Source organism: Paenibacillus sp. J31R122 (genome assembly GCF_056269185.1).
In genome coordinates, this window is record NZ_JBWDNM010000019.1 from 1 (window position 1) to 56646 (window position 56646).

Below are 56646 nucleotides of genomic sequence, written 5' to 3' on the forward strand. Positions count from 1 at the left end.
CGGCTTCGATCAAGCACGTGCAGAGCTTCAAGAGATGTTCACCACTAGGAACTAAAGCATTCTTCTACAAGGGAAGGTTATTTTCATTTACACATAATTCTTGACGCTCCCGTTTCGTGCAAGCCTGTTCTATTTAAACTTTATATCCTCATAATGCCCCTTGAATTCTATATACTGCTGCATGTTATTAGAAGACAATAAAGTATTATTAATTTTAAAATTGTTAAATAAAATTCCCCGTACATTATGGCTATCGTCAACACCAGATATCAGAGATTTTCGCGGAAGCTTACCGCGGTAGAAAATGTTATGAAAGGAGATGTTGCTTACAGAGCCCTGTGAAATTCCAGGAGCCATCTCATCTGTCTTGATCTGAAAAAGCATAGAGTCCTCTGGAGCTTCAAACTCATCGATATGAATATTTTTAAAAGCAATATTACTTATTTTGTTTTCTCCTGTTGCCCAGATTTGAATGGCACCGTTATATTTATTCAGATCCCATACGCCTCGCTGATTCAAGATATAAATGTTTTCAAAGTTAACCTTATCGATAGAGGCGTTTGGCGTGTCACCCAAGCCTAGCAATATAGGTCGAGCATTATCTGCCCAGAAGATGGAATCCTTCACCGTTATATTTGAACTCTCCCCATAATGATAAATGACAAAGTTATCGTCCGTTGTTCTTATAAATACGCCTGATACGAGGGCGTTTTTGCTACCTGAGAGGTGGATGCCATCGGCATTAACCATTGAACCGAAGAAATTAATGTTTTTGATCGACGTTTGGTCAGTAAAGTTCATCACAACCGACCACATAGGATAATCGATCAGTGTTATACCTTCCACCGTTGAATTTGAGCCTTTGGTAATCCATATCGCTCCGCTTCGCCCCTCAGCGTAATTTCTAGGCCGCAATAGATCCCCCCCATACATAATACCGCGGCCCCTAATTGTGATATTGCTCTGGTCATCTGCAGAAATTGACCCTTTGACAACCGAACCTGGCGCCAAATAAACAGTCGTACCGCTCTGATTTATATAAAAAGATTCTCCCGCATGCCAATTGCCATAGCCGGTAGAAGAGATATAATGAGTCGATTCGTTGCCATCAGCCATATTTAAGTAGCCTGGGAAAGCTCCTCTTACCGCTTTTCCCTTTGCTATATTCGTTGAATCATCTCCTTTTTCATAGAGCCTGAATTCGCTTGCTAAAGATGTCATTACATAATGACTTGATCCGGTATTACCCAATAGGACAAGTTTTACAAACCTTGCCTTAACGTTGTTTAAAACATCGGTGACTGTTCCTTCCGTTTTGTTCTCGTATCCATCGTATATTTGCACATACGGGTCGTCTTCTTTTTCCTTGGCCTCGATAATAAAACGTTGCGGTCCTTTTGCAAACCATTGGGAGTTGGTTGGCAGCTGGACTAAATCAAACTTTTCCAGTTGAACTGTATCCTTAAGGTCAAGCTCAACCCACATACCCTTAGGCAGCTCGTGCTCGCCTGGCGTAAAATAATACGTATTTTTCCCGTCTGGCAAATAAAGAGGGACAGGATCACCGGGATTTACTACATAAACGTTCGCGTCATCCTGTGAAGGAGCATCGCTCTCAGGCGTGTTTGAAATGATGTGCAAATTGCCCTCACTCCAGCTGCCATTCACCATGATAGTTGGCTTTAATGGAGCCTTGCTATTTTGTTTAAGCGAGAAAAATAATGTGTTTCCCCCTTTTTTACTAGCATCTATTCCATATGCTGAAGGACGTATTTCATAATCGTTTATTTTACCTACATTATAGGTTACCTTAAACTCAACTGTACCCGTAAAGTCAACGTTTACCATAGCTGCATTCGTAGGCACGTCCTGCTCCTTCTGCTCGCCGTTTTTTACGTTATATACGTAAAGCCCCTTCCAATCTTTCTTCCCTTTCTCGCGTATCCATACTGAAAAGCTATTATTTTTTTCTTTCCATTCGGGAGTTTCCCAAGTTACGATTTTTGAGGAGATCTGCTTGTTTTCCAGGTTCACAGCATGCGCCTCCACATTACCTAATAAGGTTGCCATCAAAAATAACACAAGCAGTAACTTCATCTTCATCTCGCACCATTCCTCTCAATTTCATGTATAGCTCAGTTGAATTGTATAAATCGTTCGTCAGTTTATCCTTTCACGCTGCCCAGTACGATGCCCTTCATGAAATATTTTTGCAAAAAAGGATAGAGAACAAGAACGGGCAGTGCAGCCAGAAAAATTTGCGAAGCTTTAGTAGTACGGTCGGATACCTCCGCCAGTGCTTTCATATCGTCAGCGGTCAGGTTTCCCCCAGCAGTAAATAGCTCCGTACTTACAACAAGTGTCTGCAGATAGGTTTGCAGCGGATAATTCGCCGGCGAGTTCATATAGATCAAGCCATCGAACCAAGAATTCCATTGACCTACGCATGTAAACAACAGAATTGTCGCCAGTGCAGGCATCGATATTGGAACCATCATTTTCCACAGCAGCTGCCAGTGTGTACAGCCGTCAACAAGTGCAGCCTCCTGAATTTCCTTCGGTGTACCGCGAAAGAAATTGAGCAGCAGCACCATGTTAAACACCGCTACAGCACCTGGAAGTACAAGTGCCCAGACAGTATCGAGCATTTGATAATTCCGAATGACCATGTAAGTAGGAATTAATCCCCCGCTAAACAGGATTGTTACAAAGAAAAACCATACATAGAAGGTTCGCATGGGAAAGTCCGTCCGTTCCTTTGACAGCGGATAAGCGGAAATAATGACAACCAATAAACTGATGATCGTTCCCAGGACAACCCGCTGAATGGAAACTAGAAGCGATTGTAAAAATTCCGGTTTGGACAGCGCGTACTTGTAAGAGCTCAGCGTAAAATCAACCGGCCACAGCTTAACCGCTCCCGCCGTTGCCGCTGAGCTTGAGCTAAAGGACAGAGCCAGTATGTTGATGAGAGGAAGCAAACAAACAACCGCTAAGGCAATTAGAAATACGTTGTTGCAAATAAGAAAAACTCTTCGTCCAAGTGATTCATTGAAGTCCATAACTGCCTCTCCTTTTCTTAAAAAATACGGTAACCGGCTAATCGATAAGCCAGCCAGTACGAGGCTCCTACAAAAATCAAAGAGACCACTGATTTGAACAGGCCAACAGCTGTCGCAACCGCATATTGGGCATCAATAAGGCCAAGCCTATAGACGAAGGTGTCCAAAATATCCCCTGTCCGATAGACAAGCGGGTTATACAGATTGAACACTTGGTCAAAGCCTGCATTCAACACTCCACCGAGGCCCAGTGTTGCCAGCAGTACAATGATCGGAAGCATACCCGGCAATGTCACATGGATTGTCTGCTTCCATCTGCCCGCCCCATCCATTATGGCTGCTTCGTATATGGTCGGATTAATACTGGTAAGTGCAGCCAGATAAACAATTGTGCCAAACCCGAATTCCTTCCACACGTCCGTAACGACCAGCACATAAGGAAACAGCTTATCATTGCCGAGAAAAAATAACGGTTTCATTCCAATCCAGCTCATCACCTCATTCAGCAGTCCATGTGAAGGTGAGAGAATATCGATCAGAATCCCGCCCAGAATGACCCACGAAAGGAAATGCGGCAAATAAACAAGTGTCTGTACCGTTCTCTTAATCGATGATTTCCGCACTTCATTAAGCAGCAAAGCCGTCACAATCGGTGCAATTTGACCAAAGATTATTTTCAGAAATGCAATAAAAATCGTGTTCCATAACACCTGCCCAATTCCAGGCATCTGGAGCATAAATTCGAAATTATCCCATCCCACCCATTTGGATTCGAAGAAGCCTTTTGCGGGAATGAAATTCTGAAAGGCAATGACGATTCCTGCCATTGGGATATAATGAAACGTAATCAACAATACGATTCCGGGCACCAACATCAGATGCAGGGGGAGATGCTTCTTCCAAGTTCTTCTTTTGACGGTCGCCGCTTGCATCTTCACCATTCCTTTCTATGCTCGTGGAATAAGGAAGCAAGCAAATCGAGCCTGCTTCCTCTCCATTCTCAAGCTATTGTTTAGCCTTATACCATTCATTGACCTCAGCCGTAATCGCATCCCCGCCAAACTTCTTCCAATCGGCAACAAACTTATCGAATTCACCTATATCCGCTTGGCCCATGATAATCTTCGTGAACACTTCCAGCTTCATCTTATCCAGTGTGCTTTTCTTGGCCGTCATCGTAGGCGTACTCGGTCCCGAATATTCATCTACCAGATACTTGTTATCCTTTACATAGTCGCTGACTACATTCATGCCCCCTCCAGGTCCAGCCCATTTATAGGAAGACCAGGCCTGCCCTTCCTCGTTGCTGTCTGTAAATTTCCCCGACAACCACAGCTGGTAGAGATCGTAATGATGCTTTACATCGGCAATCGGATTATCCACATACTTCCCGGCGTCAACCGATGACTGAACGCCCCGGTGAATATTAATCAACTCCAGCGGATCACTTATGATGACAGCTGCAAATGCCGATACATTAATTTCTTTATTTTCTCCGCCGTACCAATAAGCGTCCAGTCGTCCTTCCGGACCATACTGCTTCTCTACCGCAAAATTAAGCAGCTTCACGAGCGCCTCCGGATGCTTGAAACCTTTGCGAACGACATAATAGTTCCCGACCGGAATGCCGCCTGAAGTGCTGGCTGGCTGGTCGTCAAAGGAAATCAGCGGATACGGCTTCCAATCCGACTTTTCCTTTTTGTAGTGATCGGTCAACGGCCACCACACGGCGCCCTCGCCTGAGTAGAACATGCCCGTTTTGTTCGCGGCGATCAGCTCGTAAGCCTTAGCCTGATCCTTGACCGCAAACTCCGGATCGATTAGACCTGCTTTGAACATATCCTGCAGTTTCTGCAGCGCCGACTTGAGTCCCGGCTGTATATCCCCGTAGACGAGCTGGCCGGAGTCATCCTTGGTCCAGCGGCCAGGATAAGCATGAAAACTTTCGAAGAAGCCCATCAATGAATTCAAATCCTTATTGATTCCACCAAGCCCTATTGTGTCCTTTTGGTTGTTGCCATCAGGATCCTGATTGGCAAAGGCCTCGGCGATTTTATAAATGTCCTCCATCGTCTTTGGCTCTGACAAATTAAGCTTCTTTAGCCAATCCTGTCTGATCCACAGCATCTGCGCCCCGGTACCCGTGAAGGTAACTCCAGGCAGTGCAAGCAATTTGCCTTCGAAGGTTGAGGCCTTCATTCCGTTGCCACCATCATTGGTAATGACCTGCTTCGTTTTATCTGAAGCATATTTCTCGAATACTTCCGTCATGTCCTCGACCATATCGGCATCAACCAGACGCTTCAGCTCATTAGCCGACACCGTTAAAATATCCGGAATATCACCGGAAGCAATGGTGACATTCATTTTTTGCTGCCATTGGGTCTGCGGAACACTCCACTTATTGATTAGCTTAATACCAAGCTCCTCTTCGTAGGAGCGGTACCAGATATTGTTGTCTATGCTGTCACCCTTCTCGAACTTAATGGATGGCGGCAGCCACCTCACGGTTGTCACTTCAATTGCAGACTCATATTTGCCCAGCGGATCAGCATCCTCCGGGTTTTGATTTCCACCCGTATTCTCTGTTCCCTTGCTGTTTCCTATGTTTGCAGTGTTTTCTTTCTTGCCATTGCTCCCATTAGTTCCGTTATTCGTATTGCTGCCGCATGCTGTCATAAAGAGAAGCATTACCGCTGCGGCGAAAATCAAAATTCGCTTCAGACTCGTGTGTTGCATGTTCAATCCCCCTTATTTTGTAAACGCTATCAATTGCTTGAATCAAGTATAAGCCCGTTACATGGACTTACGTAACAGGCCAATTCTTTACCTCTGCTTATCTATTTTTTACCTTTTTACAGAAACTTGCCAAGCATGCCCAAGTATTACTTTTCTTCGAGCGCTCGGTAATCCTGGGGTGTATGACCACTTGCTTTCTTGAAGAACCGTGTAAAATGGGGCGGTGAAATAAAGCCAAGTGCAGCACTGATTTCATGAATTTTCAGCTCCGGTTGAAGCAGCATCCGCATAGCTTCCTTCAGCTTCGTCTCATGGATATAAGCAAGCAAATTCGTGCCCGTCACCTTTTTGAAAGCTCTGGATAAATAAGAAGGGTTCCATTGTACAACCTCTGATAAACGTACCAAAGAAAGATCTTCACCCAAATGGTCGTGAATATAACCCTTCAAAAGATCGATTGTCTGATCGCGGCGTTTCGTCTGATCCTTCTGCTGCAGCTCAAAGATTGTGATCGCCAGCCGATAATAATAGTCCATCCATGACTCCGGATCAAGTTGAACACCTGAAGGCTGCATGATAACTGACAAATCGGTGCGATCCGATAGACGCTCCTGCAGATTGAACCGATAGATATGGCGCAAGAAAACGAGTGAAAGTGCGGAGTAAACCGATTCGAGTCCGATAGATTCGACTGTGAAACGCTTCCAGGCGATATCGAAGGCTTCCGCTTGGCCGTTGGCCAAATATTCACCTAACAGATCCGTTTTGCGCAGCATCTTCGTCCGATAGAGCTCCGTCTCATCGAATTCGACCTGAACAACCCCATTCCGTTCGCCGGATTGACGATGATATTCATGCTCCAGCATAGCCCAGCGGTCGGCGATATCTTCCCACTCGCAAGGCGACCTGTCCAGCAGACAAAATAGTGAAATATCAAAGGATTGCAGACAGGCAGCCTCAGCGTTCTCCGCATATTCCCGGACAGCTAATAAAATGCCACTCCATGAAGCAGACTCTTCAAGCTGCTCATCAAGATGGCTGGCTGCCGGTTGTACGAACCAGACCATTGTATCCTTGTCGACAAATATATATTTCATATGCAGGTGAGAATAACCGTACTGCTCCTCGATCACCATCATCCCTGCATGCAGCTGCGCCTTTCCGGTCTGCCGCACTCCGAAATCCACACTCAGCAGCTTGCCCATCATAAGGAAGACTGGACGTTTCGGATCCAGTGGAATGCGCAGCTCCTCAAATTGGTTGGACCTATTCAGCATGTCGGACGTTTCGCAATACAGCAGTTCACTTAACAGCTCATTTTGCAGCAACGGCAGCGTTCGTTCCATTTGCTGCATCGCTTTGGCCATAAGTCCTTCAATCTGCTGTTCTCCAGCTATATCCTCCGCCAGCTTGCCGATCGTCTCCAAAATCGTCTCATGACCTTCCGTCTTAAGCAGATAGCTGGTATTGTCATAATGAATAGCCTCGTACACATAATCGAATTCGCTATGCCCCGTCAGAAAGACAACCTTGCACCTGGGCCACAGACGGCGAATATGCTTATGGAGCTCCAATCCGCCTAGAACGGGCATCCGAATATCGGTCATTATAATGTCGAACTTTCCCCTCCTTAACCATTCGAGTGCCGTCTTCCCTGAATAGGCCTTGTATAATTCGAACTCGGACGGAAAACGTTCCTGCAGAAGTGTGTAAAGTCCATCCGCAATATCGGGCTCATCATCAACAATTAACAACCGAAGCATACTCCTTGTCCCCTTTCCATATGGCCAACCGCACTTCCAATCCTCCAAGACGGCTTCGCCCCACGCCTATTCCGCCTCTATCCCCGTATTTCAAGCGCAACCGTCGATGAATATTCAGAAGGCCGGTCGTTTCAATCGTGCTTTCATCCGTTCTCAGCAGCTGCTCTAGCGTCTCCAGTCGTTCCTGATCCAAGAATGAGCCATTGTCTTCCACTCGAATAAGCAGACAATCTTCCTCCTCCTCGAAAACGATGGACAGAAGTCCGCCTTCCTCCATATGGTCAAACACATGCTCGAAAGCGTTTTCGATTAATGGCTGAAGTATAAGTCGCGGTACCATAACCTCACGGTAGGAGGTCGGCACCTCACCGCACTGGGCCTTCATTCGCAGTCGAAAGCGCCTTCCCTGAATTTCCGCATAGATCGTCGCGTGTTTGGCCTCTTCGTAAAGCGGAGCCTCATCTGAGGAATTGCGGGTAATATACCGTAAATAGCTACCCATCTGCGAAGCGAACTGCTTGGCGCTGTCATGATCCTCTACCGCAATCATGTTATATAGGGTGAAATAGCTGTTATATAGAAAATGTGGATTAATTTGTGACTGGAGCTGCTTGAGCTCAGCTCGTTGAACTAATATTTTGTGCGTATATACCTGTTCAATCAATTCCCTCATATAGCGGGACATTTTATTAAAGCCCTGGTGTAAATAACCAAACTCACTTCGACTATTCTCGGTGACCGTTACGTCCAGCTCGCCCTTTTCCATCTTCCTGAACGCCCGCAGAAGTGCCAGCAGCGGTCGATGGATCATTCGGTACAGGGAAAGACAGAGCACAATAATAAAGACGAGAAACACCGCTATTAATACCCAGAACAGCTGCTGGTAACGATGTATATTGTTAAACAGATGTTTCTCAGGCACGTAATGAATAAGCGAGAAACCGAGCAGCTGCGAGAAACGGGAGGATACAAGCACCCGGTCATCTCCCTGCCCCACGCTGCTTATATTCTCGTATGCATTAGGCACACCTGATTTATATTGATCAATGTACCGATCTAAATATGGATTCTCAAAATGATGAGTGCGTATCATAAACTCGCCGTTAGGATCACTTAGAACGGAGCCGCTGTTCTCACTGCTTTCTAGGGCAGAAAGTGATTTGCTCAGCTCATCCGGAGAAAGCTCTACTATAATGGAATACAGCGCATTTTCACCTTCATACAGCCCCCGCACCTCATGAACGAGTACGATATACGGAATATGGCCAAGGAAATATATCGCTTTTCCCGGACTCTTACTGGCAAGCTCGCTGGTAGCATTGAATTGCTCCTGCAACATCGCGCCCGGTCCCTGCATAGCAGATATCGTGCGGTTGATGGAGGGAATATGAACGGATACATCCGAAATATATAAGCTGCTGTTTTTCAGCGCAAACAGCCTATCCTGCACCATAAGAATGGCCTGGCTTTTGTCGTATTTGTTCATATAGTCGGGAATAACCGCCAGCTTGTTCAGAGACTCGTCGTTAATCAATTCAAACTGCAGCAGTTGAATCCGTTCGACTTCCTTCTCCATCGTACGTATATTCGCTTCAACCCGAGACTCCATTGAATTGGATATCTCCCGACGAAGCGACTCCCTCCCTCCGGAGTAGAAGTTATTCCCGATTAAGATAATCGGTATCAGCATCAAAGCCAGTAATATTGCGAAGCGAAACAACAGCGAGCTCTTCATCCTGCCAAGACCTGTACGGATAAATACCACCTCCATTTTCGCCAAGATTACCATGAATCGGCATCTCAGGGTCGTTTTTACACCTTCCCATTATTTATAAAATCACTCTCAAAAGCAACAAAAACAATAGTTTCATCGTAAGCCATTCCTTGCAATTTCAACATTGACTTTTTTAAATTTTAAAATAAGAAAAAGAATAAATTAATTTTATCTATATTTATCAAACTACACTTCCGTTATAATAGCCATGATTGCAATTAAGCATATTGCTTAATAAATCTTAAAATTTTCCATGTGAGATCAGTAACGTTGTGAGGAGGATATATATGTATCATATTTTGCAGAATGTACAAGTCGTACTTCAAAACAGAATCGTCCCGTCAGCCAATGTTTGGATTTTTGAAGGGAAAATTACGAAGATAGATACAGGAAATCTATCTATTCTAAATGAAGAGTATGAGCTGATTGATGGGAGAGGGCATTTGTTAATACCAGGGATGATAGACGTTCATATCCACGGTGCAAATGGTTTTGATATGATGGACGGTACCGAAGAAAGTATTCAAGAAGTTTCACGTGCTTGTGCTTCAACAGGGTGCACCTCGTTTCTAGCCACATCTGTTAGTTCTACGATGGAGGATCTGCTAGAAATGATTCGTAGTGTCAAGCGTGTAATAGGAAAAGAAGTGGGAGCAAAGATTGCAGGGATTCATTTAGAGGGACCTTATCTGAACCCGAAGCGAAAAGGAATGCAGAATGAAAAGTATTTACGGCATCCCAATTTAGAAGAAATGAAGGTCATTTTTCAGGAAGCAGGCTCACTCATTAAGATGGTTACTATTGCTCCTGAGTTGCCTGGAGGAATGGACTTAATATCTTTTTTGAAAGAACAGGGAGTAGTTATAGCGATCGCTCACTCGGATGCCACATATGAGGAAGCCAAACAAGCTTTCACAGCTGGTGCGAGTCATGTTACGCATTGTTTTAATGGCATGCGACCGATTCATCATCGAGATCCGGGTCTGATCGTGGCTGCTTTCGAAGAGAAACATGTTAGTCTTCAAGCGATTGTCGATAATGTCCATTTACATCCTGCTATAATTCGATTGATGCATACCTTGAAAGGACCAGAAGGAATGGTCTTAATCACAGATGCATTACAAGCAATGGGTATGGGCGATGGGAATTATCTATTTGGAGGCCATCATGTCACGGTATCCGATGGCATTGCGAGACTAGAGGATGGGACACTAGCCTCCAGTACAGTTACCATGAATGAAGCATTACGTTATACCATCGAAACCGGAATTTCCTTGATCGATGCCGTACAGATGGCTTCAACTACGCCGGCCAATATTCTAGGATTTCAACAAAAAGGGCAAATTTCTTCTGGTTTCGATGCCGACCTAGTCCTATTAGATGATGAATTTCAAGTTCAATGGACGATGGTAGGTGGTCAAATTCTATGATTGAAAGAAGTTCATGAGTCTGTAAAATACGTTGTGAAAGCTCTTTTAATGCCTTCTCCCCTAGGGATCGGAGTCCCCACTTCGTCCTCTGTCGTATGAAGTAATTCGTAGGGATATCCTGTATGATCTGTATGATCTGTTAGACCTTTATATCTAACGTCACTGTAGAACACGGCACCTCGCTCCAATGGAACGAAATGCCTCGTTATTATCTTTCATGTATCAGAATCTGCCCCGCATCCTAGTCAAACATACGAATTTCCGTTAACATCTCATTCAGATCTTGGAAAATCCAATCCGGCCTTCCATAGTCCGGATCTGCTGTAAGGGCGTCCTGCGGCTTGCTCGTCAGCCAGATTGTGCGCATACCTGCTGCCTTCCCTCCGGCTACATCTGTAGATAAATTATCTCCAATCATTACACAGCGTTCCACTTTTTCCACCCCACAGTCCCTCATAGCAGAAAGAAATAAATGTGGAGAAGGCTTTCCGAAGCACTCTAGTTCTGTTCCAGTCACCGCCTCGAAAGCGGCAGCTAGGGCACCAGTTTCGGGTATCTTCTCTCCCCGGCTGCCCGGGTGATACAGATCCGGATTGGTGATGATTGCAATTGCTCCTTGATCCAGCTCTTCCGCAACCACATATAACTTGTCGTAAGAGAACGAAATATCACGGCCAATGACTACAGCTTGTGCCTTCTGTCCGCTATAAAGAGGGACGAGCGTATGCCCCGCCTGTTCTAATGCAAGATGTAAATCCTGGCTGCCAACAACTTTTATCTTTAATGGGCCATAACACTGTAATAAATAAGGCCCAATATACTCGGTCGCGGTTAATATGTCACGAGGTTCGATGTCAAAGCCCATCTGTTTCAGCTTGGCAGCAATCGAAAGAGAAGAGTCCGTCGAGTTGTTAGTAATAAAACGCACCTGTTTGCCTATACGTCTTAGTTTCAATATCAGTTCTGCAGCGCCGAGCGCCTGTCGGTTACCGTAATATACGCATCCATCTAAATCAAAAAAAAACGCCTCACACTTTAGCAGTTCTTCTGTTCCCGTTGATCGCTCACTCATCCCTTGATCTCTCCCTCCAAAGCTCCGTTAGAATATTTCCATTTGCCTCGGGAAGGGTTGCACCGAATAAGTGAGCTATTGTAGGAGCAACGTCGATAGCATGGATAGTTGGGAGCTTTACTCCTTGCAGAATAGATGGACCTGTGGCTAGAAAGAACGACTCCGAAGAGGGATGGTCAGCAAAATAACCGTGCATCCCAACCGATTTATCCAGTTGAACGATAACAGCATCTGACCCGTATCTCATATTGAAGAAAGAGTCGTTATCCGCTTCTAAGACGATGTCCGGACGGTAACGTTCACATTCTCCCCCCTTAGGCAGTCCCCATTCTGCCATTTCATCGCCATATAATATTTTAGAAATCCCCTCCGTTTGCCTAAGAAGCTTTAAGACTTTATCCATTAAGGCCGAGCGTTCAACCAAATCTTTCTCTAATATATATACATAGGCACTTCCACCGTTTGAAACGGTCATAGCCCGACTGAGCTCAGGATGTTCAGGATGAATTAACCCATTTTGTTTAAAGAGCACATTCGGATAAATTCCTCGAACCACATTTGTCAATCCATGATCCGACATAATAAATAATTCTGTCTCCTCATGTAGATTATGCTCCTTCAGCGTCTGTATCAGATCACCGATGCGCTCGTCCACATAACCCGCAGCCCAGGCGAGCTCCGGTGAGCAAGCTCCAAAATCATGCTGAAAGCTGTCCGGGAGTAGATAATGAAGGAGCAGTAAATTCGGCTGTTTATGGCGAAGAACATATTTGGCGACCTCCGTTGACAGCCAATCCTGCATTGGTCCTCTTGCATGATCTTTGCTCCAAGCTCCATAACTTCCCATTGGAAGACCCGCTTCGCAGAGCTCCTTCCATAGAGAGGGCGTACTGTATTTCTCGAAAGCCTCTTGGTCGTAGCATTCAGGAATGTTGTAATCGATATGAAGAGCCCCACGGGTTTTAGGCCAACAAATGGCAGCTGTCGTTCCTCCGATCGCCTTAACCGCATCATATAAAGTCGTTCCGGCGACCGTCTCCTCCTTTCCACCTGCGCGCTCCCCATAATGCTCAATAATTCGGTTCGTATCCCTATCGATGACCCAATTGCCCAGTACCCCGTGTTGACTTGGTACCGTTCCCGTCATTAAGGAAGTATGAATGGTCCATGTTGCTGCCGGGGTCACACTTCTCATCGAGGCGGCCTCCGTCCCAGCTTCCGCCAGCTTTCGAAGGTTCGGAATTGGGAGGCTCGGATCCTTCCAAGCATTCATCCCAAGCCCATCCACGCTGATTACAATTGCCCTTGGAAGCTTTCGTTCCAGTTTCCCTTGTGTCCTCATAGCTAAAACCTCCGTTTCTTATCTATTCCTTTACTCCGCCAACAGTCAACCCTTTAATGAAATATCGCTGAAACAAAAGGAAATAGATCATTATCGGAACTGCACCTACCGCCGCCCCTGTCATCAGTAGCTTAAAGCTGGACAAATTTGCGTCTTGGAGGGTTTTCAAACCAGCTGTCAACATTAGCATTTTGGAATCATTAATTACAATAATCGGCCAGAGAAAGGAGTTCCAAAGTCCGACAAAGCTGAAGATTCCCAAAGCTGCCATCGGAGGTCCGGCCATTGGTATGACAATTTTCATAAAGGTTCTCCATTCCCCGGCTCCATCGATCTTGGCAGCTTCAAGCAGCTCAGAGGGCATAGTTAACATAAACTGCCTCATAAGAAACACTCCGAACGCCCCAGCAAGACCCGGTAGAATGACTGCCCAGTGGGTATCGAACAAATCCAGCATGCGTACAATCATGAAGCTAGGAACTAAAGTAACCTGTTCCGGGATCATCATTGTGGCAATAATAAGCCAGAATATGAGCATACGCCCGGGAAATTGTTTTTTGGCCAAGACATAACCCGCCATCGTATCAAATATGACGGTTCCAAGCGTTCCGAGTATCGCGATATACGTGGTATTCCACAACCATCGAAGAACATCAGTGCTTTTAAACAGGTAGCTGTAGGAGGAAAATGTTTTTGTAACCACCTCCTGCATCTTCTCAGCATGAAAACCAGCAGCCAATTCATCTCCCTGTTTCTCTGCCGCCTTTTTCTTGTTCCATTGTGACCAATATTCCGTGATCCCGTAAGGGTAAAGCTTCGGAGGGTCCGCCTCCACATGAGAAACCGGGCGTTCCATCTCTTCGTTCTGATAACTAGGAAGCTGCAGAGAGGTAACGAACACCCAGTATAGAGGGAGTAATGCTATAAGGGCCACTAATATTAACGGAATATAAAGCAGCAACCGTTTAAGCTTCCCCCGACTTGCATAAGACATAACGAATCTCCTCTCCTGTTACCCTTTTTTTGATCGGCGTCGCTTATGACGTTCCAAGCCATCATCCCCGAGCATCAGGTATTGAAGGACTGCAAAAATCATGATAATGATGAACAAGATCACGGATTGAGCAGATGCCATACCGTATTCGAAATCTCGAAATCCGGTTTTGTAAATCACATGAACAACCGTCTCAGTGGCATTGCCCGGACCGCCTCCCGTCATCATAACGATCTGCGTGAATACCTGAAAGGAGCCTATCATGCTTAAAATAACCAAATAAAAGGTTGTCGGCTTAAGAAGCGGTACCGTAATTTTTTTCCAAATTTGAAACGCTGAAGCCCCATCTATTTTCGCCGCCTCGAACAGGCTGGGATTCACGCTGCCCATCGCTGCCAAATACAAAATGATTCCCGAACCGGGCGGAATTAGAATATTCATCAGCATTAGCGACCATAGCGCTAAGTTGGTCTGCCCAAGCCAGTCAATCGGCTGCAAACCAAATTCGCCAATCAAGTGGTTGAGCAAGCCGAACCGATAATTAAAGATCCACCGCCACACCATAGCGATGATGACCATGGAGGTAACGGTTGGCAAATAAAAGGCGGCTCGGAAGAAGGTTTGCGATAGTCGTCCTAATGGAAATACTAAGCTTGCAATGACCAATGCAGAAATGATCGAGAGCGGGACTGTCACAATCGTATACAAAAATGTGTTCCATAAGGCACCCATGAAAATTTCATTGCGAAAAGCTTCCACATAATTCGTTAAACCAATCCATCGACTATCGAACACATCATACTCTTGAAAGGAAAGTATAAACGACCAGCCGACAGGGATAACCGTAAACAACATAAACAATAGAAGCTTCGGCATTAAAAATAAGTAGGACGGACCTAGTTTTTTCCAGGCTTTAAGCCAGGAGGCCGGGCTTCCAAAGCGCCCTCCGGCCTCTTGCATAATCGTTGCTTTTCTCAAGGTGTTCCTCCTTTATGAAGAATGGCTTATTGCAACAACGGATCCACCAGCTTGCGAGCGTCCTTCAACGCTTGCTCTGCGGTTTTCGTTCCGTTTACTGCCAGTTGGAGCTCCTTTTGTATAACCTCATCTATTTTTCTCCAATTGCTATGCCGCGGAACCATCATCGCATTCTCAGCAATTTGTTGAGCTCTCTCCATTTGCGGGTTGTCTTCAAAAGGCCGTTGCTCTCCCGAAGATATACGGGACGGGAACACACCATAATTTTTAGCTGTTATGAAAATTTCCTCTGTAGTCGTCAAAAATTTCACAAACTCCATCGTCATTTTCTTCTTGCCTTCATCCTCCTGCTTCAACATCACCCAACCGAGTACATCTCCCATTGAAATCGACTCACCGGATGCGCCAGTCGGATATTCGGCTACCATTAAGTCCATCGAATAAGGCTCCTTCTGAGAAGATGCGATAGCCCATGAATTCCAAGGCTGAACGGCCATTAATCGTTTGTCTTGAGCAGCAAATGCTTGATAGGTATCCCCTACATTAGACATCCCCATATCCGCTGGGGCCACCTCATGTACAAATTTCAAATCCAAAAACTTTTGTAGGCCGCTAATCGCTTCTGGAGAATCGAAAGTATACTGCGTAAGATCATCATTCAATGGACGTGCTCCGTCCATCATAAGAAAAGGCCATGCTTCATAGTAAGAAGGCATAATATAAGTCGAGAAACCATGCACGCCGTCTCCGGTCAATTGCTTCATTTTTTCCAGAAACTCGTCATAAGTCCACTTCCCATTAACAGGCGGTTCTACACCCTTCTCTTTGAAAATTTCCAAATTAAGAAGCAAACTGTGAACTCGTGTGCTAACCGGAACTCCGTAGTGCTTTCCTTCATATTCATATTCACTCAGAGCATTCGGATAAAAATCAGCAAGCTCCTCCGGGGTGTAAAACTCATTGATCGGCTCAACAATTCCGGACTCTATGTTATTGATGCTGGCCATTCGGTTGCTCACGTTATAAACAAGATCGGGCCAAGCGCCGCCTGCGATGGAAACATTCAGCTTGTCCTCCATCTCTGCCCAAGGTGTTTGAACGATCTTAATTGTGACACCTGGATGAAGCTCCTCGAATTCCGCTTTTTTGTTCTCGATCCAGTGATATTTATTTTCCTTATCATCCGTCCATCGAGGGCCGTCCCAGACGACAATTTCTCCTGTCCAAGCTTTCTCTTCTGCAGCATGCTCGTTTGTGTTTGTGTTCGTGCTTGCAGCTGGATCATTATTGCCACCTCCTCCGCATGCGGATACTAATAAAGTTACCCCCAACAACACCGTCGACATCTTAGACCATTTCCACTTCTTCATTTCCTAATCCCTCCTAATCATTTTTGTGAAAAATAAAAGAGAAAGCGCAAGCAAGCACCGACCTAAATAGGGCGGACACCGACTTTGAGCTTTCTCTCATCACACAGACTCAAAATTGCATATTCAATTGTAAGATAGCACCTGTTTAAGGCAATATATCCGAAAACCCTTTGAACCAAAGACTGCTTTCACTAACCGAAAGCGATGTGGCGCCGGCAAGCAGCCCCTCTCTAGCCTCTTCTACTGAAGAAATTAAACCACTGGCTATGATCGGAATAGATTCATTAGCCCTCGCAAATCTCTCAATGACTTTTGGTGCAATACCTGGCATAATCTCGATACCATCGGGTATCGTTTGTTCGACCGACCTTAGACCATTGTCCAATGCTTGAGAATCAATAATGAATACATGAAGAATCCCCAGAAGCCCAGCTTGTTTGGCCGCTTTTATCATGTGACTCTTGGGTGATATGATCCCGTCCGCTTGGACCATTCTAGCTGCGAATTCGACCGTCTCCTTGTCCGTGCTGGACAAGCCTCGAATCAAATCCAAGTGTAGGAAAGACCTTTTCCCTGCCTCTCTGGTCAATCGAACAGACTCAACGATTTCCATCATATTTCCACCCATAAAAAACAGGTTATCAACATTTGATTTCAGTGCTAAATTCAGGTCTGACGATTTACGAATTGCGGCGATAATTGGCTTATTCCCTATTTTGTAAAGCAAGCTCATGGTCTGTATCCTTTCCAAAGATGCCTTTGTTAGTATTATAGGCTAGTACTATTAGAGCAGTGTTATCGGTTTGTAAAATGTATGTTAAGCGAATAGAAGCAAAGGGGTGGGGTTTAGATGAATGCAACTGATTTAATAATTTTTAATTTTGAAGAAGTTAGACGTAGAAGTGTAAAACTATGAAAAGCTATACCCGAAGAAATGTTAAATTGGAAACCTTATGAAGACGCTCTCATTAGAATTCTCATCCATGTAACTGCTTCACAAAAACCAACAAAATCTAACGTAGTCATCTTGTCAAACAGAATGTAAGCCATCCTCAGGAATTACTCTAGTAGTGTCGATATATATTTTCTAGCGAAATCTGCCAATATTGTTGGGTTCGTGTGTCCCCAAATAACGTTTCTAGAGCTATCGAGAGCTCAAATTCTATTTGCTATAAAAACTACCTCATGCTTTCTTGCAGCTCTACATTGTAAATGTGCTAAGCAAAGACGGCCATACAGATATTCTCTCACCGCAGGACGGACAAAACGTTTCCCCCGTTAAATAGTGCAGATGCCTGGCTAATGTTTGCTCTCCAATCGCTTCCGCCTGCTCCGCTAATGTCCGTATTTCTTCATCCGCAATTGACGTTGCTGGAAAGATTGCATGTGCTTCCTGGCCAGTGTGAAAGACGGGATCATGCTCATAGGCTTGAAGGATTTCTGCAGGATTATCTTCATTAGGCCATATGAATACATCTTCTTCGCAGGCTGGGCACACGGCCACATATTCATCACCGTTAATAAACGTCATCAACATATTGGCAAGGATATACGAACCCCGGTAAGCAGCGTCCGCAACAAGAATATAACGTTTATCCGTCTCATCGATGGAATGATGGGCTGCATAGGTGAATACTTCCTTTGAAAGAGCCGTGATCTTGCCAATTGCCTCTATATATTCACGATACAATTCAGTACAAACAGAGCTGCCTGCATCTTCAGCCAGTTCAGCCCAAGATTCTGGAAATGGTGCCTCATCGCGCTCATCACGGCTTGCTTCGATAATATCGCAGGTTATAAAAAGTTCTTTTCGCACCTCAGCATCAGATGTCGAACATGCTATTTGCGCCAAAAACGGCATCGCCGTGTATGTAGCCGAATATATCGTATTTTGATGGAACAAATGCTCCTGAAAGAGTTCGTCATAAACCTCCTGGCTATATTGCCGCATTAGCTGCTGCAATAGCACAGGTACGTTCTCCGCAGAACCATACGGTCCTGACAGCTTTCCCCATACATCGCTATTCCACTCAAGCAAAGCTCTCCCTCCGTTCGCTGCCGATCATCTGAATAAGAAAACAATCGTACCGAATAGTGCTAGGGAATACACTTATATCCACGTTTGAAACGATTTATTGACCATCTTTACATATTCCAAACGAATACCTCCTGACTTTTACAAACCGTTAATCAGATCAGCTTCTTCCAATATTCACGGCTTCGGGCATCCATCTGCTCCGGATCGGACAGCTCGAAGCGTCGTCCTTCATTGTCCGTTACCATCCAGCGGCTTTCCGTTACGGGTTGGATATTTTCATGGAGGTTATCCATGACCAATGCTGCCGAGCCATAATTCGTATCGACCTGCAAATGCCACTCGCTGCCTCTTTTTCTAACGGTCAGGATTTGTGTAATGACAGGAATCATATAATTTCGGTCAAGCTCTTCTCGTACCGCCTGAAAGCTATCTTCCGCGAGAAGCTTCACATCCTGTATCATTGCAATTTCACGCCCTTCCGCCGAGCGAACCGAGATGAACCTGTCGGGCATTGTATACGGAAAACTGCGAATAAGCGTTACGCGGGCAAAACCCTTACCTTCCTTCTCCAAATGCAAAATACCGTCAGAAGATCGGAACAAACGGATTTGACTCAGCTCCGAGCGGCTTAAAAAGAATAACGGGTTCATCTTATCCGACCTCCGATGGTATTTTCGCCGTTTGTTTTTGCGATTCGACCAAACGATAATAATGCGTTTGTTTCGCGTAAAGCTCTTCATGCGTCCCCATTTCAACAATGCGGCCTTGGTCGAGGACTACAAGCCTGTCTGCATGACGTAGAGTGGATAGGCGATGGGCAATCGCGATGGTGGTTCTTCCCCGGATTAAGCGGCTTAACGCTTCTTGAATTAGCCGCTCCGTCTCCGTATCAACAGATGCCGTCGCTTCGTCTAAGATCAAAATCTCCGGATCAAGCAGCAGCGCTCTCGCAATTGCGATACGCTGTTTCTCCCCGCCCGATAAGCGGTGTCCGCGTTCCCCGACGCGCGTATCGTAGCCTTCCGGCAGACGACAAATAAAATCGTGGGCATTCGCCGCGTGGGCAGCTGCGATAATGGTCTCCGGCGGACTATCCGGACGGCCGTAGGCTATGTTCTCGGCAATCGTACCATCGAACAAAAACGTTTCCTGAAGCACGACGCCAATATGCTTCCGGAGACTCTCCTGCCGGATATCTCTCAAGTCGTGCCCGTCAAGCGCAACGCTTCCGGCATTCGGGTCATAAAACCGGCAAATCATATTTATGAGAGTCGTTTTCCCTGCACCGGAGCGGCCAACCAGCCCGATCATTTCACCGGGACGTATGGTGAGGTTAATATCTTTTAGCACCGGTCGTTCCACTTCATACCCGTATCGTACACCATGAAAGCGGATCTCGCCAGAAACGGAAGAAAGCTCCACCGCGTCCTGTTTATCAGGGACATCAACCTTGGCATCGATAATTTCGAGAATCCGTTCGGCCGAGCCAAGCGAGCGATTAAGCCAGCTTAATAGCTGCCCGGAGGCTTGAACAGGCCCGAAGAACATGAGCAAATAGGTCGTAAAGGCGGTCAATGTTCCAATTGACATGGTGCCGGACATGACCGATCGTCCTCCCAAATACCAAACAGCGATGCCGAACACAGCCGTCAGTACCGTAAAAATCGGAGATACGCCAAGCCAAAGATTACCGAAGGAAATCGTGCGATTGATCCAACGATTATTCACCTTGTCAAAACGGTTTTTCTCGGCATTTTCCTGCGCAAAGGCTTTAATGACTCGAATGCCTTGTAGCGCTTCGCCAATCACATTGTTGACATGCAAAGCGGATTGCCATTGCGAATACCAAAGTGAGCTCAGCCTCTTCCACAGCCAATAGAATCCGGCAAACAAGAATGGGGTCGGGATCAGAATCATCGCTGCCAGCTGCCAATTCAGATGGAATAGCATAAACAGGATGCCTACGGCGAGCAGCATCTGCGTGACTAGATACACCATGCCGTTTGTCAAAAATTCTTTTAATTCATCGGTATCATCCTGGATGCGGCCGATAAATTGAGAGACTTGGCGGTGATCGAAGAAGCGCATCGAAAGCTTCATCAAAGCGCCGAACATATCCCGGCGGATCGCCCCTACTAGTTTCCCGCCTATTCGAACGCCAAGGTAGCTTCGAATGACTTGCATCGCAGCAGATAACACCTGTACAAGGGCCACACCGCTTGCCAAGGCAAAAAGCACGTTCAAGCTTCCAGTCGGTTTGGCCACTTCATCCACAATCATTTTGATCAAATAGGGTGGGATCACTTCAATAAATACGGATAAAACAAGCAGCAGCGCGCTTACCAGCATGGGGCTTCGGTACGGGGTACAGTAAGCCGCCAACCTGCGCAGCATGGACCATTTGCTGCTGCTGCAGTTTAAACACTTGCTTGTACCGGGAGAGGCGGTTTTGTCGCATTTTGAGCATCTATACGTTTCCGTACTTTCATCTAGAGCTGGGAGGGTAAGACCTCCAGTTTCGTCCCCTTCCGCCAGCCAGTTCCTTATCGCGGGAACAGCCTGTCGGAAAGGCTCAATGTACGGAAGCGAGAATCTCGCAGCTTCTATCTCGCCATCACCGGTTATAATAAAAAACGATGCTCCGCCGAAAGCCTCGCGAACGGATACATCGATCATGTTATTCTTATGGAAGGTCATGATGGTTTTCCCTTGCCCGTCCACCATTTCCATGGTCAAAGTCTTGAAAACAATCTCGTAATGCAGAAATCGTCGTAGGGTGAAATCCACATCCGCCCTTAAACGGAGCCATGGATTCTCCGAATCCTGTTGTTCGACTGCGACGCCGTTAACAGGTTTACCAGCTTCCCGCTTCGCATTCTCCGTTTTCAATTTAAAATACTCCTTTGTCAATGTCACTCTCCGGCAGTTACATATAACGCTCGTTTCTTTCTGCGCACCATCGAATCACTTTGTGCCATTTAGGTACACGCAAAGCCAGTACAGCTAGTAGCCTGGATCTCCAATGATTCGCAGCTTGAAAACGGCTGTTACGGCGAACGCCGGACCATCGTCCCAGAATGCTTGTGAACGGTACAGGATCATCCGGTTCAAAGCATGTATCTCCCTTGAAGATAAATAATTCCTTTGAGCCGTCCTGCTTTACGGCGTACAGCCGATGTCCGATCAACGCACCTTGGTCCGTTACAAATAAACATATATCGCCAAGTTTCAATTCTTCCCTTTGCACGGACAGGAAAGTGCTTACGTTTCCTTCCTTGATCAAGGGATACATGCTGATACCCGCAGAGGGCAGCTCGATCTTTCCGGTACGCTGGATTACTGCTGACATGACTGGCGTCAAATCATGCATTTATAAGCAGTCCGGCCTCAATCAGCATCTCAACAAACGCCTGAACGTCATCGAGGACAACTTCCATCTCAACGCCGTATTCGGTATGTACTTTTTCGGCCAGTTGGGTGACAGTTGGATATTCGGGAAGAATCGACCAAATATAGCCTCCAAGCTCGTTCACTTTCGTGATGGCGTGGGTGTCGATGTTCAACAGCAGCCACTCGCCATCCAGCTCAGCCGTCTCGATATTTTCCCGTCTCAGCAGTGTTTGGTCTGCCAGTATCGTCATGATATCACTCCCCAAAAAGTATCGTTTTTCTGAAAATATAGTTCATAAGCCGGTACGCCTTCTACCGCCTGCTTGCAAAGCGCAATCATCTTTGCCGTTTCCAGCTTGTTATGCTCCCAATAAAAAACCTTATCCAGCAATGAAATCAGCGCGTCGCCTTTGCGGATACCTACCCGCCTTACATCCTGCGATTGGATCAGAAAATGAATGCCTGCCAAGGGACTGCTTGGAAGCTCGCATGCTTCTTCCATTTCGCTCCGAAATGGGGAATCATGGATTGTAATCGAACCATCCGGCTCAAACAATAGGAGCGTAGCCTCATCGGAAAGAATAGGACGGGGAACGGAAAGATCAGCTACCGTCGACTTGCCTGCTCCCGAAGGCCCGGCGAACATCCAAGCGCGGTCATCCTCCACCACGCATGACGAATGGATGAGCAGCCCTGCACGCCGATGGATCAGCCAGGCGCTGTAGAGATTGATTAAGGCGTGCTTGAGTGCAAGGTCATCGTGAACATAAATTTTTGCCTGGCTGTAATCAGGTGTTGTCACCAGCTTATAGTCCGCACGGATATAGACATATTCGCCGCCGTTCTCTTGAATCTCGACAGGACCGTCATCGAAAGGTTTCCCGTAAAAATCGTAGACCTCCACCTGAATGTCAGGCGCTTCAAGATTTCCGCTTGCTTCAAAGGAACGAAAACGCGCGGTCAATTCATCATATAAAAAGGTAGTTTGAATTTGAAAAGCGATCGAACTCCTGCCGACCTGTGTATGCAATGTGTACGTCATTATGCACCGCCCGTTCTTCAGAAGTTATTTCTGAGAAGAAAAAGGGAGCAAACTCAATCGTTAGCTCCGCTTCTCAGATAAAATCTATCATTGCTTTCTAGTTAACCTCCGATAAAATGCCTGCAAAACATAGGTTTAAAATTACGTTTTTGGCACCATTCATAGCCGCCGACTTTATCGCTTGGTCTTGCTGTTCCAAATTCGACAGTATGCTGCGTAAGTACTTTAGGAGCTTCATATTTTTTCATTTCATTCACCTCCTTTCAAGGAATTTATGTCATATTATAGTGATAGTCAATGATATTTATAAAATTTAGTAAAATAATACTATGATAAAATGTATTAATACCTGCTTTTTGTATATATAAAACGAGAATATTCGATTTAGTCCTTCTTTTGTTTGGCACGAATGGTTCGAATCCAAAATTGGAGTCTTCTCTTATAGATTTTGGCATAGATTTTGCTCATCGGCTCATTCGAATCCGGGACGTCTGATCTATTGGCATACTTTAATAGGTCCAAGGCATAATCTCTTGGCGGCAGCAGTAAATAACGCAGATGTGCCCACTGTTGTTTAACCGAATCGTAGGCGACGAAGGCAGAAAACAGATGGAAGCCATAAAATCGCCAGTTTCTGATCCCGAATTGGGCATTTCGCATCAGTTCGATATTCCAAAGCGGCCAGCGTCTCCGTACGTTTAGCGGCTTGGTTTCATGCAGCTCGGGAAACAAGTCATAGACAATTGTCAGCGCAATTAGTACTTTGGCATAGTTCCCATCGCTCTTTGCCTGTGCAAAAAGCTGGCCGTAGTCTATTTCTGCGCTGCAGCATCTCAGGACGTGCAAAATATCGATAACGTACTTCAGTGATAACATATTATGGTTATAGCCATGAAGGCATAGGTAGTAAAAGGTGTCCTTGACCGAAAGCTCCTTCACCAATTGATAGGGAGAAATCGGTTCTGCATCCATCCAAAAGCTGCTCATATCCGTATCCGAGACATGTTCGCGCAAAATATTCCAATGCAGCTCCACCCCGAGCAGCGGGAAATCCTCATTCGCATAAAATTTATTCAACAGCATATGGAAATGATCCGCATCGTCTTCTATATACCGGATAAACTCATGGTGCTCCAATAGGGCAACCGCCTTATCCAAATCTTCTGGACGTACAAGCAGATCGATATCGGATGTTCCCCTGCCCGAAAAATGTCCAAAAAAACGTTCAGACAACCGAATGCCTTTCAGCACGATCACTTGAATTCCAGAACGCTCAAACGCATCAAGAAGCTTGTACATCTCGGAGCGGATAAGCATGTTTTGAAACAAAACAGCATCCACGCCCGATTTAAGCCTGCTTCGGTGCTCGGAAGGCACTGCTTCCAATAAGCCGCTGCTCTTCAATAAATAATAAACTTGGGGAGCGACTTGGAAAATATCGATATCGTCAATTGCTGCTTTAGCCGTCTCCTCGGAATCAAATAACGGATGTTGGTTTTGGTAGATCCGGCTTATAAGCGTTACCGCTTTCGAGTGTTTCATGAGCCGCTCCCTTCACTTTCGTTATTAACTAGTTTCGGATTTATAATGTTGTTTGTGGGGGTAAGCGTACGAAGCCAATTGTGAAAATTTTCTAATCTTCGAAGATAAATCGGCTATCCGGTGCAAATATTTCACCAAAGACCCGTAAAAAACGCATAAATGGTCCACCCGGGTTTGTGATGCAATCAAAAATAAAAAGGTATCTATAGGCATGAATAAAACCCAAGCCTACCTGGCATGGGGCGAACCTGATGATATCAATACGTCAACAAGCTCCTCTGGAGAATTCGAGCAATGGGTATACGGCCATAGCAGCTATTTATACTTTAGCAACGGCCTGCTGGCAAGCATCCAGAACTAGCTCAAACGCTCATTTCCTTTAGAGACTTACCTAAAGCATAATGATTTGGACTGTCTTTTTTTATAACACAAATGATATTTCCAGCTTCTCCTTTCGAGAGGTTAGTTAATTGGAAATAGTCTTTGTTGTCATAGATATTCGACACCAGATAGTCGTAATAATCAAGAGACTTATCCTTCACATTCAATCCCACATTATATAATCTTACTTTTGTCCCTACCCAAATCTTCCCGTCGTCTTCAAAATTTATTAAGGGAATCCACGCATCAGTTTCCAAATACACTCTCCTCACTTCGCATTACATTTGTGTGAAAATGGAGTATTCGTGGTTGATCTTCAACTATCCTGCTCGTTAGCTTGATAAAGAAAAAGCAGCTGCAATCGCAAACTGCTCCTTGTTTGATGTTCAACTATCGTTTCCCGTTAGCTTAATACTCATAGATTAGGTAATTTAGAAAGCAAACAGATATATCTACTAATAACCTCTAATAAGCTCCGATAGGTATATTCGACCATTTCTCTAACCACTGCTCATACGTTTCTACAGATTCGGGATTGTTAAGGCTTTGTGCTATAAAGCCCTGAGCCCTCCCACTTGCCGTCGCTGTTGGAGTGGCTTCATAACGAATGTCCATGGACCATCGCACATGATCGGACTTGTTAGGAAGAGCCCTATGGGGAAGTATTTGATTAAAACAGAGTACATCTCCTGGTTCCATCTCTATTGAAAGACCCTTCAAATGCCTGGCATCTTCTTTACGTAGCCCGAGAAAATCGGTTTCTTCGTCAGTTACACCTTCTAATAATGTGTCTGTAAAAAAGCCAGGGGCAACTTGCAAGCAGCTATTTGCTTCAGTCACCTTTTGCAAAGGCATCCACATCGATAGGACGTGTACATTCTCAGCATCCCTGTAATATTGGGCATCTTGATGCCATGGGGTATCGGTCCACTTCTGGTCCGGTAGCTTTGGTCGTGCATTAAAGACACCATGAACAGAAAGTTCCGACGTACCTAGTAGATCCGAAGCCACTTTCAACATAACAGGATGTTTGAAGAAATTATACATATCCGGTCCGACAAGATCTCTTCTAGGACTACGACTATACTTAGGTTTACCAGCTATTCTCCATAGCTCGACAAGACGATGTTGAAAATCAAGATCCTCTTGTTTATCCTGCAACAGTCCTTCTTTGCTCCACTTCTCTACCAATTCATCAACCCATTTCATGAGGATCCTGGTAGACAGATCCAATAAATCTGATGGGATAACGCCTTTCACATGCAAGTAATGATTTTTTCTGTAAAATTCAACTTGCTCATTTGAAAGTAAAATGGACATCGTAACATTTCTCCTTTTGAAGTTTATTAATATTATTGTAACGTCACGAAATTAATGCGGATATGACAGAATGAGCTTGAAATTTAACCATTTGTCGTTAATATGAGGTGTAGACGAAATAGGAGAGTGATGACATTTGGAACAGCCATTCATGATTCGTGCAATAAAAAATCCCCTCTCTGCAGCATCTTGCCATTTTACAAACGTGGAGCCAGGATGGTCATACCATCTCCATAACCATAAAGATTATGAACTTCTATATTGTCATTCAGGATCCTTCATGGAATGGATTCATGGAGATTCTATAGAAATGAAGTGTGGAGATTGGTTATTGATTAGTACAGGAGTTAGCCACAGCACGATAAATGTATCCAAAGAAGCCCTTGCTTATTTTTCGATGCATTTTGACTTAGAGGATGTAGAGATTCGAAATGAACTAAAAAATATGAATTATGTTCATCTAAGAGGTCCCTTTTCCAATTTACAAAACTTGTTTACGGACATTCAGAGGGAGATCGTAGAAAGTTCAACGGAGAATGGCGATTTAACTACGATTCCAAGGCTTCTGATTCAATCCATGTTTCTTCGGTTGTTAAAAGAAGTACTGCAACTGATATCGTTTCCTAGTGATCGTATTATTCTCAATAACAAGATGCTGAATGTCGGAGAAATTGAACTAGCCAATACCATTGAGCGCATGCTCCATGAATTCATGGATTCCACTATCACGATTAATGGAATCGCTAAAGGATTGTATATAAGTAGAAGTCATTGCAATGAAGTATTTAAGAAGGTCTATGGTATGGCCCCTCGTCAGTATTTAAGTATGCTCAAAGTAAAAAAGGCGGAGGCTTTAATCTTGCACTCCGGGCTTTCTATGGAAGCCATTAGCGGAAAGCTGGGCTTCTCGTGTTTAGGCAGTTTCAGCAGACAGTTCCGTCGTTGGACCGATCTGTCGCCTTTGCAGTTTAGGAATTCGCAGCGCTAGTTGTGAGATATCCGAATATTATTGTTCCGTTAATCTGCCCGTTAGTTCAATAGTAAAGAGGAGCTACCACAGAACAAGAAGCATTTCATAACAGCGATGATTTCAAAGAGAAATCGAAAGAGCGCTATAAAATCGAGGCGAAAAATAGTGAACTCAAACATAGACACGGGTATGATGTGGCATCTTCCTCGGGTCTAATTGGTATGCAATTACAAGGGTGCCATGGCGATATTTTCTGTTAATCTCAAACGAATCATTACTCTCATGAAAGAATCAAAGTAAAAGAATAAAGAGAAAGGCGACATTCCGTTCTAATTTGAACGAAATGTTGCCTTTTTGATTTGAAACATGTATTCAACTAATTAACAACGCAAGTTCTTCAGTGGCCTCGTTCAGTACAGGAATCATCTCTTACGTGTGGCCTAGCACTCTTTTTTAAAGTGTCCTTGATTAAGGGTCCAGATTACCTATTTCTAAGGAAAAAACTCCCCTTTATTCATCGATTACATTAGTGCTCTCAATGCATCTACGAATGGAACTGTGGCAGCAAATCAGCATGAATTTCGAGCATCTGCTCCAATGCTTTATAAGCAGCCTCCTTATTACCAATAGCCGGATCTGAGTCAATTGCTTGCTTCGCTATGGCAACATTTCCAGTTACTGCTGCTTCTACGACGAGCTCGTGAACATCCGAGATAACTCGGCACGGCACATTTGCAGGAGTGGTTCTGGAAAGGCTGGAACCTCTAAAGTATGGATCATGCTCCATGGTACGGAGGAGTTGTCGTATAAAGAACGTCCTTTTGATGCGGAAGATATTCTGCATGATGATCAACATGTCCAGCTGCAATTGCCCCATACTTTTGCAGCCATCGTTTTATTTGTGGATCCCTTCCTCTAGGTTGTTATTTGATTGCTATATTCCAGTTGTTAGAGAGATAATACATGTATAAACATTTTTGTTTACGAAGGAGCTATGATGAGCGATCTTATCCCTGCGCTTAACCAATCGTTTCCCAATTATAAAGAACAGCTTTTCTTATACGGCATGCGTACGTACCAATTCGGTCCTGGTCCCGTATGCGATTTGCATCTGCATCATCGCATGCTCGAAATCAATATCGTTCTAAGCGGCGAACAAATAGCACGTATTGGAAATGAAAGCTTCTCACAGCATGAAGGCGATATTATTCTAATTCCACCCATGAAGCTGCATGACTTTCATGTTCCGCAGCAGCAGTCGATGAGCGGCTTTGTCATTCATTTGCAAAATGTAGACAGCAAGCTGCTCTACGCATTTCGATCAAGCGGAAAGTATTTGTTTGCAAGAGAGCACCCTCTCAATCAACATCTTAACCCTCTGCTCAAAGCACTAATTGCTTGCTTAAAGCAGAATACGTCTACACACCACGTCTTTATGCTTTGTAACGAAATGCTCGTGCATTTGGAGGAGTATGTCAGCAGAACGGCAACACACTCCACCAATAAACCAAACGAGCAGCCTCTTGCTGATCGGATCGCTAGGGAAATTGAGGCGCTGCTCAGCACATTCAATGAACTGGGAACGGATTCATCCACGAGCAATTGGCTTGAAACCATCGCAGCCAAGACTGGCATTAGCCGCAGACATGCCGGCCGCTTGTTTCGACAAGCTTACGGGATGTCGCCTCGTCATTATTTATCGATCATTAGACAGCAGGAAGCGATGCATATGCTTGTAATGCGAAACGTACCACTTGAAGAGATCGCTTTCCGAATTGGATTCGAGAATGTGCAAAGCTTCATTAGGCAGTTCGCCAAGTGGACAGGATTAACGCCGGGCGCATATCGGAGACAGCATACATCAACGATAAGCTATTTAACACCGCTTGAGGTGGAGCCTCATTCAGGTCATTTATCCAGCTCTGATCCTATTGCTACCTTAAAATAATTTCTGGACGCTCATTCAGCTGTACGCCGCGCTCAGCATACCAATCGAAATGCCGTTCCTCTCCGGATAGCTGCCAATGGGACGGACAGCGATCATCAAGCCAGTCTAGTGGTTCAGCCGGCGGCAGCGGTTTAGACGCTCGCTCGAACGCTTTGCGAATGGCTGCTTCCTGCTCCGCGCCAACCGCCTTTGGATCTGCGGAGATGAACAGCGGTGTGCCACTTTCGGACAATAGCTCCAGCCACTGCTTGTTCAAATTCCAAGGCACATCCCTCGTCAAGCCGACACAATCGGCATCAACCGCAAAGAAGGTATCATGCTGCGACATGCGAAACGCAAGTGTGTTGACACCCATTTTGCGAGTGCGCTCCCATTCTTTGCCGCTCGTATCGTCACCGGTCCGCTGAATTTCAACCAAGCCCGCAGCCAAATGCCCGACTGTATTACAGCCAATAATCAAGCTATCTTTGGATGCTTCTGCAATCTTCTTATACAAAGCGACAATAATTTCCGCTGTCGTCTTCGTTCGATCGGCAAACGCTAAACCATGATTGCTCAATGATGCGCCCATTTCGTAGCCCCATTTTCCAAAAATATCGAAAGTGGAGAAATCATGTTTGATAAGATCATATCCCCAATCATGCAGCTTACGAATTTCATCGCCTACGTAATCAAGTACATCGGGAACACTTGGGTCCAAATAAATGCCGTCCGTATGATGACCAAACCTTTTCCAATGATAAGGCACACTGTTTGCGACTAATAGCGGTCTACACCATATGCCAGGTCGAACCCCAATCCCTTTCATATCGCTAGCTAATTTCTCCATATCGGAAAACTGATAGTTAGGCTGCCAAGGTCCACCGTTGCAGCTACCCCCTCCGCTGCAAAGCTGCCAACCGTCATCAATGACCATGAACGGACGGTTATCCACTGAGGAAGACCAATCCGATACGCGCTCCGAATCCGCGATTATTTCTGCAGTCGAGCTTTTTCCGTAGGCGTAATACCAATTATTCCCTCCATAAACCGGTTGTGCAGGAAGGAGAGGCTGCTTGCACATCATTCGGCAAAAGGCTGTAGCTGCACTGAATGCCGATTCACCCTCTTCGCCTTCTCTCGTTACAATTACTGCAGCTTCGAGCGTTCTATCGCCCAGCAGCACTCCCGCTTCACCGCAGCGGACATCAAGCGTAAGGCTAATCCCACATGCATCAGCTTGCCAATAACAAAAGGAGCTTGTGCCGGTTTCTACGCCGTATCCATGCGTCCGTCCTCCTCCTGACAAGAGAAAATACCATGGCATTTCACGTTCAGCAACAAGACCTCTCCACTCCAAATCCCCATAACCGCGTTCCCATTGATCACCCAGTACGCGAATGCCGCTATCGAGCTTTCGTTTCCATCTCAAATGAAGCCGCCTTACTGGTGTCTGGCCTGCACTTAATCGAACGGCCATACGATTAGTCATTGATTCAAATGAAATGACGGTTTCACCTGCATACCATTCCCTTGAACGAAAAGAAGCGCGAACCCATCCATCTTCCCATTCTATTTCAACATTGTCCGGATTGGTTAATAGATCTATAAATTCCATCATGAGTGCCTCCCGTTTATAAACATCGTTAATATAAACCGAGTATAGTATTCACTGGTTCCAATTTGAATAACGAAATGAGTCGTTTCTCGAATAAATAATGAACCAATTGGGACATGGAAACTCAAAAAAAGACTGCCACCGCCACAAAATGGCATTGAACAGTCTTCTAGTTAATTTTGTTATCGCTACCATTAATCAGCTTTAATTACAATTCCTTTGCTCAGCTCTCTGCGAACAACAGCCGCAACCTTGGTTGCTAGCAGTTCAATCGAAGCTGCTACCTTAGAGAATGGAATGCCTCCGATATCAAACTGAGCCATGAAGCGTTTATGTCCAAAGAGCTCGTGCTGCGCTAATATTTTCTCAACAAGCATTTCCGGGCTGCCAACAGCTAGTGCATTTATCGGACTTGCTAATTGTTCGAATTTCCGCGTGCCATCTTCCCGCCTCTCTGCTTGCCTCCCATGAACTGGCTCACATAATTAGCATAATAAGGATAATAACAGGAACGAAAGGAAGCTAACAGCAAACGGGAAAAGTCTAAGCCCGAGTGATCGTTTTATCCTTATTCAGGAAGCGTTGCAACCTATTTGTTCAACTAACGTCCCCCGTTAGCGTAACAAAGCTATTAAACATCTATGTGCAGTTCAGTTGTTAGTTTCTCACGAATTCGATTTTCCATGATCTCAATTGCCTCGTCCCAAAGTGTATATGTCCGCACAGCTCGCTCCATTTCTTCATTAACAATACTTCCGGCCATGTACTCATAAGGACTTTGTGGATTCGGCCAACCAACTTTGGTTCCTCGGAACACCCATTCCATGTTGATTCCTGAAAAAGAGGGATTTTCCTGTCCGTACTCCTTTTCGTATTTCTTACCAGTTAAGGAAGAGAACCTACCGAGTTTGGTTTGATAGAGTTGAAACTCTTCTGATACTAAATAAGCTATAACTTCAAATACTTCTTGCTTCTGTTGGGATTCAGGGTGCAAAGTTAAAAACCAACCTCCATTGTTTAGTGACGGCACCCTAAGCGTACTATCAATCTGTGGAAAATTTACGGCACCTAATTCATAAGACAGCTTACGGGTGAACATTTCAGGGGAGTCTATTGACATTGCAACATTACCATTGCGTCGGAAAGCTCTGCCGTATATGAATATGCGCTCCTCGGTATCTTGAATATTACCTGGAATTCCGTAAGCACCTTTTATAATGCGGAAATATTTTTCACAATTGCTTTCCCGCAGTATAGGTTGGTGGGTTTCAGGATCAAGGAACCTAATTCCCATCTGCATTTTTAAAAGTGCGGAATCCCCTATGTCTAAACCATAATATGAGGTGCCGTCAATCGTTCCGGTTACTTTCACTGCTAATGTGATTACTTCGTCCCATGTCATTCCGTGTTGGGGAGGAGGAACATCAAACTTGGCAAATATATTTTCATTGTAAAATAGGGCATGCGTATAAGGTGTACCTCTACCGAAAGGGAGTCCAAATATTCCATGTTCATCAGAAACCGATTTAAGTAGATCAGGATCAAATAACTGAAGGCTAACCCCGGAGTTTTTCAAGTATGGTGTAAGATCGTAGGCCTTGTTCTTGAAAAACGGTTCATCGCTAAGATCCATTCGAATATCAAGCCCTTTATTTTTTTCCCAAGCTTCCCAGGCCTCCAAAGAAGTATGTTCTCTCGAGTCTTGTACGTGGGCAAACAAGAATTCTGGAAACTTTTCCTTCAGCTTCGAAGCGATCATGGACTCAAATTCATGGTCAAACCACTTGGAGCAAAAAGTGATTGTTTTCTTCAAACAAAAACCTCCCATTATTGGAATATCATCACATCCGATAATAGAACAAATGTTCCTATCTGTAAACATATTTATTTTTATATCCATCATACTCTACTGCCCGTTAGCTTAACGTGCCATAGTTTAATTTAACTAAATATTGTAAGATTAGATATTTGTAATGTATAATCCATAAAACGTTATACGGAGTGATGTTATGGAGATCGTTTATCTATGTAATTACCCTCAATATATTGAAACTGTTTCTAACTGGATTTATGACGAGTTCGTTGTTAAATCTGGTAGCACAATGACGTTAGAGAAAATAAATCAATATTTCAGTAATACTTCAATAAAGAATTTTCCCATTACTCTAATAGCAGTGAGCAAGGAACTGGAGTTCGTTAGGGAAAACATTTGATGGGAAAGGGCAAGAAACCGAGATATTTTTCAAACAGACCTTTTAACGAAAATAATGATTCGTAGTATTCTGCCCGTTACTTCAATAGAAAAGAGGAGCCGCGGTATAGCAAGCTCCTCCACTATCGAGTCCCAAGGGAGTTTAGCCTTGCAAATCAAAGTCGCAATACGGAAATTGACTCATTGTGGCAAACTTCTCCGTTTTCGCTGAAACCAAAGCTTCCATAAAGCTTTTTAGCGACGACGTTTTCGGCCTCGTAAGAGGTCCAGCAGTATTGTGCCGGACCGGCCGGGAAGGTGCGGATGAATTCTAAGCATCGTTTCATGGCCTCCTGACGCTATCTGCCAGTTAGCTTAATAGGCCACATAAATTAAAGGGGTTGGTAAATAATAACCATAAAAGGGGTCTGTAAATAAAATGAAAAAAATAATCTTTTCTTTTTTTGTATCGCTTGTTCTTGTTTCTTCTTTTCAAACCAATATGACTTCGGCAAATCAACCAGTTAAGGACTCAGAAGAACTTAGGCTACAGGATATGCTCATGAACTTGCTAACTCCTTATATTAGTGAAGTTCTTGATAACTATTACCGCCCAAATATTTTAAAAACTTTTTCGCCTGAAATTACACCTTGGAAAATTGAAGTAACCGAAACCAAAAGAATAAATGGGTTCCGTGGTTTTAAATTAGAAATTTCATTTGAAATTGAGCCAACTGCAGGACACCATGTTCCAGTAGGAAAAGACCGCTTAACGTATCGAATTTCGTATGGCCCTTCAGTAGAGTTAATTAACCACACCCATTTAGCTACATATGATTTACCTCCTGAATTACAAAATCCGTGATTAACTATTCGATAAACCTGCCCGTTAGCTTAACCCGACTATCGAATCGTTTCATGTATTTGGTGTTAGTGAAGTTCTTCATTTCATTGAATTGGTCACTAGTCTCTGATTCTTATTTTTTCAATTATTTGATTAATAATTATAGTCGTAGGTAGTGAACCATCAATGATAATGTCTGAATTGGGCTTTACTGTCCTTTCCATTTCTAAGTAGGCTGCCCTTCCACGAGATAGATTGTTAATAAAATCATTTCGTACATCGTCGATTGTATTATTAGTAAAATCCATTAGTATTCGTCTAGCCATTGCCATATCCAAAGGGGTATCAATATAAATAGCAAAGTCAATATATTCACGCATTCCGCTGTTCAAATAAGCAAAAGGATAATCAAGAAAAATATAATTAAGGGATTGATTGTGATTATTAAGGAGGAACTGAATATCGTTAATTATTGGGGACAGATTCCATTCATTGTACCGTAGTCTTTCCTCCTCCAGAAACCGCTGCTATTGAAATAACTTTTGGCTTTAGATTCATAATAACCTCCTGAATGAATTTGACTATATTTACCTCAAACGTACCACAATTTGTGTTAACTTGGACGTAATAAAGATATTTCCTGCATTAATTTACCCATTAGTTGAACAGGCTGCCGATATTTCGGCAGCCTGTTGTCATTGTACTATCGTTCTCCGTTAGCGTAATGAAGATCGGGTTAAAAATCTTCGAAATGCCTTGGGCGGACCGAGGGCCGAATGGCCCGAAGCGTGAATACGGTGTTATCGGAAGTTCATGTCCTCTTGTAATACTTACATTATCTCTATATCTAGCCTTGTATGTCTTTCTTCAATCTCTTTATCTTCACTAATCCATTCTGAATCCACCCAAAGATGTAATTGTATCATTCTTGATAGTTCATCAATGGCTTGTTCAGGATTGCTAATTTCTAATAATTTTATTAAGTCTTCTTGTGCTAACTCGAGAACTTTCTCTAAATATTCATGATCAATTACTTCTGACTCTAAACCATATTCTTCTTTTGCCCATTCTTCACAAAAATACTTCTTTGTTCTAATGTCTCCTTCTTGAAATAAAGTAAATTCAAATATATCTTCATCAAAGAATCCAATTGTCATAACAGGTTCTGACACAAAATTAGAAAGTATTTCACCAATTTTCTCGACTTTTCCCCATGAGAATTGATCATTCAGGACACTGATCCAATTCATTCCTTGGTTAATATAGAAAGATACCGATGAATTAGTTCTTCTAATCTGTTTGTTCGATCGATATACATATTGGTCTATGATATCTACACCAGTATTATTTGCTGTTGTAAGTATTGATCCAGCTTTGTTACTCAGTCTTTGTAACGCATCAACGAGTACCTCTTGATTATTAGTTTTGATATGAAGATTGGCAAACTTTGTGCCCATTCGATCTCCTCCAAGTTTTACATGAATTTCTCATAACGTTCTTGTATTCGCGACTTCCATTCCCCTTAGATAGCTATTATCTTAGGGGAATGGGTATGTCCAGGTGCTCCTGCTTCCTCGAAAACCTTCTGCCGAACTGAGGGCGCATGCCCCGTAGCGTGAATATGGTGTTATCTGATGGATACGCCATCTAGGAAACACTAACATTTCTTTTACTTAATTTCTTAAATACCGAGTATTCCTTATTGGACTTAATAAAACTTAATATCTTTTCGGCACATTCTATTGGATTCATCTCTTCAGTATTTACTTCGAGGTCATATTCATCAATGCAATATACTTTGCTGAACTGTGAAGCTGCTAGTCCAATTTTTCTATCTCCTCTTGTTTGCTCTCTTCTTATGAGTTCTTCTTTCGAGCATATTACACCTATAAATAATGTAGGCTGATCGAAAAATAGATCAAGACACTCATTAAACCACTTGTCATTCTCGATTACAGTATCTACCATTACATTCAAACCCATTTCTGAAAACAATTTAATTGTTGAATAGTACATTGAGACTAAGGGATCAAACATTATTTGTACGATAGCTTGCTCATCTACTTCTCTTGTAGGTTCAATATCTGAAAATTTATTATTAAAAAAATCCTTGATAAAATCATCTATTGATAAATGATGAAAAAGAATCTCTTTCTGATTTATCAGTTCAATAGAAATACTAGTCTTTCCTGAACTTGAAGTTCCGTTCATCAACACAATGATTCCTTGCTTCAAACGAATCATCCTCACATATAAGATTTGCGTATCTTTCAGATAACGTTATATTCACAAAGTTCATAAAATTATCCAACTCAGAAAATATTCGAGAAACGATTGAACTATCCTGCCCGTTAGCTCAAAGACCTCTTCAAGTCAATTCTAGAAGAGCTTAGGAGAAGTCAGTTGCTCGCCTAACGACGGCACTGAGATACGCAGTTGCTGCAGCTTGCTCGCGGCGCCTCTTCTCTAGTCTAGCTGTTACCTTTGGAAATACTGAAATTTCTCCTCATTATGGTTTCTATTTTATTGTAAAAATTTACGCATCGAATAATCGAAATGTTCATGCTAAACTACCATTGAAACATACCAGCCTCTTGATGACCTACTGGGCTTAGATATATTTCCACATTCACATCGGAGGGAATTCATGACAACATTGATACGCAAGTGGAATCAATTTAGCCTTATAAAACGAATACTTGTTGGCATTATTATTGGTATTATTCTGGCTTTATCGATTCCTGATGCAAAAGGGATCACTATTTTCGGCTCTTTGTTTGTATCCGCTTTAAAAGCGGTTGCACCCCTATTGGTTTTGCTTCTGGTGATGTCCGCCATCTCCAATCATAAAAAAGGTCTTCAGACCAATATAAAAGCGATTACTGTCCTTTATGGGATAAGCACTTTTCTGGCGGGGCTGATCGCTGTAATTGCAAGTTTTATATTTCCGGTAACCTTGTCACTCGTAAAAAACACCGAAAATCTGACTCCGCCTGATGGGGTTGCAGAAGTACTTAAAACATTGCTGATTAAGGTCGTTGACAACCCGGTAAGCGCCCTAATGAATGCCAACTATATAGGGATCCTGGCTTGGGCTGTCCTGCTTGGTATTGCTTTAAGAAATGCCCAAGAAAGTACCAAAACCATGCTTGGCAATTTTTCAGATGCGATATCTCATATCGTCAAATGGGTCATCAACTTGGCACCTTTAGGAATCATGGGACTTGTTTTCGATTCCATTACAACAAACGGGCTTTCTTCCTTGCTCGATTACGGAAAATTGCTTCTCGTTCTTATCGGATGTATGCTATTTCTTGCACTGGTTGTCAATCCGCTGATCGTATACCTGAATATTCGCAGAAATCCATATCCGCTTGTTCTTAGTTGCCTAAAGGAAAGTGGGATTACCGCATTCTTTACTCGAAGTTCGGCTGCTAACATCCCTGTCAACATGAGATTATGTGAAAAATTGGAACTCAATAAGGATTCGTATTCGGTATCCATTCCATTGGGCGCTACGATTAATATGGCAGGCGCAGCGGTTACGATTTCCGTTCTAACGCTCGCAGCCGTTCATACACTTGGTATTGAAGTAGACTTTGGTACGGCGCTTATTCTTAGCGTCCTATCCGCTGTATGTGCTGCAGGCGCCTCAGGTGTTGCCGGCGGGTCGCTCTTGCTTATTCCATTGGCGTGCAGCTTATTCGGCATTCCGAATGAAATTGCGATTCAAGTCGTTGGAGTAGGCTTCATCATTGGGGTTTTACAGGACTCTTTTGAAACAGCGCTCAATTCATCCTCCGATGTACTTTTTACGGCCACAGCCGAATTTGCAAAAAATCGTAAAACAGGCAAGGAATATACGATTAATGTCTAGACATAGAGATCAAAAATGAAAGCAGGAGGCCTAAGGGGCTCCTGCTTTTTTGTGCTCTTCGTTCGAAGCTGGTATACAAAAAATTGCTTCGACTACTTCCTCACCAGCAACACGCAGCATAACAAGCGAGATGTCCGATGTGGATCTGGTACAGGTGGCTAGACCTATAGTACCTAACTCATTGAAAATTTTCCCTCTATAGCATTGAGTAGTGCCTCTGAAAAATTTGATCCAACTTGTACGGCACTGCTCCAATCCAGATCGCCAAGAGGAACTGCCCAGACCGATGAGTCCGCGGGGAGTGATTTAAAAACGTATCCAAGGCATTGAGAGCCTCCAGTTCATCTGACTTTATGATTTCTGTTGATTTTCATTAATTGAATGCTCCGAAGTTATTGAAATATTTAGCCCGACATGCCCATGGAAAGCTTTGGAGTATTATATTTTTGGTATGTCGAGACATAGTCGCAGACCTGCTAGCTGGCCTGGCATATTTTTCAGAGGTAATTGCAGCTCGGTCAATAGCATTGCCCATTGCGAAGGGTGTTGAAACGGGTAAAATCCGGCAGCACCTCCACGAACTATTATCTCATCGCTCGCTCCTCCAATGCAGGTGAATGCCGCAATGCCGAGACCTGCTATGCCGAAAATATTGGAAGCTGCATTATTGAGCCTGCTATCACCAAATTGTGTAAGGCAAATGTCATCGGATAAATCTCGTGATGGAATTTCTTCTCCACAAATGAATAAATTATTCTTGAGTTCCTTGGAGACGTACTCCCACTCGAAGTCCCATGGCATTCTATACCCGGTTTTTCCCAAAAAAGATGTGGCTTCTTGTAAGTTAACATAGGCGGGGAATGGGCCATCTTCGCTATAGAAATCAGGCCTTTCTTCATCATTTGATAGAGTAATATTCTCCTCCAGTACCCACTCGTAAACAGGGAAGCGGCTCATTAGGAATGGTTTCATACGAGTTTTTTCATCATCCTCAGATTGATGGATAAGTTGAGAAATCATTGACCAGTCGTTAGGTTTGCATATATTTCTGATGCTCTCGATATGTTGAGAGGATGCTCCATAAATAAAGTCCCCTCCAAATCGCGGCGTTCACGAGAAGCATTTTGCCAATTTTCTAGGCTATTGATTTCTGGAATGTTGGTCATTGGGTGCACCATCCTCTTCAGCTTATTTTCCTCAGCCCTATGGTTGGTAGTTCGAATGATATTGAGCTGCTTATTAATAAGGACGAGTGGGATCTATTATTGAATGCTGAAGCTTTTCTATGTAAGCATCAAAAGCATCTATGCCTTCTTGTAAAATTATACGCGCTTCTTTAGGAGTAATTGGTATAACCCACAAGACACTAATTATTTCTTCACCTATTTTTATTTCTTCTAAAGCCTCACTTTCTCCTCTTAGTTCATCAATCAAGAGGGCTTTTGCAGTCCAGTTCTCTGGTGCGAGTGCGCTCTCAGTCATTACTCGCGGTACTTCCGAAGATTTTATATTTTCAATATTATGGGCAATTAGGTCGCAGAAATATGAGAATATGCGATCAATGCTTTCTTGTCCCAAATCGGGTTTTAAAGCTAGCATCCATTCAGTCTCAGTAGGTTTTCCAGTTTTTCGAATGGAATTAGATAGACCGACTGTTGCGAATCTTGCAGGAATTTTATCATTAATTGATGGAAAATAATAGATCTCAATATATACGCCAATCTCCGGTTTTGTCATTATGACTCTATATTCTGGCATAGACCATTCTTTAATATATAAATTAAGAATAATTGTTCTTCTGATGTTGAAGTTCAGAATTTTTTCTCGGCTTGACTCTCTATTGATTCGCACATCCATCACCTTTTTTCTTTATTAGTTTTAGTTTCCTTTCGATGATTGGTGCTTAATGACAGCTTCTTTTGCTCTAAGGACAATATCATCCACATCGGAAAACTGACGCTCAATAGATGCTAGCGCCTTCAGTAAAAAAAGGCCAAGAGTTCTTTGAAATAAACAAGGTGCCTTTCATCTACCATATCTGCCTCCTGCACTTCTTGAGCTTTTGAGTATATTATGGTCACGCATGGTGCCGAAGAACTAACGTTTTGAAACGATTAATCCAGATCTCTAGCCCAACTAACTAACTCTTCATCTTCAAAATTATATGGATTTTTGTAAATATTAGAGTAATAGTATTCTGATTCCAATAAATCTCTAATTTTATTGAAAACATTATTGGTGGCATGAAATCCATTGCTGATGGGAACGGTGAAGGCAAGCGAGCCATTATGAAATCCATCTAAAGAACCGGAAAGCTCTCGCTTGACTATAGATTCAACTGCTTCAATCTTTTCTTTGATAGGCTGCTCTTTGTAAATTTGAATGCAGAAATTTCCACCATGTTTTATAAATTCAAAATCTCCGTTAGGATGGAGTTTTATTGTATCTCCTTTCGCAAGGCCGAGAGCTAGCCCTGGAGATGCACATAATTTGAATTTTTGATTTCTTAGGTATTCTGCAGGAAGCTCTTCTAAAACTGTTCCCTGTGAATTTTTTTCAGCAAAAACCTTAATCAATGTTAATTTATCTTCCATACGTCGCTCCTCAACTGCCTCTACATATACATTTCGACAAACTCACTTCTAACATTCCTCTTTTCCCAATATGATCCATAATAGCATTTCAACTATCAATTATTATAACAGTCAACGAATAAGTAAATAGAGAGAATGTATTAAATTGTAATAAAAAAGGGACTAACGAGCTATTTGCTCGTTAGTCCGGGTGCTCAGAAGACAACTTTAGTACTAAACTCCATATGGATTCTACAGTCCAGTTTTTTAGATTTAAGGCTCGTCCTTACTTCCAGCCCCATTTTTGAAAGATTTGGTGAGATTTTTCCGTTTTTAAATAATCAATAAATTGCTGTGCCTCTTTTTTCTGATCGGTGATTTTCGTCAGGGCGATCGGCGTTCCACGATAGAGCTTTTCTTCTTCGGGCAGTTCGACCAGGTCCGTCACATCTTGGAGCCGGTAATGCCACGATTCATAGGTAATCCAGGCGTCCAGGCTCGAATTCGCTTTCCATTGTTCAATGGCCTCGGCACTCGACTTTACAGAAAGGTTAATATTTTGGTAAATGCCTTCGATCAGCCCTTTTCTGCCTGCCAGGTCCTCCCACAGGCCAAGCTGGCCAGCCCCATTCACATCGAGTATTTTTACCCCTTTTTTCGTTAAATCCTCCAAGCTTTCAATCTTCTTAGGATTTCCTTTCCTCACCAATATTCCTGCAGCACGCGGGTAAAGCTCCGTTCGTGATTTAGTGTCGATCATTTCGGGGTGGTTAAAGATAAAGTCCTGCAGCATATACTCGGAGCCACCGAAAATAATATCTGCATCTTGCTTTGCTTGGCCGATCCATTTGCCCTCTGGTCCGGCTGTTACTTCCACCTTGATTCCCGTTTCAACTGAAAAATGTTCAGCAGCTTCCTTGATCGGTCCAAGTGGTCCGCCCGGTCCGTACACCCGGATGACATGACCACCTTGGCTGGAATTTGGTATCGCCTGGGACGCAGTCGTACGGTCCATTTTTGCATAGGCTGACAATCCGGTAGCAGTAATGACAAAGAGCAGTAGAGCTGATAGAAACACGGTCTTCTTCATAATTTTTCCTCCATTTTATACGTGATTTTTATCTGTGCTTTTTAAGGAAACGAAGGGAGGCTATAAACGGTTTGATTATAATTGCAAAATGGTTAGAAAGTTTCATACACTATTGAAAATTAGTCTGGTGAAAAATAAATCAAGGTACCTTCGTAGGTAATCAACTTGTTGAGGGAGTACTAAGTACTTCACCATCCCACGGGTCTAAGCCCTTACATTCCTTCTGGACAGCAAGGAATATGAAAACATAGCGTCGAATAAGAAAAATATGTTAGTTTCTTGGCAGATTACTGTCCCAATGCTTCCCAACTTTTTAATTGGAGCTGATTTCAATGGATATGGAACAACGAAGGACTTGGAATGAAAACCATAAGATGTTAACTGAAATCATATTAAATCCAAATGAACATGTTCGAGCGATTGAACTATTTCTCAATCATCACGCTTTGTTATACTCATCAAAGATGAGTAATGATTGCATCAATACATTGGAGGATTACGTTTTGGAAAGTCTGGAGGAAAGTACATTAAGGAAGTATCCAGTAAATGCTTCAGATACAACAAATTCAATCGTATGGCATCTCTGGCATATTGCAAGAGTCGAGGACATGACGATTAATATTTTAGTTGCAGACAGTCAGCAGGTGCTTCATTCTGATAATTGGCTACAAAAAATGAACATCAAATTTCCCCATAGCGGAAACAGCATGAGTGATGACAATATCGCAGAACTAAGTTCACTTATTAATATTGATGCACTATTAGAATATAGAATAGCTGTGGGAAAACAAACACGACAAATAATTTCGTCACTGCAACCAGGCGAGTTCAGAGATAAAGTTCAAGATTGTAGAATCAAAAGGTTGTTTGATGAAAATGCTATTCTTCAAGAAGCAAGTGGTATTGCTGAATATTGGAGCAAGAAGACTATTGCGGGACTTGTGTTAATGCCAGCAACAAGACATAATTTTTTACATTTGAACAAATGTGCCCGTATAAAGAATAAGTTGCAAACGGAAATGAAAAAATTAAACCGACAAACTAAACAAACGGCAACACAATAGCCCCAATTTACCGCCTTTTGGATAAGGCGGTTTTCATTTTGTCATTAATCAACAATGTTAATTAACAAAGCCTAAAAATAAAAAAGCCACGATTTCCGCAGCTCCTTAAATATATATGTGTATAATTATTTAATGATAAAGGATACAATCCCTAAAATTATGCATAAAACCCCACTTAATAATTGTCCGATCCCTGAGGCTTGTCCATGTATTAGAAGATTAAATAAATTTTTTCTCTTCTGATTCTTTCCAACAAACGCTTCATCCGTTTTCATTCTATATATGCCCCATAATACTAAGACTACTCCAAATAGTATAAACAATAATTTTAATGCCATATTTTTGACCTCCATGATGTATGATTTCTATATTGAATTTTTCTCACTAATTATATTTTCGAACGATGATCAGTCATCTTCCTCAAATATAAAAACCTCTTCGATAGACAAATTAAAAACTGAAGATATTCGATAGGCTAGTAAAACAGATGGATTATATTGCTGTTTCTCTAAAGATATAATTGTTCTTGAAGAAACACTTACTTTATCAGCTAGTTCTTGTTGTTTGATACCACGTTCTATACGTAACTCCTTTATTCTATTTTTCATAGTCTACTCCTAATTAAAGAACATGATTATAATATTTTTTGGCTATTAAGTTCGTACTCGCACACAAAACTATAATCAGAAATAAAGCAATATTCGTTGGAATTGTAAGCCAATTTGAAAGAAACATCATCAGTATCGTCACCATCATTAGAATTCGCATGGTAAAGAGTGAAGCTTTTCCTTCGATGATATCATCTCTTTCGTCATATTCTTTGGACATCTCTCGATCCAACTGTTTTCTATTCGCCTTATATTTAACGTGAGAAGTTATAGCGAAAGCTAAAAGTCCTACTCCTACCAACAATATTGAAATCCCAGAAACAAATCCTTCTGTTGTATTAGCTATCGTGTTATTCCAAATGATTTCAAATAACCCCATGATGATAAGGGCTAATGAGCATAAATAAAGCTCTGTAAATCTATTTTTCAAGCAAGTCACCCCTAACATCTCGCAATATGAAGTTTACTTCACGTGAAGTTAACTTCATATTAACCAGTCTTGATGGAGTAGTCAATAGTTAGTTTTTGTTATGCAATGGCTTCCCTTCCTTACTTATCCTTAAATACCATTTATTATAAGGATAAGTAGAGATAAGAGGTGAGGCTGATGAATGCAAAGGAAGCGTCGATGATGCTAGGAGTTCACTATAAGACAATCCTGAACATGATAAATGACGGTCGTTTGGCAGCTACGAAAACCGATTCTGGGGATTGGGAAATTAGTGAAAGTAATCTTGCGGCTAGAGAGCAGCGTATCGAGGATAAAGAGTTTTCGGCAATCTACACACATATGGCCGTCCAGATGATCGAGAAAGAGCACGGCCGAACCGTCAAAGCCGCTCGAGAGGATCTGATCTTTATAGCGCGATCGATAGTCAAATACGCTGAAAGTCCGAACGAGTTTAACCAACAGGTAAAGCGTCTTGAAAAAGCACTAGATGCTTACAAGGCAGCTGAAGCTTTCATATATACAGTTGAGTCGATTCGAAAGCAATTGGACGTAGAAGGTCAAAGGTAGTTCTTAGAACGATTTTTAAATTATTTAATATACAAAAAAACAAGCCTACAATATGCATGCAGGCTTGTTCTCTTCTAATCTTTATGATCTTTACTAGTCATTTCGGAATAGGCATCCTCAGATATTACACGACGAGCTGTAACATATCTTTTTTCGTAATAGTTTTCGGAGAGTTTGCTAATCCGGACACCTTTACTGCTTGAAGAGTGAGCAAATTGTCCGTTTCCTATAAATATACCCGCATGAGAAACACCTTTGCCATCCGTATTAAAAAACACAAGATCGCCAGGTTTTAAATCTTCTTGATCTACTTTTATTCCTTCCTCAGATTGTGCTTTTGAGGTTCTAGGAAGATCAACATCATACTGATTGAATATGTACAATATGAATCCCGAACAATCAAACCCTTTAACAGTTGTTCCGCCCCACTTATAAGGGGTTCCGACCACTTTATCAACTGCATGTTTGATATCCATTCCATTTGCGAAAGCGCTCCCCGCAAAGGTAAAACACATAACACTCAATAACAATGATGCCACAATTTTCTTCACAACTTGGTTCTCCCTTCGATGCCTACGAGGTTAGCTAAGGGTTCGGAAGAAGGTTTCCCTATAATCATTGAACAATCGATTAATTCACCCGAGTGGATCCCCCGTTTCCTAAAAAGGAATTAGGCAAAATACAATTATTTTTCTTACGTTTCTATTATTTTTCTTACGGTTTTATAAATTTCTATTTTTTTCTTACTAATCCTTCTTTATAAACATTAGAAAAATCTAATATCCACAATATGTATTTAAGCTTGAGTCCCCTAGTACTTACCCATAATTTCCAACTTGAATAAACTATTATATTTTGATATTCTCGTAGAGAAAATTTTTTCAACCAAGAGAGGAACACCAAAATGAAAAACCTTTATTTTCGCAGCTCGATCTTCTTACTTTTATTTATGCTTCTGATTTATCCTCTTCATTCTGTACAAGTGAAAGCGGCCGAGATCGCTCCTTTGGAAAACTACTTTCCGGCAGACATTGATGAACACTGGGCTTATTACGAGCTGGACAATTTTGTGAACGCAGATTTGTTACGGGGTTATGTGGATCAAGAAGGAATTGTAACGCTAAAGCCAAACCATTCCATAAGCCGCGCGGAGTTTGTTTCGATTTTGGTTCGCGCATTAGGTTTGACAAGCGATGTGCCTGGAACGACTTTCACTGACGTCGAGCAAGGAAAATGGTACTCCGATTCGATTCGCATTGCCAGCTCCTTAGGTATCGTTAACGGGATTAGTGAAACAAAATTTGGTCCAAATCAACTTATTAAACGCGGCGAGATCGCTACAATGGTTGTTAGAGCCTTTTCTTCATCTGTACAATTTGAAGGAGAAATGAAGCAATTTAAAGATGTACCCGAATATTACGCTAAACCATCTATTATAAAGGCAAGTCAAGCTGGTATTGTACGAGGAGCCACTGAAACGGAATTCAAGCCTTTCGCCAATGCGAAACGTGCTGAAGCTGTTGTCATGTTGCAGCGTGCGTTAGATTTGCAAAATAGCGCATTACCTGAAGATGGTCTACTCACAACTGCAGTTTTAGATTCAGAGGAAAAGGAAAATCAAGTAATCAAAGATAAAACATACGATCAATTTGATGATGTCTATGCGCAATTTTATACCGGTTATTATTTAGCGTTTAGCCATTCATATTCTGAAGAACTAATTTCCCTGGTAGACCAAGGTTATGAAATTGAAATGGAGAAAATCAGTGAACAAGTACTAACGGTCATTGATAAAACAGATCGATTCGCCGTGGTGGAGTCGACAGGCGGAAGCTACAAAGTAAAAACTACTAAAGCTAACGATCAAACCACAGAAACAGTAGCAACCGACGGTATTTACTTATTGAAGAAAATGAACGACAACAGCTGGAAAATCTACATGTACTACCAGGATGAGCAGCAATAAACGAGCTAAATCTTTTGATAGTTTTCCTATAAAAAAGGAGTATGAACTACTAACGTTCATACTCTTTTTTGTATCCTTCTACTTACGCAGAGATCTCAAATAAATAGACCTAGAAGCTGCTTGTAAGAATATAGTTTAAGATTGATTCCTTGCAAACTATTGGCCACCACATTGCCGGCGATTATGACTTCGCTAGCGATTTCGTACCAACAGTGGAAAACTCGGATGCCTTAGTGCAGCAGTTGTACGCCCACGCAGTGAAATCACCTTGAGATCGAAACCATTCTAACCAATGCTATTATAAATTTGAATCGCGATTTGAATGACATACTTATCTGTTTCCCCAACAGCTAAATAACTAAGTAATTCATATTCGTATGCATTACCAATAATGGTCAAATTATTATCAGCAATATACAATAACAAAAGAGGAAGGCTGCTGACATCATGCATCGGCAGCCTTCCTCATTAACAGAACATTTAACATCGAATAAGTTAGATAACGAAGGTGGCTTGGACCTTCCCTCGGTTGGACTTTCACCCACTAGATGATGCGTGCCTCTGTGCACGCTAGAAAATAAAAAAAGAGCTACCCGAAGGTAGCTCCTGCTGAGCTGCCGTAAGACAGCCTTCTTTCAACCGATCCAACGGATCGCACGTGCTTATTATTTCATTTGCATTTCTTTTGTCGGTCCCATCACACCCGGTACCGTCAAGCCCGCCTGACGAAGCAGAACCGTCATTTGACCGCGATGATGCGTTTGGTGGTCGATGAACTGGCGCAGGAACTTTCCGCGTGGCGTTAGCCCCATAAATCCGTTGATTTCTTCCGCCATTTGCTCGTCGTTCAATGTCTTCGCCTCACGATTGTAAGCTTCGATAACCGCCTCGTATTTCTCCACGATCTCCGCCATTTGATCCGGCACCTTAGCACCGCGCTCAACGCCCGGAATTTGCAAGCCGGCGAAGTGACCGAAAGCTCCCGCCGATCCTACCAAATGCCAAGCCAACCAGCCCAGCGAGTTATGACCTTCTACAATTGCCGTATCCATCTTATCGTCTGTGATTGCCTTCATAACCGCCAGCGTGCCAGCCGACGACGCTGTCCATTCTTCCAGAAAGTCTTCTACTTTACGGTACATATATTGTTCGCCTCCCAAATCAGTCTCCGTTCTATTCTAATACGATTGGACGGCAAATTCAAACGGCTTATGGGTATCAGAGCCGAGGTGATTCCATGTGTCAGACTCCTGATGGGACACTTCCATTCAAACCCATCCTTCAAGAAATCCTGGGAACCATTCAATTGCGGATGTGCGCCCAATTCCAGATAATAATCCTTCAATACAGGCCTCCTCACGCGGTTAAGCGTTCTTCTATTTTCATAATCAGCTGCTCCAGATGAACCCTCCATGTCTCCCAGCTCGGAGAATCGCGCCACAGCTCCACGATTTCTCTTCCACCATCCTCATCCGGCACTTCATCCCGAATATCCGTCAGATAATGCAAGATCAAGCGCAAGGACGTTTCATCGGCTGTGAATGAACGGATAGTTAGAAGGGATTTTTTCTCCTCTTCATGACCGTACTCCAGCTTCCCCGTTTCCTGAAACATCAGATAAAGTTCCGCAAGTGCCAACGCTGTGTTGTCATAATAAAAATCAATCTCTTCAAATGACCTCCCAAGTAAACCTTCTTCCTTCATGACTGCGATTAGTTCGGTAAGCTCCAAACTCAAATGATCTGGAATACGATCCTGCAGAAAATCGATGACATCCAATCCTTCATCACTTTCCAGTGCTTTAATGCCCCATGATCCCATCTCTAGTTCCTCCCTGTCTGTATGGATTGCCCAGTTTACCAGCCGTTCCTCCCATTGGGAGTAGATTCCTCATCATCCAGTCCCATCACCCATTCGTCTTCTTCTGCTTAGTCCAACTCCGCACGGGAAAATAAATCACGTATCAAGGTATCATCCTCACAAGCAGCCTTAAAACCTAGAGCAAACCTCTCCAGCGCTTCACCGTCCGTTGAGTAAGCACAGAACATACTCGCTTCCGGATCAAATTGGATCTGAGCTGCCAGCTCCGGCATGATTTCTTCGATGAAAACAGCGGCTAAAGAACCCCAGTCATAGCCGTTTCCTTCAACCCCCTCGTCAGCACGTTCCGCAAAAATTTTATTTTTATAGCTCCCCACATTCAAAATCAGCGACACCGAATCCGCATGATCCACCCATACGAAGGGTAAAAGGGGTTCTGCATCCGGAGATGGATAATACTTTTGTGAGGTTGTGATGACAGGATCAGATGTGCCCTTCTTTTTCATCTGGCCTGCAAGGCTTTTCTTGGACATCTGCACGAAGTTGTGGGCCTGCTTGTCCGCTGGATTCAATTGATATGCTATCTCAAACTGTTGCAACGCTTCCTCATATTTCCCGGAATAGTAGTAAGCGTACCCTAAACGAAAATACCATAGGGAATCCTCCTTCCCCTGATCCTGCACGGATAATAACAAGCTGATAGCCTCATCATAGCCGTCTATATTGTTATAAGCGCGTGCCAGATGACCCGTGAGTTCATAGTCTATATCAGTGTCGGGCAATGCCACGATCTCGTCTATAATCTTTTGATGATCCCCCTGTTCAAACCATCTGTTTAATTGTTTCAACCGTTCTTTTTTCATGGACAGGATTCCCCTCTCATATCACGCTGAATATCACATGTTGTTTTGCTGCCAATGCCTTTTCGTAAAAAGCCAGAAGAGCGTAAAACTCACTCTTTAGCTCATGCCAAAGCGTTTCTTTGCGATTCTCCTCCCAAATGCGTGGATAGATGTTATTACTGCGAAAGGCAGCTAAATCAAAGTCCGGCTCCAGCTCGTCAAAGTCCACTTGCTTCATCGCCTGGATTATACCGGCCAGCTCATCCTGTTCGGTGCAAGCAAAAAATCCGTCATCCTCCCCAACATCAAACACATGAGCACATACCACGGATTCGCTAAGCCGGTGGCCTTCAATCGGCTCGCTTGCCGAAACGCCAGTAAGCAAGAAATGCAGGCCGTCCCATAGCTTGTCTATCTCATAGCTCGGACTCCCTGCCTCAATCAGCTCTTCCAGCGTATCCATCAGACCTTCGCCGTCCATCTCCATCATTTGCTCCAACGTATCCTCGCTTACCATCACGTATTGCCCGAGCATCCCCATATGCTTCTCCCCTTGCCTTCTCTAATACTTATCCCTTCCGGTTCGCTGCTGCCCAGACAGCAACGAAACCGTCCGCGCACTCGCCCTTCTCTTTTTGCAGCCGTTTTTGAAGATTGTCCAGGCTGCCCCAGATCAGTTCCACCAGATGGCTGGCATAATGGGGAGCCAATGGCTCCATGATCCCGGCGAGAGCTTGCAGATTCGCTGCGGTTTCGTAATCTGCGCGATATTTGGTGAATTTGCCGTCCTGGCAGCTAAGCAGACAAGCCGCTATCGTCGGCAGCGTCGTTTCGTCAATCCCATATTGCATTATGAATGCCCCGGCAAAAGCAGCCTGAACGGACTGATGCTCATCATCTACGCGTTCCATATAGGCCTCCACGAGCGGAAAATAACGTCGATTCGCCAGTCCCAATCCGAACACGGCATACGTACCGGGCATGCAGTTTTTCTCACCCTCTGTGTCTTCATACCATTCATGCTCCACCATCGCCAGCCGCGCGTAAGTCTCCAGCTTCGGATGCAACTCCTCATACTGCAAGGCATTAGCAAAGAAACGATGGGTTTGTGATTTCGCCAGACCGGGAACAGACACTATGTTTTTGGCTTGCGATTTCAGCTTGATCTGATAGCTTCGGAAGAAACCTTTCTCCAGCAGGCGACAAATAAAATCGAGACCCTTCGCATAACTGTCCGCGCACTCTTCCTTGATTCGAATGGTGATAATCGAGAAAACGTCATGAGCCTGACATTCGATCTGTTCATCCTTATAATGGATATCTTCTGCAGGAAGTGTTCCGCTGCCCTCCTTGATCACCTTAACCGCCTGTATACTGCCTAGTTCCTTCAGCCTTTCCAGCAGATCGAGTCCATTTTGTCGACTATAGTTGGGTTCGTGCTTAATAATCAAAATGGCCGTTTGCAGAACTAGTTCCATTTGCTGCGGCTCCATAGCGGTTAAGTCGATACCCTCTTTTATCGTATATTCAGCTCGCCCCCATTTGGGCTTGACATTATGAAAGTAAAACGGCAAAAACTCACTTTCAGCCCACTGGCTAAACGCACGAATGAATTGGGAACGATGATCGTCCATCTTTGTTTTATTCCCTTTGTTCCGTTTCATCACCAGCTCATATACATGCATAATAAAGGCAGTATTCATATCCGGAAACAGCTGAGGATCGACCAGATGTTGAGAGAGAAAAAAACTCTCCAGCGGATCGGTCGGATAAGACTGGCCCTCCAGTTTGTCTTCGATATAGACTTGAATGCGCTGCAGCAGCAACTCGCGCTTGCGCTGGTTCACATCGTTCAGTATGGGAAGTGTTTCGGAGCCGCCGACTTTGATGCTTGCTTGAAATCGGTAATTCACCAAGGCGCTGTCCTCATAGGTTTGCAGCTTTTGTCTGATTCCCTTTTTCAGCAACGGTATCAACACATTCTCTATTTCCTGATGGATCAGCGGGTTATCAAAGCGAATACCCTTGTTCTGATAGTCAGGTGAACCGTTAATCCAAGAATGTAATTTGATTTTCCCATCCCTGTACTCGATATGTAAAAAGTCATGAATGCCGATTTGCAGTGAAGTTCGCCCAACAATCTCGTTTGCGTCTTTTTCCTTTTTCTGTTCGATCTGTTGAAACCATTCATCCACTGCACCAAGGATTTCTTCCGATAACGTATTGATCATGGTGTGCTGTGTCATCTTGTGTTATCACCTCTATTTTGTGATAGAAATCTCAAATTACCAATCTCTCTCCCTGATGGCAGTCTCGATATCGATATCCACCTTAAACGCATGCAGGATCGCTTCTACGGTCATCCCTATGGATTCCCGTGCCACAGTTTCGATTTCGCTGTCATGCTCATCAAATTCTTCCTGCAAATCGTTGATGGCGATCGTCATCTCATCCAGTTTGCCTTGTATCACTTCGTTCGAATGTGACCCACTTTCCAAAAAATTCACCACTATCAGAATCTGCTCTTTCACCTTATCCACTAAAAAAACAGGATAGTAGCTGTCGTTATACATGTCTTTTAAATAGTTAAAATTAGCATCCAATTTCATTACATTGCCACCTTTCTGTGTTCGATTGTTTTAATCTTTTTTCTTAAATAGCTAGCAGCATCAAGTGAGGAGAGTAAGAACAACAATCGCCAGTTCCGACTCCTTGTATTTCTCCCTCAAGGGAAATCGAGTTCTGGTGTAATTTGTTGAAAGATCTTCTCTACCTCGGCAGTATGGCTGCGCTCAAGTTCCTGCCATTGAACATGCGACATGAGCACAAACACATGGGTATCCGACCAATAGGAATCCCGAAACAACCGAATCTCAAACTGCTTTTGAATGATATCCGCAATGCGTCGAATCGTAATGTAACGATCATTAGGCGAAAACGTCAGTGGAATCGAATAGATCTCACCTGCGTATGACAGGGTCAGTCCTTCATCCGTCTCTTCCACAATCACTTCTCCAGGTAAAAATTCGCCAAATAATCGGACGATCTCACTATCTTCTTCCCGCCAATCCACAGTCACCCCGTACACCCAGGAAAATAGATTAGCTCGTGCCGACGACAACTCCTCTTCCCTTGCTGCCTGCAAGAAGTCCATCCGTCCATTGTCACTGAACACATCCGGATGCCTTTTCAAAAATGCATCAACATCCTCAACACTTCCGTGCAATAGAAATTCCCAATCTTGCTGTTCCACTTGTTTCATCTCCCTCACCTCGTCGATGTACTCGTCTAGCATTTTGCCCTATCAAATCCGATTCATTTCTAATGATAACTTTTCATCTGAAGCTGATAGGCCTTGAAAAGCCAACCCTCTTTGACTTCATTTGCTGCTTGTTCACTAATGCGAACAGGTGGTTTTAGCTGCTCATAGCCATCTATGCCTTGCGCTTCAAAGCGCAAAGGCTTTGTTATCCTTTTTATTTCAGACGCAATAGGTCAGTTGCACAAATGGAATTTCCGCGGCCGCCCACTTTCTATCAAAGGGAAATCGCAGTCGATCGGTATTGAGGTTGAATCCGATAAAAGGCTGGGGGAAGCTCATACTGTACGGCAGTGCAAGGCTTGTTTGGGGAGGCTTCTCAGAGGAGGTTAAGAACTGATAGGCGTTCTTGTATGTATCGATCACTTGCACGATAGTATGCTGAGGATATCCATAGGTTCGCAGATGGAAGGTAATCCCCTTCTGAACACAACTGTATAGAAGTTCTTTGAACTCACCCGGTGTAAGGATAAAATTGATTTTCCAAAACCCTGTTTTGATCGTTCCCAAACGCTCGCTCCCTTCCGTTTACAAGATATTTATAAGACCATTGTATAAAAATAGGTAGGCGGTCATTGTGATGGGTCTTGTATCTGTTGCCAATATTTCAATCAATGCCATTGCACTTGAGTGCGTGTGGCAACATCTTCATGGTCTGACGCGTAAAGGCTCATCGAGCGCAACCTTCGGGGCATTACCAACCCGACATTACCAAGACCTTCCAAGTGTATGGTGATAGAACAGGAAAGTCAATCCAACAAAAAAACCAAAAAAAGTAGGCAGAGAATCATCGGGTGCCTACCAACTAGTGATGGGTCTCTGAATCTGTTTCCAATACTTCAACAATGGTTCAACAAACATAAAAATTCGAATGAGTCCGGTTCTTTTAAATCTCACCCTACCTATGATGTAACCTAAAATATGAAATAATAAGTGGTTGGATTTCACTCTTGTTCCCCTCAGCTTTTCTTGTATATCGCAGTCTTTTTATTCCATGTTTTATCCAACCCAATTTAATATTCATGAAATATTTTCAAGATTCCTTTTGTTCCTGCTGATAACTAATTTGCTGCTTTATTCTGCCCGTTCAATAGAAAAGAGGAGCTACCACAAAGGAAGCTCCTCCACTATCGTTACCCGTTAGTTCAATAAATCTTAACCTCAATCCGCGTGGCTCAACTTACCCGTTAGTTCAATAGAATCAACAGTTTCAGTCCGATGGTATCCTCTTGTCTATGATTCAAGCCACCACTTTCAATCCTATGATAAAATACTTATAAATCCCACTATAGCCAAACGGCCAAAGCGGATATAATCTTACTCTAAATTACTGGAGGTAGCGCTCCGTACTCGGCCCACTGCTCTTTTGTCGGGCCGTAAAGATCCGGCACACGAAGGCCTGCCTGACGCATCAGGACTGTCATCTGACCACGATGATGAATCTCATGCTTTACGAGAATATCCAGCATTAAGCCGTTTGGCCATTGATCACCATACATATCGCTCATGATAAGCAGATTCTCATCTTTCCAACTGGACTGTATAGCATCAAGGAGCGCTTGTGAGGTCCTCTTATAGACTGACGTGATGTCTGCTGCCGAAGCTGGCACCGGCATATCTTCGCCCGGTCCTTCGAAAGACAGTCCCGTCCGAGATGGCATTTCGTGCAACGTCTGTACAAGGTGCCATGCAACACGTCCAAGCGTTCTATGATCGCTTGTTATCTGTTGGCCAAGAGACTCGTCGGTCAGCATCTCCAGTGTCCGCATTGTTGCTTCCGTTTCATTTTGCCAAGTTGCGGCAAAATCTTTAATGTGTTTATACATATCCAACATCTCCTTTTTGTAATGGAATCAAGTTTCGCATTCACGGGAGTAGACCTGTGTGTATTCCTCTGGTAAGTTTACAGCATCAGTGAACCGAATTACCAAAAGAGGATCTAGTAGCTCGGAAAATGTTACCGGGGAACTGGAAATATCAGTTCATAGACTCTGTCGAAATCTCGCATCCGTTGAATAATGCAAAATTTTGAAAGCAATTGTTCAAGGCTGTTCGCAATTGCTTTGTTGGCTTTATGTCGTTCTCGTACCAGATGTTTTTAACAACGAGCGTCCCGGCTTTTCGCTCCGCGATTACCTCGGCTCGTCCGATGAGGCTTTCTCCGTATATTAGAGGCAACACATAATAGCCGAATTTCCGTTTGATTGCAGGCGTGTAAATCTCCCAGGTGTAATCGAATCCAAACAATACGTTGATCAGTTTTCTGTCCCATATGAAATTATCTAGTGGGGCAATCAGCTCGCAGCGCCATTTCGGCGCCGGATTTTGCAGAACGGCTTCAATAAGCGGTAAGTCCTCCGCGCGGCAGTACAGTATATCCTTCAATTGTTCCACGGCAACAGCAACAATGCGAGCTTCGTACAACAGTTGGCGGAAAACCTCGTTGCGCTGCTCCGCTTTCAATCCCCATATGTTCAGCCAGGCATCGGATGCGCGATTCCATAAAAGGCCAACAGCGCCGATTCGACGCAGTACCCGCCACTTGTGATGCTCATGCTCGCCCTCCAGCGGCTCCGGTGCATTCAGCAGATTTGGCTGTATGTACTTCCCGGCGATATCGTAATATTTACGCGTTCCTTTTTTGTGATGTATAATCAACTCGCCTGTCGAGTACATCTGCTCCAGCACCGACCGGGATGAATTGTTTCCGCTGCTCCAGTGGATGGCCGATTGCCAAGTGAAATTTCCATCCAATTTTAGATCATCCGAACTTAGCGCACCGTGATTTTGGATGTGAGCCCGTACTTGCTCTATCAACGCTTCCATTTCGGGATAGCGCTTGGCATGTTGTCGGGCGGCCTGCCTGTACCGCTCAAAATACGGCCAGTCCTCGACAGGAATAATGGCCAAATTCTTGTCGGGATAATCGACAAGGCTTCTATCTTGATACAGCAACTCGGCGAGCATGTTCTTGGTAAATCCTTTGATTCGCGACTGCAACACCAGTTCGGCGTTTTTTCCGCAAACATCGATGGGATCGTATTGAATACAGCCGACCTGCCGCACAAAATCCAATACTCCCTGCTTTCCGGTAAATTGATATTCGCCCAACAGCCCGTGCTTCAATAGCAGAAATTGCCGTGCCTGGCGGTTCGTCAATTGGATCATGTACACATCGGCTCCTTAACGAAACAAACGGGAGTAGCTTGCACATGATGATGGATGGCGAGGTTGCTTATCTCAATAAAGTTACTATTTGCTTCTTTCCATAATGATGGTATCCATTGGGGAGCTTCATTAGCAAACCCCTTTCCTAATTTTCCAATAACCGAAGATTGCTCTTTTTCAATGATTTCAACCACGCCTATTCCCCCTATCCGTTGGAAAATACAAAAAAAACAAACACATGTTCCCGTTAAATGTTACCATTGTCTCGAGCATAAAAACAAGAGCTATTGAAAAATAACTGCCCGTTAGCTTAACGCCTATCAGTACATATGTACAAAAACCTATATTTTGTGCAGATGTAAAAAGGAGCTGCCGCAGCAGCTCCTTCTTCGTTTGTATAGGGCCCTTCATTGAACTAACGTTCCCCGTTAGTTGAACAATACACTTAATTATCAAATGTAATGATTAGTCTAATATCGGATGGATCTTTACTTTCAACTAAACGGTTAACAACTTCCAAAAATCTCTTTCCACATTCTCGATAGTTAACGGATTCATTTACTTTTTCTCCATTCATGATCTCATCTTCGTATTCAAACACTTGATCCCAATTAAATTCGAGCAACTCCTTTGCAGTAAACCACGTCGTGCTATGACCTTCTAAAATAATAATTTGAAGCGGAATCATTGGACTAACGTCTTCGGGTAGTCCGCGCGGATCACTGATATAAGGCATGTTCTCAGAATTACGTTGATTAGCCAAGATTGCAAAGAGGTCATAATTTCTATCTGTGAAAACCATATCCCTTCTTTCAACCCCCCAGATTGGAGCCTCGTCGAAATCAGGAACGACGCCTGCCCAACTGCTTGTCCACTTATCAGAGGATACCCATTTGCCAATTCGGTTTACACCATCATTTTCATACACTTTCTCTTCTACAAAACAATGAATATCTGTCCCCATAAATACCTCCGATTATCTCTAAGATATGTGTATTGTTCTATATTTTTCTGGGTTATCCTGCCCGTTAGCTCAACAATAAAAATCAACTGCGCTGTGTACCACCTGGTCATTAAATTACGTGTCTGAATCGCTCAACACATTTTTTAAAAATAAATACAGTTTGTTTGCCTGGACAATGTCTAAGCGATTGCTTTTATCGGATACAAGGTATTTATCAATTATGTCATGGGCTTTCACTTCAATTATTTCGATTTCCCTACACTCTGTGTAGTAAGCGAGTATTATTTCCCTTTTATCCTTCTCCGTTCCAACACCCATTCGAAGATCACCCCTAATTCAGATCATGTAGTTTATTCGTGGATGGAACTTTTAAGAAGTGTGGTACTAAACTGCCAGTTAGCTTAATGTAATACTGCGATTCGATCAGGATCTCTCCACCTACATTGCTTCTTCGAATTACCTCAGGCGGGACGAGGGACCGAATGGTCCTATGGATGAATATACGGAGTTATTCATTTAGTAGTATGGGAAAATATCAGTTCTCGAAGT

At 43.4% G+C, this 56646-nt stretch carries 63 protein-coding genes, 2 pseudogenes and 1 riboswitch (1 of these 66 only partly in view); of the genes and pseudogenes, 10 read left to right on the top strand and 55 right to left on the bottom strand.

Annotation, left to right across the window (positions count from 1 at the left end):
• Positions 1–129: 129 nt before the first annotated feature.
• From AC0YN7_RS25295 to AC0YN7_RS25325, 7 genes are all read right to left on the bottom strand, one after another.
• Entirely contained in the window at positions 130–2103 is a 1974-nt protein-coding gene (locus AC0YN7_RS25295; RefSeq protein ID WP_475812803.1) for a glycosyl hydrolase family 28 protein, read from the bottom strand.
• A gap of 62 nt (positions 2104–2165) precedes the next feature.
• Positions 2166–3062 (bottom strand): carbohydrate ABC transporter permease, encoded by an 897-nt coding sequence (locus AC0YN7_RS25300; RefSeq protein WP_475812804.1) that lies wholly within the window; start codon positions 3060–3062, stop codon positions 2166–2168.
• A gap of 17 nt (positions 3063–3079) precedes the next feature.
• Positions 3080–4003 carry an ABC transporter permease gene (locus tag AC0YN7_RS25305; protein ID WP_475812805.1) on the bottom strand — a complete coding sequence of 308 codons (924 nt, stop codon included), beginning with the start codon at positions 4001–4003 and terminating at the stop codon, positions 3080–3082.
• Positions 4004–4067: 64 nt separating this feature from the next.
• Entirely contained in the window at positions 4068–5801 is a 1734-nt protein-coding gene (locus tag AC0YN7_RS25310) for an extracellular solute-binding protein (protein ID WP_475812806.1), read from the bottom strand.
• 146 nt (positions 5802–5947) lie between these two features.
• Positions 5948–7564, bottom strand: a complete 1617-nt coding sequence (locus AC0YN7_RS25315) for a response regulator transcription factor (RefSeq protein ID WP_475812807.1) — start codon at positions 7562–7564, stop codon at positions 5948–5950.
• Positions 7542–9173: a sensor histidine kinase gene (locus tag AC0YN7_RS25320; RefSeq protein WP_475812808.1), complete on the bottom strand. Its 1632-nt coding sequence runs from the start codon at positions 9171–9173 to the stop codon at positions 7542–7544. The genes AC0YN7_RS25315 and AC0YN7_RS25320 overlap by 23 nt, the downstream gene beginning before the upstream one ends.
• A gap of 49 nt (positions 9174–9222) precedes the next feature.
• A complete protein-coding gene (locus AC0YN7_RS25325) occupies positions 9223–9390 on the bottom strand; it encodes a hypothetical protein (RefSeq protein WP_475812809.1) in 168 nt (55 codons plus the stop codon).
• Positions 9391–9625: 235 nt separating this feature from the next.
• On the opposite strand from AC0YN7_RS25325, the gene nagA reads away from it, so the two are divergent.
• On the top strand, positions 9626–10768 hold the full coding sequence (gene nagA / locus AC0YN7_RS25330) for an N-acetylglucosamine-6-phosphate deacetylase (protein WP_475812810.1): 1143 nt from the start codon (positions 9626–9628) through the stop codon (positions 10766–10768).
• A gap of 241 nt (positions 10769–11009) precedes the next feature.
• Here the strand turns inward: nagA and AC0YN7_RS25335 are convergent, their stop codons facing one another.
• The 14 genes from AC0YN7_RS25335 to AC0YN7_RS25400 form a co-directional block, all read right to left on the bottom strand.
• Positions 11010–11840 (bottom strand): HAD-IIA family hydrolase, encoded by an 831-nt coding sequence (locus AC0YN7_RS25335; protein WP_475812811.1) that lies wholly within the window; start codon positions 11838–11840, stop codon positions 11010–11012.
• A complete protein-coding gene (locus AC0YN7_RS25340) occupies positions 11833–13182 on the bottom strand; it encodes an alkaline phosphatase family protein (RefSeq protein ID WP_475812812.1) in 1350 nt (449 codons plus the stop codon). The genes AC0YN7_RS25335 and AC0YN7_RS25340 overlap by 8 nt, the downstream gene beginning before the upstream one ends.
• A 22-nt stretch (positions 13183–13204) precedes the next feature.
• Positions 13205–14176 (bottom strand): carbohydrate ABC transporter permease, encoded by a 972-nt coding sequence (locus AC0YN7_RS25345; RefSeq protein WP_475812813.1) that lies wholly within the window; start codon positions 14174–14176, stop codon positions 13205–13207.
• A gap of 18 nt (positions 14177–14194) precedes the next feature.
• A complete protein-coding gene (locus AC0YN7_RS25350; protein ID WP_475812814.1) occupies positions 14195–15154 on the bottom strand; it encodes a carbohydrate ABC transporter permease in 960 nt (319 codons plus the stop codon).
• Positions 15155–15180: 26 nt separating this feature from the next.
• Complete coding sequence (locus AC0YN7_RS25355; protein WP_475812815.1) at positions 15181–16524, bottom strand: extracellular solute-binding protein; 1344 nt, start codon at positions 16522–16524, stop codon at positions 15181–15183.
• A 145-nt stretch (positions 16525–16669) separates the two neighbouring features.
• The gene (locus AC0YN7_RS25360; RefSeq protein WP_475812816.1) at positions 16670–17257 is read right to left on the bottom strand and encodes a glycerol-3-phosphate responsive antiterminator; all 588 of its coding nucleotides are present in this window, start codon (positions 17255–17257) and stop codon (positions 16670–16672) included.
• Positions 17258–17725: 468 nt separating this feature from the next.
• A complete protein-coding gene (locus tag AC0YN7_RS25365; RefSeq protein WP_475812817.1) occupies positions 17726–18562 on the bottom strand; it encodes a hypothetical protein in 837 nt (278 codons plus the stop codon).
• Between the two features lie 152 nt (positions 18563–18714).
• Positions 18715–19212: a DUF1854 domain-containing protein gene (locus tag AC0YN7_RS25370; RefSeq protein ID WP_475812818.1), complete on the bottom strand. Its 498-nt coding sequence runs from the start codon at positions 19210–19212 to the stop codon at positions 18715–18717.
• Between the two features lies 1 nt (position 19213).
• Complete coding sequence (locus tag AC0YN7_RS25375; protein WP_475812819.1) at positions 19214–21451, bottom strand: ABC transporter ATP-binding protein; 2238 nt, start codon at positions 21449–21451, stop codon at positions 19214–19216.
• A 37-nt stretch (positions 21452–21488) separates the two neighbouring features.
• Entirely contained in the window at positions 21489–21932 is a 444-nt protein-coding gene (locus AC0YN7_RS25380; protein WP_475812820.1) for a S24/S26 family peptidase, read from the bottom strand.
• Positions 21925–22203: a PqqD family protein gene (locus AC0YN7_RS25385; protein WP_475812821.1), complete on the bottom strand. Its 279-nt coding sequence runs from the start codon at positions 22201–22203 to the stop codon at positions 21925–21927. Before AC0YN7_RS25385 ends, AC0YN7_RS25380 begins: the two co-directional genes overlap by 8 nt.
• Complete coding sequence (locus AC0YN7_RS25390; protein WP_475812822.1) at positions 22200–22994, bottom strand: hypothetical protein; 795 nt, start codon at positions 22992–22994, stop codon at positions 22200–22202. The genes AC0YN7_RS25385 and AC0YN7_RS25390 overlap by 4 nt, the downstream gene beginning before the upstream one ends.
• 101 nt (positions 22995–23095) lie before the next feature.
• Entirely contained in the window at positions 23096–23242 is a 147-nt protein-coding gene (locus AC0YN7_RS25395) for a hypothetical protein (protein ID WP_179089784.1), read from the bottom strand.
• A 136-nt stretch (positions 23243–23378) separates the two neighbouring features.
• Positions 23379–24536, bottom strand: a complete 1158-nt coding sequence (locus tag AC0YN7_RS25400; RefSeq protein ID WP_475812823.1) for a nucleotidyltransferase domain-containing protein — start codon at positions 24534–24536, stop codon at positions 23379–23381.
• A 211-nt stretch (positions 24537–24747) separates the two neighbouring features.
• On the opposite strand from AC0YN7_RS25400, the gene AC0YN7_RS25405 reads away from it, so the two are divergent.
• A complete protein-coding gene (locus AC0YN7_RS25405; RefSeq protein WP_475812824.1) occupies positions 24748–24897 on the top strand; it encodes a hypothetical protein in 150 nt (49 codons plus the stop codon).
• A 1-nt stretch (position 24898) separates the two neighbouring features.
• Here AC0YN7_RS25405 and AC0YN7_RS25410 read toward each other — a convergent pair whose 3' ends face one another.
• A complete protein-coding gene (locus AC0YN7_RS25410) occupies positions 24899–25156 on the bottom strand; it encodes a hypothetical protein (protein WP_475812899.1) in 258 nt (85 codons plus the stop codon).
• A 226-nt stretch (positions 25157–25382) separates the two neighbouring features.
• Entirely contained in the window at positions 25383–26237 is an 855-nt protein-coding gene (locus AC0YN7_RS25415) for a phytanoyl-CoA dioxygenase family protein (RefSeq protein WP_475812825.1), read from the bottom strand.
• A 151-nt stretch (positions 26238–26388) separates the two neighbouring features.
• On the opposite strand from AC0YN7_RS25415, the gene AC0YN7_RS25420 reads away from it, so the two are divergent.
• Together AC0YN7_RS25420 and AC0YN7_RS25425 are read left to right on the top strand one after the other, a co-directional pair.
• A complete protein-coding gene (locus AC0YN7_RS25420) occupies positions 26389–27225 on the top strand; it encodes a helix-turn-helix domain-containing protein (protein WP_475812900.1) in 837 nt (278 codons plus the stop codon).
• A gap of 71 nt (positions 27226–27296) precedes the next feature.
• Positions 27297–27507: pseudogene (locus AC0YN7_RS25425) on the top strand (transposase); the annotation flags it as partial.
• Between the two features lie 244 nt (positions 27508–27751).
• Here AC0YN7_RS25425 and AC0YN7_RS25430 read toward each other — a convergent pair.
• Entirely contained in the window at positions 27752–28084 is a 333-nt protein-coding gene (locus AC0YN7_RS25430) for a hypothetical protein (protein WP_475812826.1), read from the bottom strand.
• 117 nt (positions 28085–28201) lie between these two features.
• Here AC0YN7_RS25430 and AC0YN7_RS25435 point away from each other — a divergent pair, with 117 nt between their 5' ends.
• On the top strand, positions 28202–29155 hold the full coding sequence (locus AC0YN7_RS25435; RefSeq protein ID WP_475812827.1) for an AraC family transcriptional regulator: 954 nt from the start codon (positions 28202–28204) through the stop codon (positions 29153–29155).
• Here AC0YN7_RS25435 and AC0YN7_RS25440 read toward each other — a convergent pair.
• The 3 genes from AC0YN7_RS25440 to AC0YN7_RS25450 form a co-directional block, all read right to left on the bottom strand.
• Entirely contained in the window at positions 29142–30755 is a 1614-nt protein-coding gene (locus tag AC0YN7_RS25440; protein ID WP_475812828.1) for an alpha-amylase family protein, read from the bottom strand. The genes AC0YN7_RS25435 and AC0YN7_RS25440 overlap by 14 nt on opposite strands.
• Positions 30756–30946: 191 nt before the next feature.
• Positions 30947–31129, bottom strand: coding sequence for a hypothetical protein (locus AC0YN7_RS25445; protein WP_475812829.1), 183 nt, complete (start codon positions 31127–31129; stop codon positions 30947–30949).
• Between the two features lie 254 nt (positions 31130–31383).
• Entirely contained in the window at positions 31384–32565 is a 1182-nt protein-coding gene (locus AC0YN7_RS25450; RefSeq protein ID WP_475812830.1) for an ABC transporter substrate-binding protein, read from the bottom strand.
• 817 nt (positions 32566–33382) lie between these two features.
• Between AC0YN7_RS25450 and AC0YN7_RS25455 the strand changes: the two genes are divergently transcribed.
• A complete protein-coding gene (locus AC0YN7_RS25455) occupies positions 33383–33808 on the top strand; it encodes a DUF3888 domain-containing protein (RefSeq protein ID WP_475812831.1) in 426 nt (141 codons plus the stop codon).
• Between the two features lie 98 nt (positions 33809–33906).
• Here the strand turns inward: AC0YN7_RS25455 and AC0YN7_RS25460 are convergent.
• The 3 genes and pseudogenes from AC0YN7_RS25460 to AC0YN7_RS25470 all read right to left on the bottom strand — a co-directional run bounded on the left by AC0YN7_RS25460 (position 33907) and on the right by AC0YN7_RS25470 (position 36022).
• Positions 33907–34345: pseudogene (locus tag AC0YN7_RS25460) on the bottom strand (nucleoside/nucleotide kinase family protein).
• Positions 34346–34617: 272 nt separating this feature from the next.
• Positions 34618–35244, bottom strand: coding sequence for a hypothetical protein (locus tag AC0YN7_RS25465; RefSeq protein WP_475812832.1), 627 nt, complete (start codon positions 35242–35244; stop codon positions 34618–34620).
• Positions 35245–35434: 190 nt separating this feature from the next.
• Complete coding sequence (locus tag AC0YN7_RS25470; protein WP_475812833.1) at positions 35435–36022, bottom strand: chloramphenicol phosphotransferase CPT family protein; 588 nt, start codon at positions 36020–36022, stop codon at positions 35435–35437.
• Between the two features lie 412 nt (positions 36023–36434).
• Here AC0YN7_RS25470 and sstT point away from each other — a divergent pair, with 412 nt between their 5' ends.
• Positions 36435–37664 (top strand): serine/threonine transporter SstT, encoded by a 1230-nt coding sequence (sstT, locus tag AC0YN7_RS25475; protein WP_475812834.1) that lies wholly within the window; start codon positions 36435–36437, stop codon positions 37662–37664.
• A 438-nt stretch (positions 37665–38102) separates the two neighbouring features.
• On the opposite strand, the gene AC0YN7_RS25480 is transcribed toward sstT, so the two are convergent.
• The 5 genes from AC0YN7_RS25480 to AC0YN7_RS25500 form a co-directional block, all read right to left on the bottom strand.
• Positions 38103–38684, bottom strand: a complete 582-nt coding sequence (locus AC0YN7_RS25480) for a hypothetical protein (RefSeq protein ID WP_475812835.1) — start codon at positions 38682–38684, stop codon at positions 38103–38105.
• On the bottom strand, positions 38681–38830 hold the full coding sequence (locus AC0YN7_RS25485) for a hypothetical protein (protein WP_475812836.1): 150 nt from the start codon (positions 38828–38830) through the stop codon (positions 38681–38683). The genes AC0YN7_RS25480 and AC0YN7_RS25485 overlap by 4 nt, the downstream gene beginning before the upstream one ends.
• A gap of 73 nt (positions 38831–38903) precedes the next feature.
• Positions 38904–39521, bottom strand: coding sequence for a suppressor of fused domain protein (locus AC0YN7_RS25490; protein ID WP_475812837.1), 618 nt, complete (start codon positions 39519–39521; stop codon positions 38904–38906).
• 257 nt (positions 39522–39778) lie between these two features.
• Entirely contained in the window at positions 39779–40258 is a 480-nt protein-coding gene (locus AC0YN7_RS25495; protein ID WP_475812838.1) for a DUF4265 domain-containing protein, read from the bottom strand.
• A 265-nt stretch (positions 40259–40523) separates the two neighbouring features.
• The gene (locus AC0YN7_RS25500; protein WP_475812839.1) at positions 40524–41327 is read right to left on the bottom strand and encodes an extracellular solute-binding protein; all 804 of its coding nucleotides are present in this window, start codon (positions 41325–41327) and stop codon (positions 40524–40526) included.
• A gap of 332 nt (positions 41328–41659) precedes the next feature.
• Between AC0YN7_RS25500 and AC0YN7_RS25505 the strand changes: the two genes are divergently transcribed.
• Positions 41660–42391, top strand: coding sequence for a DinB family protein (locus AC0YN7_RS25505; RefSeq protein ID WP_475812840.1), 732 nt, complete (start codon positions 41660–41662; stop codon positions 42389–42391).
• A gap of 125 nt (positions 42392–42516) precedes the next feature.
• On the opposite strand, the gene AC0YN7_RS25510 is transcribed toward AC0YN7_RS25505, so the two are convergent.
• The 3 genes from AC0YN7_RS25510 to AC0YN7_RS25520 form a co-directional block, all read right to left on the bottom strand.
• Complete coding sequence (locus AC0YN7_RS25510; protein WP_475812841.1) at positions 42517–42729, bottom strand: hypothetical protein; 213 nt, start codon at positions 42727–42729, stop codon at positions 42517–42519.
• A gap of 69 nt (positions 42730–42798) precedes the next feature.
• On the bottom strand, positions 42799–42999 hold the full coding sequence (locus AC0YN7_RS25515; RefSeq protein ID WP_475812842.1) for a helix-turn-helix transcriptional regulator: 201 nt from the start codon (positions 42997–42999) through the stop codon (positions 42799–42801).
• Positions 43000–43012: 13 nt separating this feature from the next.
• Positions 43013–43438, bottom strand: coding sequence for a DUF2178 domain-containing protein (locus AC0YN7_RS25520; protein WP_475812843.1), 426 nt, complete (start codon positions 43436–43438; stop codon positions 43013–43015).
• A 168-nt stretch (positions 43439–43606) separates the two neighbouring features.
• Here AC0YN7_RS25520 and AC0YN7_RS25525 point away from each other — a divergent pair, with 168 nt between their 5' ends.
• Positions 43607–44017 (top strand): hypothetical protein, encoded by a 411-nt coding sequence (locus AC0YN7_RS25525; protein ID WP_475812844.1) that lies wholly within the window; start codon positions 43607–43609, stop codon positions 44015–44017.
• 74 nt (positions 44018–44091) lie between these two features.
• Here the strand turns inward: AC0YN7_RS25525 and AC0YN7_RS25530 are convergent, their stop codons facing one another.
• Positions 44092–44568: a C40 family peptidase gene (locus AC0YN7_RS25530; protein ID WP_475812845.1), complete on the bottom strand. Its 477-nt coding sequence runs from the start codon at positions 44566–44568 to the stop codon at positions 44092–44094.
• A gap of 4 nt (positions 44569–44572) precedes the next feature.
• Positions 44573–44704, bottom strand: a riboswitch (cyclic di-AMP (ydaO/yuaA leader).
• Between the two features lie 217 nt (positions 44705–44921).
• On the opposite strand from AC0YN7_RS25530, the gene AC0YN7_RS25535 reads away from it, so the two are divergent.
• Positions 44922–45983: an S-layer homology domain-containing protein gene (locus AC0YN7_RS25535; RefSeq protein WP_475812846.1), complete on the top strand. Its 1062-nt coding sequence runs from the start codon at positions 44922–44924 to the stop codon at positions 45981–45983.
• A gap of 285 nt (positions 45984–46268) precedes the next feature.
• Here AC0YN7_RS25535 and AC0YN7_RS25540 read toward each other — a convergent pair whose 3' ends face one another.
• The 16 genes from AC0YN7_RS25540 to AC0YN7_RS25615 form a co-directional block, all read right to left on the bottom strand.
• A complete protein-coding gene (locus AC0YN7_RS25540; RefSeq protein ID WP_475812847.1) occupies positions 46269–46436 on the bottom strand; it encodes a hypothetical protein in 168 nt (55 codons plus the stop codon).
• Positions 46437–46648: 212 nt separating this feature from the next.
• A complete protein-coding gene (locus AC0YN7_RS25545) occupies positions 46649–47125 on the bottom strand; it encodes a DinB family protein (protein ID WP_475812848.1) in 477 nt (158 codons plus the stop codon).
• A gap of 214 nt (positions 47126–47339) precedes the next feature.
• The gene (locus AC0YN7_RS25550; RefSeq protein WP_475812849.1) at positions 47340–47804 is read right to left on the bottom strand and encodes a DUF4259 domain-containing protein; all 465 of its coding nucleotides are present in this window, start codon (positions 47802–47804) and stop codon (positions 47340–47342) included.
• Between the two features lie 107 nt (positions 47805–47911).
• Complete coding sequence (locus tag AC0YN7_RS25555; RefSeq protein WP_475812850.1) at positions 47912–48667, bottom strand: Imm51 family immunity protein; 756 nt, start codon at positions 48665–48667, stop codon at positions 47912–47914.
• Positions 48668–48683: 16 nt separating this feature from the next.
• Positions 48684–49187 carry a YfbM family protein gene (locus tag AC0YN7_RS25560; RefSeq protein ID WP_475812851.1) on the bottom strand — a complete coding sequence of 168 codons (504 nt, stop codon included), beginning with the start codon at positions 49185–49187 and terminating at the stop codon, positions 48684–48686.
• Positions 49188–49215: 28 nt separating this feature from the next.
• Positions 49216–50892: a DUF6138 family protein gene (locus AC0YN7_RS25565; protein ID WP_475812852.1), complete on the bottom strand. Its 1677-nt coding sequence runs from the start codon at positions 50890–50892 to the stop codon at positions 49216–49218.
• A gap of 39 nt (positions 50893–50931) precedes the next feature.
• Complete coding sequence (locus tag AC0YN7_RS25570; protein WP_475812853.1) at positions 50932–51255, bottom strand: DUF5713 family protein; 324 nt, start codon at positions 51253–51255, stop codon at positions 50932–50934.
• A gap of 116 nt (positions 51256–51371) precedes the next feature.
• Entirely contained in the window at positions 51372–51908 is a 537-nt protein-coding gene (locus tag AC0YN7_RS25575) for a hypothetical protein (RefSeq protein WP_475812854.1), read from the bottom strand.
• Between the two features lie 59 nt (positions 51909–51967).
• On the bottom strand, positions 51968–52105 hold the full coding sequence (locus AC0YN7_RS25580; protein ID WP_475812855.1) for a hypothetical protein: 138 nt from the start codon (positions 52103–52105) through the stop codon (positions 51968–51970).
• A gap of 22 nt (positions 52106–52127) precedes the next feature.
• Positions 52128–52475, bottom strand: coding sequence for a hypothetical protein (locus tag AC0YN7_RS25585; protein WP_475812856.1), 348 nt, complete (start codon positions 52473–52475; stop codon positions 52128–52130).
• Positions 52476–53287: 812 nt separating this feature from the next.
• The gene (locus AC0YN7_RS25590; RefSeq protein WP_475812857.1) at positions 53288–53791 is read right to left on the bottom strand and encodes a DinB family protein; all 504 of its coding nucleotides are present in this window, start codon (positions 53789–53791) and stop codon (positions 53288–53290) included.
• A 151-nt stretch (positions 53792–53942) separates the two neighbouring features.
• Positions 53943–55133, bottom strand: coding sequence for a winged helix-turn-helix domain-containing protein (locus AC0YN7_RS25595; protein WP_475812858.1), 1191 nt, complete (start codon positions 55131–55133; stop codon positions 53943–53945).
• The gene (locus tag AC0YN7_RS25600) at positions 55130–55327 is read right to left on the bottom strand and encodes a hypothetical protein (protein ID WP_475812859.1); all 198 of its coding nucleotides are present in this window, start codon (positions 55325–55327) and stop codon (positions 55130–55132) included. Before AC0YN7_RS25600 ends, AC0YN7_RS25595 begins: the two co-directional genes overlap by 4 nt.
• Positions 55328–55578: 251 nt before the next feature.
• On the bottom strand, positions 55579–56097 hold the full coding sequence (locus AC0YN7_RS25605; RefSeq protein ID WP_475812860.1) for a hypothetical protein: 519 nt from the start codon (positions 56095–56097) through the stop codon (positions 55579–55581).
• A 114-nt stretch (positions 56098–56211) separates the two neighbouring features.
• Positions 56212–56415, bottom strand: a complete 204-nt coding sequence (locus AC0YN7_RS25610) for a hypothetical protein (RefSeq protein WP_475812861.1) — start codon at positions 56413–56415, stop codon at positions 56212–56214.
• A gap of 194 nt (positions 56416–56609) precedes the next feature.
• Positions 56610–56646, bottom strand: the end of a protein-coding gene (locus AC0YN7_RS25615; RefSeq protein WP_475812862.1) for a hypothetical protein. 281 nt of this gene lie beyond the right edge of the window; only the last 37 of its 318 coding nucleotides appear in the window; its start codon lies beyond the right edge, outside the window; it ends in the stop codon at positions 56610–56612.

Excerpts from the sequence above, each read along its gene's own strand:
- AC0YN7_RS25390 (WP_475812822.1), bottom strand. The coding sequence starts at position 22,994 with ATGACGTACACATTGCATACACAGGTCGGCAGGAGTTCGATCGCTTTT.
- AC0YN7_RS25355 (WP_475812815.1), bottom strand. The coding sequence starts at position 16,524 with ATGAAGAAGTGGAAATGGTCTAAGATGTCGACGGTGTTGTTGGGGGTA.
- AC0YN7_RS25430 (WP_475812826.1), bottom strand. The coding sequence starts at position 28,084 with ATGGGGCAATTGCAGCTGGACATGTTGATCATCATGCAGAATATCTTC.
- AC0YN7_RS25565 (WP_475812852.1), bottom strand. The coding sequence starts at position 50,892 with ATGACACAGCACACCATGATCAATACGTTATCGGAAGAAATCCTTGGT.
- AC0YN7_RS25340 (WP_475812812.1), bottom strand. The coding sequence starts at position 13,182 with ATGAGGACACAAGGGAAACTGGAACGAAAGCTTCCAAGGGCAATTGTA.
- AC0YN7_RS25490 (WP_475812837.1), bottom strand. The coding sequence starts at position 39,521 with ATGGATGTGCGAATCAATAGAGAGTCAAGCCGAGAAAAAATTCTGAAC.
- AC0YN7_RS25305 (WP_475812805.1), bottom strand. The coding sequence starts at position 4,003 with ATGGTGAAGATGCAAGCGGCGACCGTCAAAAGAAGAACTTGGAAGAAG.
- AC0YN7_RS25465 (WP_475812832.1), bottom strand. The coding sequence starts at position 35,244 with ATGGGCACAAAGTTTGCCAATCTTCATATCAAAACTAATAATCAAGAG.
- AC0YN7_RS25605 (WP_475812860.1), bottom strand. The coding sequence starts at position 56,097 with ATGGGGACAGATATTCATTGTTTTGTAGAAGAGAAAGTGTATGAAAAT.
- AC0YN7_RS25345 (WP_475812813.1), bottom strand. The coding sequence starts at position 14,176 with ATGTCTTATGCAAGTCGGGGGAAGCTTAAACGGTTGCTGCTTTATATT.
- AC0YN7_RS25555 (WP_475812850.1), bottom strand. The coding sequence starts at position 48,667 with ATGAAAAAAGAACGGTTGAAACAATTAAACAGATGGTTTGAACAGGGG.
- AC0YN7_RS25320 (WP_475812808.1), bottom strand. The coding sequence starts at position 9,173 with ATGGAGTCTCGGGTTGAAGCGAATATACGTACGATGGAGAAGGAAGTC.
- AC0YN7_RS25420 (WP_475812900.1), top strand. The coding sequence starts at position 26,389 with ATGATTCGTGCAATAAAAAATCCCCTCTCTGCAGCATCTTGCCATTTT.
- AC0YN7_RS25505 (WP_475812840.1), top strand. The coding sequence starts at position 41,660 with ATGGATATGGAACAACGAAGGACTTGGAATGAAAACCATAAGATGTTA.
- AC0YN7_RS25485 (WP_475812836.1), bottom strand. The coding sequence starts at position 38,830 with ATGACCAACATTCCAGAAATCAATAGCCTAGAAAATTGGCAAAATGCT.
- AC0YN7_RS25500 (WP_475812839.1), bottom strand. The coding sequence starts at position 41,327 with ATGAAGAAGACCGTGTTTCTATCAGCTCTACTGCTCTTTGTCATTACT.
- AC0YN7_RS25560 (WP_475812851.1), bottom strand. The coding sequence starts at position 49,187 with ATGGGGATGCTCGGGCAATACGTGATGGTAAGCGAGGATACGTTGGAG.
- AC0YN7_RS25400 (WP_475812823.1), bottom strand. The coding sequence starts at position 24,536 with ATGAAACACTCGAAAGCGGTAACGCTTATAAGCCGGATCTACCAAAAC.
- AC0YN7_RS25325 (WP_475812809.1), bottom strand. The coding sequence starts at position 9,390 with ATGGGAAGGTGTAAAAACGACCCTGAGATGCCGATTCATGGTAATCTT.
- AC0YN7_RS25300 (WP_475812804.1), bottom strand. The coding sequence starts at position 3,062 with ATGGACTTCAATGAATCACTTGGACGAAGAGTTTTTCTTATTTGCAAC.
- AC0YN7_RS25590 (WP_475812857.1), bottom strand. The coding sequence starts at position 53,791 with ATGTATAAACACATTAAAGATTTTGCCGCAACTTGGCAAAATGAAACG.
- AC0YN7_RS25335 (WP_475812811.1), bottom strand. The coding sequence starts at position 11,840 with ATGAGTGAGCGATCAACGGGAACAGAAGAACTGCTAAAGTGTGAGGCG.
- AC0YN7_RS25545 (WP_475812848.1), bottom strand. The coding sequence starts at position 47,125 with ATGTACCGTAAAGTAGAAGACTTTCTGGAAGAATGGACAGCGTCGTCG.
- AC0YN7_RS25480 (WP_475812835.1), bottom strand. The coding sequence starts at position 38,684 with ATGATTTCTCAACTTATCCATCAATCTGAGGATGATGAAAAAACTCGT.
- AC0YN7_RS25310 (WP_475812806.1), bottom strand. The coding sequence starts at position 5,801 with ATGCAACACACGAGTCTGAAGCGAATTTTGATTTTCGCCGCAGCGGTA.
- sstT (WP_475812834.1), top strand. The coding sequence starts at position 36,435 with ATGACAACATTGATACGCAAGTGGAATCAATTTAGCCTTATAAAACGA.
- AC0YN7_RS25315 (WP_475812807.1), bottom strand. The coding sequence starts at position 7,564 with ATGCTTCGGTTGTTAATTGTTGATGATGAGCCCGATATTGCGGATGGA.
- AC0YN7_RS25610 (WP_475812861.1), bottom strand. The coding sequence starts at position 56,415 with ATGGGTGTTGGAACGGAGAAGGATAAAAGGGAAATAATACTCGCTTAC.
- AC0YN7_RS25550 (WP_475812849.1), bottom strand. The coding sequence starts at position 47,804 with ATGGGATCATGGGGCATTAAAGCACTGGAAAGTGATGAAGGATTGGAT.
- AC0YN7_RS25395 (WP_179089784.1), bottom strand. The coding sequence starts at position 23,242 with ATGAAAAAATATGAAGCTCCTAAAGTACTTACGCAGCATACTGTCGAA.
- AC0YN7_RS25435 (WP_475812827.1), top strand. The coding sequence starts at position 28,202 with ATGATGAGCGATCTTATCCCTGCGCTTAACCAATCGTTTCCCAATTAT.
- AC0YN7_RS25405 (WP_475812824.1), top strand. The coding sequence starts at position 24,748 with ATGAATAAAACCCAAGCCTACCTGGCATGGGGCGAACCTGATGATATC.
- AC0YN7_RS25380 (WP_475812820.1), bottom strand. The coding sequence starts at position 21,932 with ATGCATGATTTGACGCCAGTCATGTCAGCAGTAATCCAGCGTACCGGA.
- AC0YN7_RS25535 (WP_475812846.1), top strand. The coding sequence starts at position 44,922 with ATGAAAAACCTTTATTTTCGCAGCTCGATCTTCTTACTTTTATTTATG.
- AC0YN7_RS25455 (WP_475812831.1), top strand. The coding sequence starts at position 33,383 with ATGAAAAAAATAATCTTTTCTTTTTTTGTATCGCTTGTTCTTGTTTCT.
- AC0YN7_RS25295 (WP_475812803.1), bottom strand. The coding sequence starts at position 2,103 with ATGAAGATGAAGTTACTGCTTGTGTTATTTTTGATGGCAACCTTATTA.
- AC0YN7_RS25515 (WP_475812842.1), bottom strand. The coding sequence starts at position 42,999 with ATGAAAAATAGAATAAAGGAGTTACGTATAGAACGTGGTATCAAACAA.
- AC0YN7_RS25525 (WP_475812844.1), top strand. The coding sequence starts at position 43,607 with ATGAATGCAAAGGAAGCGTCGATGATGCTAGGAGTTCACTATAAGACA.
- AC0YN7_RS25445 (WP_475812829.1), bottom strand. The coding sequence starts at position 31,129 with ATGCTTGTTGAGAAAATATTAGCGCAGCACGAGCTCTTTGGACATAAA.
- AC0YN7_RS25510 (WP_475812841.1), bottom strand. The coding sequence starts at position 42,729 with ATGGCATTAAAATTATTGTTTATACTATTTGGAGTAGTCTTAGTATTA.
- AC0YN7_RS25495 (WP_475812838.1), bottom strand. The coding sequence starts at position 40,258 with ATGGAAGATAAATTAACATTGATTAAGGTTTTTGCTGAAAAAAATTCA.
- nagA (WP_475812810.1), top strand. The coding sequence starts at position 9,626 with ATGTATCATATTTTGCAGAATGTACAAGTCGTACTTCAAAACAGAATC.
- AC0YN7_RS25385 (WP_475812821.1), bottom strand. The coding sequence starts at position 22,203 with ATGACGATACTGGCAGACCAAACACTGCTGAGACGGGAAAATATCGAG.
- AC0YN7_RS25440 (WP_475812828.1), bottom strand. The coding sequence starts at position 30,755 with ATGATGGAATTTATAGATCTATTAACCAATCCGGACAATGTTGAAATA.
- AC0YN7_RS25540 (WP_475812847.1), bottom strand. The coding sequence starts at position 46,436 with ATGCATGATGTCAGCAGCCTTCCTCTTTTGTTATTGTATATTGCTGAT.
- AC0YN7_RS25595 (WP_475812858.1), bottom strand. The coding sequence starts at position 55,133 with ATGATCCAATTGACGAACCGCCAGGCACGGCAATTTCTGCTATTGAAG.
- AC0YN7_RS25570 (WP_475812853.1), bottom strand. The coding sequence starts at position 51,255 with ATGAAATTGGATGCTAATTTTAACTATTTAAAAGACATGTATAACGAC.
- AC0YN7_RS25415 (WP_475812825.1), bottom strand. The coding sequence starts at position 26,237 with ATGTCCATTTTACTTTCAAATGAGCAAGTTGAATTTTACAGAAAAAAT.
- AC0YN7_RS25360 (WP_475812816.1), bottom strand. The coding sequence starts at position 17,257 with ATGAGCTTGCTTTACAAAATAGGGAATAAGCCAATTATCGCCGCAATT.
- AC0YN7_RS25370 (WP_475812818.1), bottom strand. The coding sequence starts at position 19,212 with ATGAACCCGTTATTCTTTTTAAGCCGCTCGGAGCTGAGTCAAATCCGT.
- AC0YN7_RS25575 (WP_475812854.1), bottom strand. The coding sequence starts at position 51,908 with ATGAAACAAGTGGAACAGCAAGATTGGGAATTTCTATTGCACGGAAGT.